General features: G+C 72.2%; 41 protein-coding genes and 2 pseudogenes (2 of these 43 cut by a window edge). 20 read left to right on the forward strand and 23 right to left on the reverse strand.

Annotation, left to right across the window (positions count from 1 at the left end):
- From ACZ62B_RS15980 to ACZ62B_RS15995, 4 genes are all read left to right on the forward strand, one after another.
- Window positions 1-129 carry the final stretch of a hypothetical protein gene (locus tag ACZ62B_RS15980; RefSeq protein ID WP_468719123.1) on the forward strand. Its footprint begins 1,509 nt before the window's first position, so the window shows 129 of its 1,638 coding nt (coding positions 1,510-1,638); its start codon lies off the left edge, out of view; the stop codon is at window positions 127-129.
- Between the two features lie 155 nt (window positions 130-284).
- On the forward strand, window positions 285-2,099 hold the full coding sequence (locus tag ACZ62B_RS15985) for a DUF4357 domain-containing protein (protein ID WP_469690748.1): 1,815 nt from the start codon (window positions 285-287) through the stop codon (window positions 2,097-2,099).
- Window positions 2,096-3,307 (forward strand): McrC family protein, encoded by a 1,212-nt coding sequence (locus ACZ62B_RS15990; RefSeq protein ID WP_344558547.1) that lies wholly within the window; start codon window positions 2,096-2,098, stop codon window positions 3,305-3,307. Before ACZ62B_RS15985 ends, ACZ62B_RS15990 begins: the two co-directional genes overlap by 4 nt.
- Before the next feature lie 39 nt (window positions 3,308-3,346).
- Window positions 3,347-5,476, forward strand: coding sequence for a UvrD-helicase domain-containing protein (locus ACZ62B_RS15995; protein WP_469690750.1), 2,130 nt, complete (start codon window positions 3,347-3,349; stop codon window positions 5,474-5,476).
- Window positions 5,477-5,799: 323 nt separating this feature from the next.
- Here ACZ62B_RS15995 and ACZ62B_RS16000 read toward each other — a convergent pair whose 3' ends face one another.
- The 4 genes from ACZ62B_RS16000 to ACZ62B_RS16015 form a co-directional block, all read right to left on the reverse strand.
- Window positions 5,800-6,690, reverse strand: coding sequence for a C40 family peptidase (locus ACZ62B_RS16000; RefSeq protein ID WP_469690752.1), 891 nt, complete (start codon window positions 6,688-6,690; stop codon window positions 5,800-5,802).
- A 153-nt stretch (window positions 6,691-6,843) separates the two neighbouring features.
- The gene (locus tag ACZ62B_RS16005) at window positions 6,844-10,773 is read right to left on the reverse strand and encodes an nSTAND1 domain-containing NTPase (protein ID WP_469690753.1); all 3,930 of its coding nucleotides are present in this window, start codon (window positions 10,771-10,773) and stop codon (window positions 6,844-6,846) included.
- Between the two features lie 168 nt (window positions 10,774-10,941).
- Window positions 10,942-11,388: a peptidase inhibitor family I36 protein gene (locus tag ACZ62B_RS16010; RefSeq protein ID WP_344558539.1), complete on the reverse strand. Its 447-nt coding sequence runs from the start codon at window positions 11,386-11,388 to the stop codon at window positions 10,942-10,944.
- 121 nt (window positions 11,389-11,509) lie between these two features.
- Entirely contained in the window at window positions 11,510-12,421 is a 912-nt protein-coding gene (locus tag ACZ62B_RS16015; protein WP_344558537.1) for a hypothetical protein, read from the reverse strand.
- Between the two features lie 353 nt (window positions 12,422-12,774).
- Here ACZ62B_RS16015 and ACZ62B_RS16020 point away from each other — a divergent pair, with 353 nt between their 5' ends.
- On the forward strand, window positions 12,775-15,552 hold the full coding sequence (locus ACZ62B_RS16020) for a glycosyl hydrolase (protein WP_468719117.1): 2,778 nt from the start codon (window positions 12,775-12,777) through the stop codon (window positions 15,550-15,552).
- A 643-nt stretch (window positions 15,553-16,195) separates the two neighbouring features.
- On the opposite strand, the gene ACZ62B_RS16025 is transcribed toward ACZ62B_RS16020, so the two are convergent.
- Together ACZ62B_RS16025 and ACZ62B_RS16030 are read right to left on the reverse strand one after the other, a co-directional pair.
- Window positions 16,196-16,726: a hypothetical protein gene (locus ACZ62B_RS16025; protein WP_468877557.1), complete on the reverse strand. Its 531-nt coding sequence runs from the start codon at window positions 16,724-16,726 to the stop codon at window positions 16,196-16,198.
- A gap of 210 nt (window positions 16,727-16,936) precedes the next feature.
- Window positions 16,937-17,632 (reverse strand): alpha/beta hydrolase, encoded by a 696-nt coding sequence (locus ACZ62B_RS16030; protein WP_344558531.1) that lies wholly within the window; start codon window positions 17,630-17,632, stop codon window positions 16,937-16,939.
- A gap of 77 nt (window positions 17,633-17,709) precedes the next feature.
- Between ACZ62B_RS16030 and ACZ62B_RS16035 the strand changes: the two genes are divergently transcribed.
- Entirely contained in the window at window positions 17,710-18,354 is a 645-nt protein-coding gene (locus tag ACZ62B_RS16035) for a TetR/AcrR family transcriptional regulator (RefSeq protein ID WP_344558529.1), read from the forward strand.
- 720 nt (window positions 18,355-19,074) lie between these two features.
- Here ACZ62B_RS16035 and ACZ62B_RS16040 read toward each other — a convergent pair.
- From ACZ62B_RS16040 to ACZ62B_RS16055, 4 genes are all read right to left on the reverse strand, one after another.
- Window positions 19,075-19,338 (reverse strand): hypothetical protein, encoded by a 264-nt coding sequence (locus ACZ62B_RS16040; RefSeq protein WP_469690757.1) that lies wholly within the window; start codon window positions 19,336-19,338, stop codon window positions 19,075-19,077.
- A gap of 254 nt (window positions 19,339-19,592) precedes the next feature.
- Complete coding sequence (locus tag ACZ62B_RS16045; protein WP_344558525.1) at window positions 19,593-20,012, reverse strand: hypothetical protein; 420 nt, start codon at window positions 20,010-20,012, stop codon at window positions 19,593-19,595.
- Window positions 20,009-20,488 (reverse strand): hypothetical protein, encoded by a 480-nt coding sequence (locus ACZ62B_RS16050; RefSeq protein ID WP_469690759.1) that lies wholly within the window; start codon window positions 20,486-20,488, stop codon window positions 20,009-20,011. Before ACZ62B_RS16050 ends, ACZ62B_RS16045 begins: the two co-directional genes overlap by 4 nt.
- A 28-nt stretch (window positions 20,489-20,516) precedes the next feature.
- Window positions 20,517-21,722, reverse strand: a complete 1,206-nt coding sequence (locus tag ACZ62B_RS16055) for an erythromycin esterase family protein (protein WP_468877566.1) — start codon at window positions 21,720-21,722, stop codon at window positions 20,517-20,519.
- 58 nt (window positions 21,723-21,780) lie between these two features.
- Between ACZ62B_RS16055 and ACZ62B_RS16060 the strand changes: the two genes are divergently transcribed.
- A complete protein-coding gene (locus tag ACZ62B_RS16060) occupies window positions 21,781-22,503 on the forward strand; it encodes a TioE family transcriptional regulator (RefSeq protein ID WP_344558519.1) in 723 nt (240 codons plus the stop codon).
- 67 nt (window positions 22,504-22,570) lie between these two features.
- Here ACZ62B_RS16060 and ACZ62B_RS16065 read toward each other — a convergent pair whose 3' ends face one another.
- The 5 genes from ACZ62B_RS16065 to ACZ62B_RS16085 form a co-directional block, all read right to left on the reverse strand.
- Window positions 22,571-23,584 (reverse strand): alpha/beta hydrolase, encoded by a 1,014-nt coding sequence (locus ACZ62B_RS16065; protein WP_344558517.1) that lies wholly within the window; start codon window positions 23,582-23,584, stop codon window positions 22,571-22,573.
- 482 nt (window positions 23,585-24,066) lie between these two features.
- A complete protein-coding gene (locus ACZ62B_RS16070) occupies window positions 24,067-24,465 on the reverse strand; it encodes a hypothetical protein (RefSeq protein WP_344558515.1) in 399 nt (132 codons plus the stop codon).
- 106 nt (window positions 24,466-24,571) lie between these two features.
- Window positions 24,572-26,230: an N-6 DNA methylase gene (locus ACZ62B_RS16075; protein WP_344558513.1), complete on the reverse strand. Its 1,659-nt coding sequence runs from the start codon at window positions 26,228-26,230 to the stop codon at window positions 24,572-24,574.
- Between the two features lie 103 nt (window positions 26,231-26,333).
- A complete protein-coding gene (locus ACZ62B_RS16080; RefSeq protein WP_344558512.1) occupies window positions 26,334-30,788 on the reverse strand; it encodes a caspase, EACC1-associated type in 4,455 nt (1,484 codons plus the stop codon).
- On the reverse strand, window positions 30,785-31,264 hold the full coding sequence (locus tag ACZ62B_RS16085) for an effector-associated constant component EACC1 (protein WP_468888543.1): 480 nt from the start codon (window positions 31,262-31,264) through the stop codon (window positions 30,785-30,787). Before ACZ62B_RS16085 ends, ACZ62B_RS16080 begins: the two co-directional genes overlap by 4 nt.
- Window positions 31,265-31,486: 222 nt before the next feature.
- Here ACZ62B_RS16085 and ACZ62B_RS16090 point away from each other — a divergent pair, with 222 nt between their 5' ends.
- From ACZ62B_RS16090 to ACZ62B_RS16115, 6 genes are all read left to right on the forward strand, one after another.
- Window positions 31,487-32,005 (forward strand): hypothetical protein, encoded by a 519-nt coding sequence (locus tag ACZ62B_RS16090; RefSeq protein WP_344558509.1) that lies wholly within the window; start codon window positions 31,487-31,489, stop codon window positions 32,003-32,005.
- Window positions 32,005-33,399: a hypothetical protein gene (locus ACZ62B_RS16095; RefSeq protein WP_468877581.1), complete on the forward strand. Its 1,395-nt coding sequence runs from the start codon at window positions 32,005-32,007 to the stop codon at window positions 33,397-33,399. Before ACZ62B_RS16090 ends, ACZ62B_RS16095 begins: the two co-directional genes overlap by 1 nt.
- Window positions 33,396-34,820, forward strand: coding sequence for a vWA domain-containing protein (locus ACZ62B_RS16100; RefSeq protein ID WP_344558506.1), 1,425 nt, complete (start codon window positions 33,396-33,398; stop codon window positions 34,818-34,820). Before ACZ62B_RS16095 ends, ACZ62B_RS16100 begins: the two co-directional genes overlap by 4 nt.
- A 55-nt stretch (window positions 34,821-34,875) precedes the next feature.
- Complete coding sequence (locus ACZ62B_RS16105; protein ID WP_344558504.1) at window positions 34,876-36,000, forward strand: ATP-binding protein; 1,125 nt, start codon at window positions 34,876-34,878, stop codon at window positions 35,998-36,000.
- Window positions 35,997-38,903 (forward strand): DUF5682 family protein, encoded by a 2,907-nt coding sequence (locus tag ACZ62B_RS16110; RefSeq protein WP_469690764.1) that lies wholly within the window; start codon window positions 35,997-35,999, stop codon window positions 38,901-38,903. The genes ACZ62B_RS16105 and ACZ62B_RS16110 overlap by 4 nt, the downstream gene beginning before the upstream one ends.
- Before the next feature lie 328 nt (window positions 38,904-39,231).
- Complete coding sequence (locus ACZ62B_RS16115; protein WP_469690767.1) at window positions 39,232-39,525, forward strand: contact-dependent growth inhibition system immunity protein; 294 nt, start codon at window positions 39,232-39,234, stop codon at window positions 39,523-39,525.
- A gap of 104 nt (window positions 39,526-39,629) precedes the next feature.
- Here the strand turns inward: ACZ62B_RS16115 and ACZ62B_RS16120 are convergent, their stop codons facing one another.
- Window positions 39,630-40,697, reverse strand: a complete 1,068-nt coding sequence (locus tag ACZ62B_RS16120; RefSeq protein ID WP_469690771.1) for a Kelch repeat-containing protein — start codon at window positions 40,695-40,697, stop codon at window positions 39,630-39,632.
- A 33-nt stretch (window positions 40,698-40,730) separates the two neighbouring features.
- Window positions 40,731-41,380, reverse strand: a pseudogene (locus ACZ62B_RS16125) (MmyB family transcriptional regulator); the annotation flags it as partial.
- 117 nt (window positions 41,381-41,497) lie between these two features.
- On the opposite strand from ACZ62B_RS16125, the pseudogene ACZ62B_RS16130 reads away from it, so the two are divergent.
- Window positions 41,498-41,611, forward strand: a pseudogene (locus ACZ62B_RS16130) (tautomerase family protein); the annotation flags it as partial.
- Between the two features lie 34 nt (window positions 41,612-41,645).
- Here ACZ62B_RS16130 and ACZ62B_RS16135 read toward each other — a convergent pair.
- The gene (locus ACZ62B_RS16135) at window positions 41,646-41,810 is read right to left on the reverse strand and encodes a hypothetical protein (protein WP_469690773.1); all 165 of its coding nucleotides are present in this window, start codon (window positions 41,808-41,810) and stop codon (window positions 41,646-41,648) included.
- Between the two features lie 418 nt (window positions 41,811-42,228).
- On the opposite strand from ACZ62B_RS16135, the gene ACZ62B_RS16140 reads away from it, so the two are divergent.
- The gene (locus ACZ62B_RS16140; protein WP_469690775.1) at window positions 42,229-43,986 is read left to right on the forward strand and encodes an NlpC/P60 family protein; all 1,758 of its coding nucleotides are present in this window, start codon (window positions 42,229-42,231) and stop codon (window positions 43,984-43,986) included.
- Window positions 43,987-44,092: 106 nt separating this feature from the next.
- Here ACZ62B_RS16140 and ACZ62B_RS16145 read toward each other — a convergent pair whose 3' ends face one another.
- From ACZ62B_RS16145 to ACZ62B_RS16160, 4 genes are read right to left on the reverse strand one after another with little or no spacing between them, the layout of a single operon-like run.
- Entirely contained in the window at window positions 44,093-45,451 is a 1,359-nt protein-coding gene (locus tag ACZ62B_RS16145) for a GH1 family beta-glucosidase (protein WP_344558424.1), read from the reverse strand.
- Window positions 45,452-45,480: 29 nt separating this feature from the next.
- Window positions 45,481-46,320: a carbohydrate ABC transporter permease gene (locus ACZ62B_RS16150; RefSeq protein WP_344558918.1), complete on the reverse strand. Its 840-nt coding sequence runs from the start codon at window positions 46,318-46,320 to the stop codon at window positions 45,481-45,483.
- Between the two features lie 17 nt (window positions 46,321-46,337).
- Window positions 46,338-47,327 (reverse strand): carbohydrate ABC transporter permease, encoded by a 990-nt coding sequence (locus ACZ62B_RS16155; protein WP_344558423.1) that lies wholly within the window; start codon window positions 47,325-47,327, stop codon window positions 46,338-46,340.
- 14 nt (window positions 47,328-47,341) lie between these two features.
- The gene (locus ACZ62B_RS16160; protein WP_344558422.1) at window positions 47,342-48,658 is read right to left on the reverse strand and encodes an ABC transporter substrate-binding protein; all 1,317 of its coding nucleotides are present in this window, start codon (window positions 48,656-48,658) and stop codon (window positions 47,342-47,344) included.
- Window positions 48,659-48,919: 261 nt separating this feature from the next.
- On the opposite strand from ACZ62B_RS16160, the gene ACZ62B_RS16165 reads away from it, so the two are divergent.
- Window positions 48,920-50,713 (forward strand): coagulation factor 5/8 type domain-containing protein, encoded by a 1,794-nt coding sequence (locus tag ACZ62B_RS16165; RefSeq protein ID WP_469690779.1) that lies wholly within the window; start codon window positions 48,920-48,922, stop codon window positions 50,711-50,713.
- A gap of 113 nt (window positions 50,714-50,826) precedes the next feature.
- Here the strand turns inward: ACZ62B_RS16165 and fusA are convergent, their stop codons facing one another.
- On the reverse strand, window positions 50,827-52,878 hold the full coding sequence (gene fusA, locus ACZ62B_RS16170) for an elongation factor G (protein WP_468877614.1): 2,052 nt from the start codon (window positions 52,876-52,878) through the stop codon (window positions 50,827-50,829).
- Window positions 52,879-53,356: 478 nt separating this feature from the next.
- Between fusA and ACZ62B_RS16175 the strand changes: the two genes are divergently transcribed.
- The 4 genes from ACZ62B_RS16175 to ACZ62B_RS16190 all read left to right on the forward strand — a co-directional run.
- Window positions 53,357-54,763 carry an MFS transporter gene (locus ACZ62B_RS16175; RefSeq protein WP_469690783.1) on the forward strand — a complete coding sequence of 469 codons (1,407 nt, stop codon included), beginning with the start codon at window positions 53,357-53,359 and terminating at the stop codon, window positions 54,761-54,763.
- 473 nt (window positions 54,764-55,236) lie between these two features.
- A complete protein-coding gene (locus tag ACZ62B_RS16180; RefSeq protein WP_468877622.1) occupies window positions 55,237-55,878 on the forward strand; it encodes a response regulator transcription factor in 642 nt (213 codons plus the stop codon).
- A gap of 88 nt (window positions 55,879-55,966) precedes the next feature.
- Window positions 55,967-57,511: an MFS transporter gene (locus tag ACZ62B_RS16185; protein ID WP_468877625.1), complete on the forward strand. Its 1,545-nt coding sequence runs from the start codon at window positions 55,967-55,969 to the stop codon at window positions 57,509-57,511.
- 33 nt (window positions 57,512-57,544) lie between these two features.
- Window positions 57,545-57,671, forward strand: partial view of an FAD-dependent oxidoreductase gene (locus ACZ62B_RS16190; protein WP_469690786.1) — the 5' portion only. It continues 1,073 nt past the right edge of the window; only the first 127 of its 1,200 coding nucleotides appear in the window; the start codon lies at window positions 57,545-57,547; its stop codon lies off the right edge, out of view.

Raw genomic sequence — 57,671 nt, forward strand, 5'->3', positions numbered from 1 at the left:
GGCGCGCACGTACGCGTCGGCGGCGGCAACACGATCGCGCCGCGGCTGCACTACTTCGACGGAGCCTGTGCCGAGTACGGCATCTACATCGGGTACATCGGGCCCCATCTGTCCAACACGTTGACGTGACAGACCGCTGACCACCGGGAGGCGTTCAGCGGGTCAGCTGTGGGCCGGCCCTCTCGTCATGGGAGACCGGCCCACTGGTGCCGGCGTCACAGCGGGATTGTCAGTGTCTGCCAGTACGCTGCGGACGGATTGACCAGCAGGTGCGGGAGGGTCCCATGGCCGACGAATATCCGGAGTTCCGGCTCCGGCTGCCCAGCGGTGACGGCATCGACCGGGCACGCGGAGTGCTCCTGGACGAGACGGGCACCAACGGCAGCCGGAAGTTCCTCGTACGGGCCGGTTCCCCGGCGCGGGACCATGTGATGCCCTCACTGGGCAAGCACTTCAAGGCGCCGACCAAGCGCCGCGAGGAACTCCGGGCACAGGGCGCACTGGTGCCGTCGACGCACTGGCCGGGCTGGCTGGAGCTGACCGAGGACGTGGTGTTCGGCTCCCCCTCCTTCGCCGCCGTCGTGCTGGTCGGGGCGCCGCGCAACGGGTGGGAGGAGTGGCGGACCGAGGACGACAGGCCCCTGTCCGACTTCATGTCCGGGGTGTGGGCGGGTCCCCATCGGACCTGGCTCGTGCGCGGCTCCAACGTCACCGGTCTGGACCTGGTCCAGCGCCTGTGGCTGCCCGAGGGACGCGTCACCCTCGCCGCCTCCCGGCTGCGGCAGGGTGTTCAGCAGGGTGTCAGCAAGGACGCGCTGCGCACGCTGGTCCAGGAGGACTACGAGTCGACCGCCACGTACAGCCAGCGGCAGCAGCTCGTCGAGGACCTGCACGCCTTCCTGTCGCGCATGAAGCCCGGCGACACCGTGTGCACGATCTCCGGCGGCCGGCTGTACGTCGGCGAGATCACCGGCGAGGCCGAGCAGACGGAGTCCGAGGACCGCCGGTCCAACCTGCGTCGGCCCGTGGAGTGGCAGCCGGCCGGTTTCCCCTACGACGACCTGCCCGAGGAGCTCCAGCAGAAGCTGTCCGTCCAGCACGACGTCGTCGACCTCTCCGCCGTCCAGGCCCACGTCGAGGGACTCGGTCTCACCGACCAGGAACTGGCCGAGGAGGCAGGGGGGACGGAGCGGGACCCGAGCGTGGAGATCCCCGCGCTCACCGCCCGGCGGGAGCTGGAGCTGCCCGAGCCCACGGACGAGCTGGCCGCCGAGTTGCTCGTGCACGGGACCGAATGGCTGCGGGAGGTGCGCGACCTGCTCTGGGACGAGCGGCAGCTCGTGCTCTACGGTCCGCCCGGCACCGGCAAGACCTACCTCGCCCTCAAGCTCGCCGAGTTCCTGGGCGGCGGCCCCGAGCAGGTGAAGCTCGTGCAGTTCCACCCCTCGTACTCCTACGAGGACTTCTTCGAGGGGTTCCGGCCGCAGGAGGACCCGGAGACCCGCGAGGTGGCGTTCCGGCTCACCGCCGGGCCGCTGCGCGAGCTCGCCGATCTGGCGTCCCGCGAGGGCAACCGGCACATCCCGCACTTCCTGATCATCGACGAGATCAACCGGGCCAACCTCGCGAAGGTCTTCGGCGAGCTGTACTTCCTGCTGGAGTACCGCAACAAGTCGGTGCGGCTGACGTACTCCGGCGACGACTTCGCGCTGCCGCCGAACCTGTTCGTGATCGGGACGATGAACACCGCCGACCGGTCCATCGCCCTCGTCGACGCGGCGATGCGCCGGCGCTTCGCCTTCGTCGAGCTGTCGCCGCGGACCGAGCCGACGAGCGGCCTGCTGCGCCGGTGGCTGGAGCGGGAGGGCAGGGACGCCGAGCCCGCGGCCTTGCTCGACGCGCTCAACGCGCGGATCGACGACCCGGACTTCCGCATCGGGCCCTCGTACCTGATGAAGAAGGGCGTGTACCGGGAGGGCGGTCTGGAGCGGACCTGGCGGACGAAGATCCTGCCGTTGCTGGAGGAGCACCACTACGGCGAGGGCGTGGACGTCGGAAAGCGGTACGGGCTGGCGGCGCTGCGGGAGTCACTGGGGTGACGCCGGTCGTCGAGCTCGTCGAGCACGCTCCGGCGGTGGGCGTGGCCCTGCCGGACGGTGTGGGGCGGGCGCTCGCGGCCCTGCGCATCGTGGACGCCGCGCCGGATCCGTACTCCTCCGGGCGCTGGTCGCTGCGGGCGGGGAGCAAGGTCGGGGCCGTCACGGTCGCCGTGCCGGGGCACGGCGATCCGCTCACGGTCCGTATCACCCCCAAGGTGCCGATCGGCCGTCTCTTCTTCCTGCTCGGCTACAGCCTCGACCCCGCCGGTGCCTGGCGGGGCGGTGAGGTCGACGTGGCCGAGCACCGGGAGGTGCTGCCGGCGCTCGCCCACGCCGTGGAGCGGCAGGTGGACCGGGCCCTGCGGCAAGGGCTGTTGCAGGGCTACCGGGTGGCGGAGGAGACCTCGCCGGTCGTGCGGGGCCGGATCCGGGAGGCCGAGCAGATACGGCGCCGGTTCGGGGCGACGCTGCCGGTGGAGGTGGTGTACGACGACTTCACGACGGACATCGCGGAGAACCGGATCCTGCGGGCGGCCGTCGAGCGGCTGCTGCGGCTGCCCGGCGTGCCGCGCGAGGTGCGCCGGAGGCTGCTGCACCAGCGGGCGCGACTGGCGGACGTCACGGCGCTCGTGCGCGGCCGGCCCCTGCCCGAGTGGCGGCCGAGCCGGCTCAACGCCCGGTACCACCACGCCCTGCGGCTGGCACGGGCCGTGCTGGAGGACGCTTCCCCGGAGCACGGGCCCGGCGGGCTGCGCGTCGAGGGGTTCCTGTTCGACATGAACAAGCTCTTCGAGGACTTCGTGACCGTCGCCCTGCGGGAGGCGCTGCGCGGTTCCGGATACGTCGCGCGGTTCCAGGACCCGCTCCACCTGGACGAGGCGCGGACCATCCGGATGAAGCCGGACCTCGTCCTCTACGGGCCGGACCGCGCGCCGTGCGCGGTGGCCGACGCCAAGTACAAGGTGGAGAGACCGGGCGGCTACCCGGACGCTGACCTGTACCAGATGCTCGCCTACTGCACCGCCCTCGGGCTGGACGAGGGGCACCTGGTGTACGCGAAGGGCAACGCCGGTCACGCCGCCCACCGGGTGCGGCACGCGGGCACCGTCCTCCACCAGCACGCCCTGGACCTCGACCAGGACCCGGCGGGGCTGCTCGCCGACGTCGCGGAGGTGGCCGCCCGGCTGGTGGACACGCCGCGCGTATGATCGGCCCGCAGTGACCGTCCGGGGTGGGGAGAGCACGTCGTGCCGCAGCTGGCGTTCGCCAACAGTTTCTGGGAGAGCTACGACCTCCTGGAGAAACCCGTGCGGGCCGGCGTGCGCAAGGCGATGCAGAAGTTCCAGCAGCTCACCGTTCCCGAGCTGCAGGCGGACAAGGGTCTGCATCTGGAGTCCGTCGAGAAGGCCCGCGACCCGCGGATGCGGACGATCCGCATCAACGACTTCTGGCGCGGTGTCGTGCTGGCTCCCGACGACGGCAGCGACGTGTTCCTGCTCGTCAACGTCGTACGGCACGACGACGCCTACACCTGGGCCGCCAAGCGGCTGTACACGACGAACTCCGCGACGCGGGCACTCGAGGTGCGCAACGTGGTCGCGATCGAGCAGCTGACGCCGCAGCTGGAGAAGGCCGCCGCGGCTGCGCCCTCATTGCTGTTCGCACGCTACTCGGACACCGTGCTGCGTGAGCTCGGCATCGACGACCAGGTGCTCCGCGCGGTGCGCACCGTCATCGACAAGCCCCAGCTGGAGGCGTTCGGCACCCTGCTGCCGGAGGACCAGTTCGAGGTGCTGCAGTACCTCGCCGAGGGGTTCGGCCCCGAGGAGGTCTACCGCGACGTGGTCGCCGTACGGCGGCCGGTCGCCGCCGGACCCGGCCCGGACGAGAGCCTGGCGGTCGCGATCGCCAACACCGCCAGCCGCATCACACTGGTCACCGGCCCGGAGGAACTGGCCGACATCCTGGAGAAGCCCTTCGCGGCCTGGCGGGTGTTCCTGCACCCCTCGCAGCGACGGGTCGCCTACCGGGTGTCCTACGGCGGCCCGGTGCAGGTCACCGGCGGTCCCGGGACCGGAAAGACGGTCGCCGCGCTGCACCGCGTCAAGCACCTGCTCGGACGTTCGTCAAACACCCGGATCCTGCTCACCACGTACACCAACGCACTGGCCGCCTCGCTGCGCGAGAGCCTGTCCCTGCTCCTGGACGGCGACGAGGAGCTCCTGACCCGGGTGGACGTGACGACGGTCAACGCCTACGCGCACGGTGTCGTGACCCGCCTCGACGGCAGGGCCCCCTCCCCCGTCGGGGACCGCGAGGAACGGCAACTGTGGCAGCGGGTGGTCAAGAAGCTCGGTCTGCCGTGGACCGAGCAGTTCCTCGCCCAGGAGTACCGGCACGTCGTCCTCGCCCAGGATCTGCGCACGCTGAACGACTACCGTGCCGCCTCCCGGCGCGGCCGGGGCAGCTCCCTGTCGCCGAGCAGGCGGGAGCGACTGTGGCCCGCCGTCGAGCTGTTCGAGTCGATGCTGCGCGACCAGAAGGGGACCACGTACCTGAAGGTGTGCACGCGGGCGGCCGATCTGCTGACCGCCTCGGCGCCCACGCACGACCACGTCGTGGTGGACGAGGCGCAGGACCTGCACCCCGCGCAGTGGCGCGTGCTGCGGGGCGCGGTGGCCCCCGGCAACGACGACCTGTTCCTCACGGGAGACCCGCACCAGCGGATCTACGACTCGAAGGTCTCGCTCGGCTCACTGGGCATACCGGTGACCGGGCGCACTCACCGGCTGCGGCTCAACTACCGCAGCACCGAGGAGATCCTCACGTGGTCCACCGGCCTCCTGAGCCCAGTGGTCGTGGAGGACCTGGGCGGTGACGGCAACGACACGCTGGCCGGCTACCGCTCGCTACTGCACGGCCGCAGGCCGCACGTGAACGGGTACGGGTCGGAGCAGGAGGAGGTGGCGGCGCTCGTGGCACGCGTGCGGGACTGGGTGGAGCAGGGCATCCGTCCCTCCGAGATCGGCGTGTGCGCCCGATTCAACATTCTGCTCGACAAGGTCCACGACAAGCTCGGTGCGGCCGGGATACCGGTGGTCCGGGTCCGGGACAATCCGGGCCCCGGCGTGGACGGGGTACGGCTCGCCACCATGCACGCCATGAAGGGGCTGGAGTTCCGGTGTGTCGCGGTGCTCGGTGTGACCGCCGGTGCGCTGCCGTTCGGCCGGGAGGTGACGCCGGCCTCCGTGGACGTCCTGCAGCACGAGTCGGATCTGCTGCGGGAGCGGTGCCTGCTGTTCGTGGCGTGCACGAGGGCTCGGGAGGCGCTCGCGGTGTCATGGAGCGGGGCCGCGAGCCCGTTCCTGCTCCGCTGAGGCTCGGTACCGTCTTCGGTGCGATCGATCCGCTCGGCCGTGCGTGTTCCGTCCCGGACGAATGCCGTCTCCTCCAGCACGTCGCCGCACGTTCCCATGCGGTGCCCGCTGACGCGCCGGCCATCCGGGGCACGGGTGTGGCACCACTCGGGCCCGTCCGAGGTCACTGCCCTTACCAGGCGTTCCTCCGGGCTCCACCCCGTACGGACGCACACGTCGCCCCGGTACGGGAAGACCGCCGCCTCCCGTGAGGCGGCGGTCGCGCTCGTGCCGTCCGTGCTCCGGGCACCGTCCGTTTCGGAGCGGCCCCTGGCGCCGGCGCGTCACCGTGTCGCCGGCGCCGCCGCCCCGCACTCGGGCACCCCGTCGAGCCAGGCCGCCCCCTTGATGTAGATGTTGGTCATCCACGCCCTGTAGTCCGGCAGGTAGGACCACACGTCGTTGGTGTAGCCGTCGGAGGTGACCTCTTCGGCGTGCTTCTGGCACTGGACGCGGATGGTGGTGGAGTACGGGAAGGCGTAGACGCGGGCGGCGCCGAGGGAGGGTTCGGCCTTGGTCCACACGCCGGTGCCCCAGGTCTGGTGGACGTGACCGGTGACCGGGCCGGTGTCGACGCGGACGGCGCCGAAGTAGTCGCCGCCGAGGCGGACGTCGCTGACCATGATCCTGGTGCCGGATTCCCTGGCCTCGACCATCTTGCCCGCGCCCAGGTAGACGGCGATGTGGTGCAGGTCCCGCGAGGTGCCCCAGGCGAGCAGGTCGCCCGGGACCAGCGGGGCCAGGCCCTGGGCTGCGGTGAAGCGGGCGGCGGCGCGGTGCGTGTAGTACTGCTGGCCGGCGACGCCGTCGAGGATGTCGGAGCCCGCCGCCTCGGCGTACGCGTGGCGGACCAGGCCCGAGCAGTCGAAGCCGAGGCGTTCGGGGTCGTGCTCGCTGTCCGGGTCGGTCGGGTCGACCTGGCCGTACGTGGGGCCCGGCTGGGGGCCGTGCCCGCCGCCCCACGTGTACCAGGTGCCGGCCGCGACCTCGGCGCAGGCGGCGGCGATCGCGCGTTCGGCCGCCGCGGAGGCCCCGGGTGCGAGGGCGCCGCACGTGTCGGCGGACACGCGCTGTACGGGTGTCGCGGTGTTCGCGGCGGCGGCGGACACCGGCGCCCAGAAGAGGAAGGCGAGCAACGCGGTCAGTGTGCGGATGAGAACGGTCCGGCGGAGCATGCCAGGACCCCCGTTTCCTGTGGCCGGTGGGAGGAGTGGTCGCTCAGGAGCCTGCTGGCCGTGCCTCGCGCCTGTCGAGGAGCCGGGTGTCGCCTCCTTCCGGCGGGCAACGGGAAACATCCGGGAAACCCCCTGCGAGCAGGTGAGTCACCGTCACCCCCGCCCGTCGCAGGACGACTTGTCGTCGGTGAGGCGGACACCGGGCAGGAGCTTCGCGCGTGCGTCCGCGTCGATGCTCGCGCCCAGTCGGCAGATCCGCGCCAGCCGGGCCCCGGGGTCGAGGTCCCACAGCCGTACGGTGCCGTCCGTGCCGGCGCTGGCCACCGTGCCCCCGTCGGGAGCGAAGGTCACGCTCCACACCGCGTCGGTGTGGCCCGTCAGCGTCGCCCACGGGCGCCGTCCGGGGACCTCCCACAGGCGCACCGTACGGTCGTTGCCGCTGCTGGCGAGCGTGCGGCCGTCGGGCGCGAAGGCGATGCCCCGGACGGAGCCGATGTGACCGGTCAGGACGGCCTGTGAGCGGCGTTCGCGGACGTTCCACAGCCGTACGGTGCCGTCGTTGCCGCTGCTGGCCAGCGACCGCCCGTCGGGGGTGAAGGTCACGCTGCGCACCGCGCCGGTGTGGCCCTTCAGCGTGCCGAGCGGGCGGTGGGAGGAGACGTCCCAGAGCCGTACGGTCAGGTCGTCGGCGGCGCTGGCCAGGACCCGGCCGTCGGGGCTGAAGGCGACGCCGTTGACGAAGTCCCGGTGGCCGGTCAGGGTCGCCAGCGGCGCGCGCTCCGTCACGTCCCACAGGCGCACCGTACGGTCGGCGCCGGCCGAGGCGAGGCTCCGGCCGTCGGGGGCGAAGGCGAGGGAGAAGACCTGCCCGGTGTGGCCGGTCAGGGCCGCCAGCGGTTCCCGTGCGGCCACGTCCCACAGCCGGACCGTGCCGTCGGAGCCCGCCGACGCCAGGGTCCGCCCGTCGGGCGCGAAGGACACCGAGAAGACGGCCTCGGTGTGTCCCCGCAGCGTCGCCAGGAGCCGACGCCGGCCCACCTCCCACAGGCGTACCGTGTGGTCGGCGTCGGCGGTGGCCAGCAGCCGTCCGTCGGGGCTGTACCGGGCCTGCCAGACCTGGGTGAACGGACGGGCCGTCAGTACCGGGCCGCCGAGGTTCCACAGGACCACGGACCGGTCGAAACCGGCCGTGGCGAGCAGGGTGCCGTCGGAGGTCACGTCCGCCCCCATCACGTAGTCGGTGTGGCCGGCGAGCACGGCGGTCTGCCTGCCGCCGCGCACGTCCCACAGCCTGGTCGTCCCGTCGCCGACCGCGCCGACGACCGTGGCGCCGTCGTGCGTGTACGCGACGGCGTTGATGTCGTCGTTGCTCCCGGACAGCGTCGCGTCGAGCCGGCCGCCGCGCACGTCCCACAGCCGTACGGTCCGGTCGACGCCTCCGGATGCCACCTCCCGGCCGTCCGGGGAGAACGCCACGCCCAGCACTTCGTCGGCGTGCCCCTTGAGCACGGCGAGGAGCCGGGCCCGGTCGGTGTCCCACAGCCGCACGAGCCGGTCGGCTCCGGCGGAGACCAGGGTCCGGCCGTCGCGGGCATGGTCCAGGGCGTTGACCGCTCCCTCGTGCCCGCGGAGGGAGGCGGTGAGGCGGGGCGTGCGCGCGGTGTCCCACAACTGGACCGGCCCCCGCGCGGTCGCGACGGCGAGCCGGTGCCCGCGGGGGTCGAAGGACAGCGCGCGGGCGCCCTTCGTGCTGTCGGGGAGCACGGCCTTCCTGCGGCGCTCGGCGATGTCCCAGAGGCTCACGGGCCCGCGCGCCGACGTCGCCGCGAGGGTGCGGCCGTCGGGGCTGAAGGCGATCGAGCGGACGGGCCCGGACACGGTGAACGTGGCGGTCGTACGGCGGTCCGACACCCGTCGCAGGGTCACGGTCCCGTCGGAACTGGCCGTCGCCAGAAACCGGTCGTCCGGCGCGAAGACCACCGCGTTGACCGGCCCCCGGTGACCGCCCAGCCGGTCGGAGAAGGGCTGGGACTGCGTGCTCAGCAGCGCGCCGCGCGCCTCGGCGGTGGTGTGGGCCCGGTAGGCCTCCCCGGCCAGCAGCATCGACGCCTCCGGCCGGCCTCCGGCGAGCGACGCGGACCGTACGGCGAGGGCCTGGGAGCGCGCGACGCGTTCCTGGTCGAGGGCGCTCTCGCGCTGCTGGTAGGCGAGGCCTCCGGCGGTCAGGGCGAGCCCCAGCAGGACGGCGAGCGTGGCGAGCATCGACTGCCGGATCCTGACCTGGCGCCTGGCCTGCCTCTCGTGTCTCTCCTGCTCGGCCAGGCTCGCCCGGAGGAACGCCTCCTCGCCGGGGCCGAGCCGGCGCCGGCCGTCCAGTTCGTCGGCCCAGGAGCGCACGGTGCTCAGCCGGGTGCCGCGGTACAGCGCGGACGGGTCCCGGCCTTCGCGTTCCCACTCGGCGGCGGCGTGCGCGAGTTGCTGGTGGAGGAGCAGCCCGGCGCGGTCGGCGTGGATCCAGTCCCGCAGCCGTGGCCAGGCGTGCAGCAGGGCCTCGTGGGTGATCTCGACCGTGTCGCTGTCCATGGTGACGAGCCGGGCCCGTACGAAGGCGTCGAGTGCGGCGGCCGCTCCGTCCGCGTCGGCGAACTGCTCCCTCAGGGCGGCCCCGCTCGTCCGGCGGCGGGTCGCCCCGCCGCCGTCCGCGACGTACACCAGACGGGACAGGACGCGGCGGATCGTCCTCTGTTCGGCCGGGTACAGCCGGGCGAAGACGTTCTCGGCGGTCCGCGCGATCGCGCCCCGGATCCCGCCGGCCCGCTCGTATCCGGCGACGGTCAGCACGGACCCCTCGCGCCGCTGCCAGGTGGCCAGCAGGGCGTGGGAGACGAGGGGGAGCACGCCGGAGGGTGTCACGTAGGCTCCGGGGCCGGCGTCCGTCCCGCTGCCCCGCCGCGTGTCTCCCGGCTGCGTGCCGCCCTGCTCGTCGCGCAGCCCCGCGTCGCGCAGGAGCAGGGGCACCAGGCCCGGCTGGAGGGTCAGTCCGGCGAGCCGCGCCGGGCGGGTGATGGACTCCCGTAACTCCCCCACGGACATGGGCGGCAGCACGAACAGCCCGTCGGTGAGGACCGGGGCCAGTTCGGGGAGGTCCAGGCAGTCGCCGGTGAAGTCGGCCCGGACGCCGAGCACCACGACGGCGGGGCCGTGTCCGCTCTCCTCCGGCCGGGGGCCCGCGAGAGCGCAGAGCACCCGGACGAAGGAGCGCCGCTCGTCCTCGTCCGCGCAGAGGGTGAAGAGTTCCTCGAACTGGTCGACGATCAGCACCGGCCGGCAGGGCGGGGGCCGGCGTTCCCCGGGCGGCGCCGGCGGATCGTGCGCCATCGCGCGTACGGCGTCCAGTACCGCGCCGGGGTTCCCGCGCGCCTCCTCGACGGTGACGGCGAGGTCCCCGCCCACCGCTTTCGCGGTGCGTTCCAGGAGTTCGTCCAGGGGCCGTGAGGTGGGGGTGAACACCGCCACCGGCCATCGGTCGGCGCCCGGCATGGGGAGGTCGCCGCGCCGCAGGGCGGGCACCAGTCCGGCGTTGAGCAGGGACGACTTGCCCGCCCCCGAGGGGGCGACGAGCATCAGCGGGCCGTTTCCCACCCGTTCGAAGACCCGTTCCACCAGTGCGGCCGTCGCGCGCTCCCGGCCGAAGAACCAGTCCGCGTCCTGCGGGGTGAACGCCGACAGGCCGCGGTACGGGCACGCCCCGTCGGACTGCCGCTCGGGAGCGGCGGCCTCGGCGCCGCTCCCGCTGTCGGCGGGCGGTCCCTCCTGTACGAGTACGAGCCTGAGCAACTCCCCTTCGGCGCCCAGCACTCGGTCACAGATACGGGCGACGTCGGCGGTCGCCCGTTTCGTGCCGGTCTCGATCTTGCTGAGGTAGCCCTTGCTGTAATGCGTCTGTCGTGCCAGGTCGGCCAGCGACAGGCCGCGTGCCTGTCTGAGTCGTCTCAATCGGGCGGGGAAGGAGTGCGTGGTCAGCGCGTTCCGGTCCCGCCCGTTCCCGTGGTCTGCTTCGTGCCCTTGCTGCGGATCTCCCACGGAGTCCCCCATGCGGTGCGGCCGTGAGACGGTGGAAGCCCAGGTTACTGCCGGGGTGGTAAGGGCAGCCAAACCTTTCACCCGATGTGACGAAAACGCGAACGCCCGGAACCGTGGGGCGGTTCCGGGCGTTCGTTGCCGGGCGGGTGAGCGGGCGGGCGGGTCAGGTCAGGTCAGGTTGACCGCGCAGCCGCCGTTCACCCACCGGTGCGACCTGATGTTGTCGTTCACCGTCGGGCCGGTGTTGAAGAAGTTGTCGGAGAGGTTGTCGGCGTACAGCTCGCCCGGCTGGAGGCAGGCGTGGCCCCCCTCGTAGTTCTCCAGGAAGTAGAACGCGACGATCGACAGGTTGCCGGTGAATCCCCGGTTCATGACCGACGAGGCCCTGTCGTTGGCGGAGCCCCAGTTGCTGCTGTTGCCCGGCGTGGCCACCAGCTGGGTGCCCTGGCAGTCGAAGCCGTCCCAGGCGTACACGTTGCCGTTGCGCGGCCCCCACTTGCTGTCGCAGCCGGGGCCGGCGACGGCGTTCTCGGACGCCTGCGCGGCGGTGGCGGGTGCGGCGAGGCCCAGGGCGGCGAGCCCGAGGACCGCTGCGGTGACGATGGTCTTGCGCATGCTGTTTCCCCTCGTTGTTTTCGCTGTCGGTGCGTCGGTGGTGCGTCGGAGCCGGTGTGCCGGGCCGGTCGCCCGGCGCGCACCGGCGCCGTGGGGCGGTGTCCGCCCGGGCGCGACCCGGTCAGTCGCGCTCCGGGACGATGCGCACCGCCCGGTCGTAGGCCTGCCGACCGAGGTGCCGGTAGGTGTCGATGTCCTTGCCGAACCGGTCGCGCAGGCGGTCCCGGTAGTGCGTCTCCCGTGCCGTGGCCACGGCACGCAGGGAGGTCTCGCGGGCGCAGGTCGCGTCCGCGACGGCGGTCTTCCGTTCGGCGGCGAACGCCTCGTCCGCGCGGGCCTCGCCCAGTCGGCTGGTGCGGACGCGGACGGCTTCGCGGGCCGCCCAGGGATCCTCGTAGGGCTGTCCCGCCTGCTCCATGCACCGCGCCCACGCCCTGATCGCGGAGGTCAGCCGGCGGTCCTTCATGAGTTCCTCGCCGTACAGGGCGTTGAGTCCCGAGACGGTCTTGCTCGTGCGGAACCAGAGGGCCGGGTCGCCGTAGAGCGTGCGCTCGGCCTCCTCCGTGCAGCCGCCGAGGCGTTTGCGGATCTCTCCGCCGACGGGCAGCGGCGCCCGGAGCGTCTTCGCGTCGTCACCGCCGTCCAGCGCGGCGTCGAAGGCGGCGCGCCGGGTGGCGGAAAGACTCTGCCGGTAGGTGCCGTTGGGGTTGCGCTCGTGGACCCGCAGGCTCTTCGCCTCGATACGTCCCCCGTAACCGTGCGTGCGGGCCCACGCCACGTCGTCCTGCACGAAGCGCACCGGGCGGCTCTCCTGGAGCGTCAGGACACGGTCCTCCCGGTAGGCGAAGCCCTGACGGTTCATGCACTGCCTGGTCAGGCGTTGCTGTGCGTCGGCGACGCGCAGTTCCTGTTGCCAGGTCAGTGCCGGGGGACGCGGACGCGGGTCCTGTCGCGCCCGGCCGTCGGCGCCGCCGGCGCATCCGGTCGTGACGGCCGCCACGACCGCGCACAAGGACACGAGTACCCGCCTCATGAACTCCGCCCCCTCCGCTGCCGCTCGCTGACGGATCCAGAGTCGCCCCGCCGCCGGCGGCGGTCGACGGGTTTCCCGTTGCCCGCCGGGGAGGCCTGCCGGGAAACAAGGCGTGGACAGGGGAGACGCGGGGAGGGAGGCAACACCGTGGGGAGAGTCCCCGTCCACGCGCCACCGCCGCCGGAGCCGGCCGTGGGACGCTCGCACCGCCAAGACGCGAAGACATGACGGATTACGGGCCCGCCGACCATCCACTGCGTTCAATGCATTGACACGTGCATTACATGGGCTTTACGTTCCGGCCATCTGAGAGCGCTCTCAGACTCCCCTCCTGTCATGACTCGAGGTGTCGCATGCCATCCCCCCGCACCAGACCGGCAGCCGTTCTGCTGCTGGCCTCAGCCCTCGTCGCCGTCGGCGTGGGCCCGGCCGCCGTACCGGCGGCCGCCGCCACCGTCCCCGTAGGCTCCGGCAGTTACTCCGACACCCGGCCCCCCGGTACGTCGGGCCCCACCACCAACACGGGAACACCGGTCACGCCCAAGGTGACCGCCGCCGCCGGGAACCGGCCCGTGCCCACCAACGACTGGTGGTCCTCCCTCGCCTTCCAGCGCTACGGCGACAACCCGTACTCGACCCCCATGTACGGGCACCCCCTCACCTACCAGGCCACGGCCGGCGGGCTCGACGTCGGCTACCCGACGACCCCCGCGATCGTCGGTGACGGCCGCCAGTACGAGTACGCCCACAAGCGCGACCTCACCATCGGACTGACCGGCCTCAACTCCCCGGACACCAAGGCCGACGACTGGTCCGACTGGACGGTCACCCCCTACTGGTCCGACGGCGCCCGCACCCTGCGCACCACCATCGGCCACGGCTCCCCGTTCGTCTACGCCGAGGGCTCCGGCGGCAACGCCCAGATCACCACCGCCGGCGCGCCCGCCGTCTTCGCCGACCAGGGCAACGTCCTCGGCATCACCGTCGCCGGGCACCACTACGCCCTCTTCGCGCCGACCGGGAGCGACTGGAACGTCTCCGGCTCCACCGTCACCGCGGGTCTCGGTTCCAAGGACTACTTCTCCGTCGCCGTGCTGCCGTCCACCGGCGCGCTGGCGACCTTCAAGAAGTACGCCTACAGCTTCGTCACCGGTTCCAAGGTCACCTGGAACTACACCGGGGGCACCGTCGGCGCCACCTACACGCTCACCACCGAGGCGAAGGAAGGCACCGAGCGCGGCACGCTCCAGGCCCTCTACCGCCACCAGTGGCTGCACACCACGGACCCCCTCACCTCCTACACCTACGTCTCGCCGCGCGGCACCATGAAGGTCCGCGAGTCGGCCTCCTTCACCACGAGCCAGAAGGCGTCGGCCGTGCTGCCCGCGCTGCCCAGGTCGAACGGCGTGGACACCGCCCGACTGCGCGGTTACCTGAACGAGGTCGTGAACGCCGCCGACCCCTTCTCCGGGGCCTCCGACACCTACTGGACCGGCAAGGCCCTCGGCCGCCTCGCCCAACTCGTGCCGGTGGCCGACCAGATCGGTGAGACCGGCGTCCGCGACCGGATGCTCGGCCTGATGAAGGGCAGGCTCCAGGACTGGTTCACGGCGGGCGGCGCGAACGGGTTCAGCTACGACAAGGACTGGAAGACCCTCACCGGCTACCCCGCCTCCTACGGCAGCGACACCGAACTCAACGACCACCACTTCCACTACGGCTACTACGTCTACGCGGCGGCGATCGTCGCCCAGTACGACCAGGCATGGGCCGCCGACTCCGCCTGGGGCGGCATGGTCGAGACCCTCGTACGGGACACCGCCAACCCCAGCCGCACCGACACCGCCTTCCCCTTCCTGCGCGGCTTCGACGTCTACGCGGGCCACAGCTGGGCCTCCGGGCACCAGGGCTTCGCCGCCGGCAACAACCAGGAGTCCTCCTCCGAGTCCACCAACCTCAGCGCGGCCCTCGTCCTGTGGGGCTCCGCCACCGGTGACACCTCGCTGCGCGACCTCGGCACCTTCCTGCTGACCACCGAGTCGGAGTCGATCGCCCAGTACTGGTTCGACGCCGACGAGCAGGTCTTCCCGTCCTCCTTCGGCCACGACACGGCCGGCATGGTGTGGGGCAGCGGCGCCGCCTACGCCACCTGGTGGACCGCCAACCCCGAGGAGATCCACGGCATCAACGTCCTGCCCGTGACCGGCGGATCGCTCCACCTCGGCGGCGAGAAGGCCGCGATCCGGCGCAACATCGCCGAGATGGAACGGGAGAACGGCGGCCCGGCCGTCGAATGGCGCGACATCCTCTGGGAGTTCCAGTCCTTCGCCGACCCGGCCGCGGCCAAGGCGAAGTGGGACGCGGGCCACTCCGGCTACACCCCCGAGCAGGGGGAGTCGAAGGCGCACACCTACCACTGGATCAACACCCTCGACACCCTCGGCGCCCCGGACGCCACCGTGACCGGTGACATCCCCGCCTCCGCCGTCTTCACCAAGGGAACGACCCGGACCTACGCCGCCCACAACCACGGGCCGACGGCCCGCACCGTCACCTTCTCCGACGGCAAGTCCTTCTCCGTACCGGCCCGTTCCACCGCGACCAGCACAGGAACCGGCTCAGGAGAACCCGACCCGGACCCCGAACCGCCGACCGGCGACACCTTCCAGCTGCGCAGCGGCGGCGCCCTGACCACGGCGACCGGCGGCACGGAGGGCAGCGACACCATCGCCTCCGCCGGCGGCGCCAACCACGACGGCACCCCGTACCAGCCCCTCGTCTACGAGGCACGCGGCGTCAACGGCACGCTCACCCCGGGCGCACAGACCGCCTTCCGGCTCCAGGTGGACGCGGGCACCGCGGTCGGGCTGGGCCAGCAGGCCCGGATCAGCTACGACTTCACCGGCGACGGCAGCTTCGACCGGACCGAGACGTACCACTACTTCGCGACCGACCCGGTCACCGGATGGGAGGAGTACACGCAGGCACGCGGTCTCAAGGCGTCCACGGGCACACCGGGCGACCTCGTCGGCGGCACCGTACGCCTGGAGGTGTGGAGCGCCATCGGCAACGGCACCTCGAAGCTCCGGACGGGCACGGACAGGTCCGTGCTGGTGATCCCGTACGACTGAACCGGCGAAGGCCGGCGGCGGGGACCGGCTGCCATGCCGGTGCCCGCCGCACCGGCATGGCCGGCGCGGCGTGAAGGCCGTACTGCTGTGCCCGGTGAACGCGCTCGCCGCCGACCAGGCCGGCCGTGTCCGGCGACTTCCTGGCGCTCCGCCCGATTCCTCAGGCGCCGGCTCTCCCCGGCATCCCGTCGCCACGCTCTCCGGGGGATGCGGCAACCCGGGTCGGCCTCACCATCGCTTCCCGCCCCGTCGCCCTCGCGGCCACCGCGGAGCCACTGCGTCCATGGCTGCCCCGCATGCGCGCGCGAACCGCGGGTCCGATGTCTTCGGAGCCGCCTGCGTCGTATCGGTCCTTGCCGCAGTGCTCTTCCTGGCGGGGCCGGCATCCGCCACTCCGACTCCACCGATCCCGCTGTGCACTTGGAGAACCGGACGATCTCCTCCAGCTGCGTCCGGCTCGACCCCGCGTGCTCGCTCAGCGCCTGGACGACGGCCCCGGCACCGCCGGCTCGACATGGCCGGTCGTCGTTCGGGACCCGCCTCCAGGCACCCACGCGCCAGTTCCCCGGCCGAGAACACCCGGATCAGGGAACACGTCACACGTGTCTACGGGAGCAGGTGCCGGCCAGGGCCAGAGGGCACATCACCCGGATGTGCGCCCGTCCAGCCGGCCCGGCCCCGAGCCATCGTGCGAGCGCGCTTGGTCGACGAACGCGTTGATCGAGCGCTTGAGTTCTTCGAGCTCGGGCAGGTCCGCACGGACGTCCGCCGCGGAGGACACGGACTCAGCACGTTTGACGGCCTGAAGGGTGCGGGACACCGAGACCACGATGTCGTCCGCGGCTGTGATGAGAGTCGCGGAACCGAGGAAGCGCAGTTGGGCCGCCTCTCGGTGCAGGTCCCGCGACTTGTGGTTGTACTCCTCACCGAAAGTGAGGATCTCCGCGTCGCGTCCGAGCTGCTGGAAGTAGTGGAGCTGTTCGAGCAGACGTCGGCATTCGATCGCAGCGGCCACGAAAGCGGCACAGACACCGCGTAGCGCGTCCTCCTGCCGCTGCCGCTTCTCTCGTGACCACTGGGTGTCATCACGACGGGCGGTGAGCCATCCGCCGAGGGCGACACCCCCAAGACTGCCGATCACCGCGACCACCGTCAGGATCAGTTGGTTCCCCACTCCTCCAGTGTGGCGCAAGGTCGCAGGAACCTGTTCCTGCGACCGGGCCCGGCGCCCCGGGTGAGGTCTCCGCTTCCTCGCACGTCACCAGTGGTTCATGACCCTCGCGCCGGCGTGGCGTACGAGGGCGGCACAGGACGACGGATGGAGTGGGGGCGACTCCTCGCTCGCGCGGGCCGGGGTGATGCCCCGGCCCGTCGGCGACTGCCGTCACAGGCTCAGCAGCAGGTCCCGGACCTCGGCGGGCCGGGACAGGAACGGGTGGTGGCCGGCGTCGAGTTCGACGACGCTGCCGGCCCGGCGGGCGAACTCGCGCTGCAGGCGCGGCGGGGTGCCCCGGTCCTGGGCGCATACGAGGTATGTCGAGGGCACCTGCTGCCATGCGGCCGCCCGGACCGGTTGGCCGGTCACCCGCACGCTCTGCCGGGCGAGGTGATCCGCCGCCTGCTCCTGGACCTCGGGGTCGCAGTCCTGCAGGAAGGTGTCCACGAGCAGCTCGGGGCGGACCCCGAAGGTGCCGGTGTCGGGGTCGACGTCGAGGAACGGGGCGGGGCCGCCGTCCCCGAACTCCGACAGGCTCTGCCCGGCCTCGGGCAGGTAGCTGGAGACCAGCAGCAGGTGGCGTACCGACCCGATTCCCGCGGCGGCTTCCGCGGTGACCATGCCACCGTAGCTGTGGGCGACCACGACGGTCGGCTCGTCGCCGTCCAGCAGCACCTGCCGCACCGCCGCGACGTCCTCGGACAGCCCCGGACCGCCTGCGCCTCCGGGCAGGCCCGCCTCGCCGCAGCTCGGCAGCGCGGGAGCCACGCTCCGCACCCCTCGCTCCTGCAGCAGCCCGGCGGTGCGGTGCCACCACCACGACCCGTCCCGCACGCACGCCCCGTGCACGAACACGACCCTCATCGCTACCTCCACGTCTGCCTTGACCGCCTTTCGATCAACGGTAGACGTAGCCGCCGTTACGCGAAAAAATGTTCGACATGGGGAGACGGCCGCAGCCACACATCAAGGAGAGGCTGCTCGACGCGTGTGCCGATCACGCCCTCGCGCACGGCCTCCCGGACCGACTCGAGCCGCTGGCCACCGCCACCGGCACCTCGGCCCGCATGCTGATCTATCACTTCGGCACCCGTGACGCCCTGTTGCGTGCCGTCCTCAGGCGTGCGCGGCAACGCCAGCTCGACGCCTTCGGCGGCCTCCTGCGGGCGCGGCCCGACGAGCCCTACACGGTCACCCTGGATCGCGCCTGGACCTCGATCACCGGTTTGGACGGGCGGCCGTACCTGCGGATGTTCGGCCAGTTGCGCGAGAGCGCAGGGCAACAGTTGTGGCCCGACTTCCGGCGCGCCGCCACGACCGACTGGCTCGGGCCGCTCGAGGACGGCCTGCGCAGCATCGGCCGGCCTGAGCTGGCGACGCTCGTCCTCGCCGTCATCCGTGGTCTCCTCATGGACCTCGACGCCACCGGCGACACCGCCCGCACCGACCGGGCCTTCCGCGACTTCCTCGCCGCGGTCGAGCACCTGCCCAGCGACGACAGCTCAGCCGCCCATCGATCGCCTGAGGCCACATCTCGCGGGGAACCTCAACCGACCCGCCGCTCCGGGCCGCCGAGCCCCGGCTGACGTCGGACGTTGAGCGTCATGCACCGCCTGAGCAGTGGTTCAGGGCTCGGCTGCGCATCCTCACGGTCGAAGACCCGCGGTCACGGCGCTCTCCATGTCTTCGTGTGCCCCGTCGGCCGGGCCCACCCGCACCGGACCGTCCCACGACACGGCCCTGCTGAAGCCTCCCGTCAACCACCGGTCCGGACACGGGAGGTGAAGGACTCTGCCCTGACGGGTGTACTCGTGTGCGCGCAAGGCGCCGTGGTGGTCGCGGCCCGGCGGGATGGTGCGTGATCGTGGAGATCGCTCGTATCGTCGTCCTCGCGATCGTCGTCGGGGTCGGGGTCGTCGTTGGAGTGGGCCGAGTCCGCCGACCGCGGCCGTTGGGAGCCGGCGGCGCAGTTGCTGGCCCGGACCGGGGAGCAGCGTGACTGGGCGCGCCGCTCGCTGTGCTCCGACGCGCTCGGTTCGCACCGGGCCGGGCGGTTGGCTGGACACGTGGGAGGCCGCGGTCGGGCCGGACGACCCGGACGTGGCGCTGGTGCGGGCGCGGGCGACGGTGTCCCTGGCCTGGCATCTGCGGGGCGGCGGCTGGGCGAAGGACACCAGCCGGGAGCAGTTCGCCGGTTTCCACGGGACATTGGCGCGTGCCCCGCGGTTGAACGCGCGTGCGGCGGAACTGAATCCGGACGGCCCCTCGCCGTACGTCGCCGAGATCTGGGTCGCACTCGGCCTGGGCTACTCGCAGGAGAGGATGCACCGGATCTGGAAGGAGATCACCGCCCGGGATCCGCACCACTTCGGCGCGCACTGCGCGGCGTTGCAGTACTGGTGCGCGAAGTGGCGTGGCTCGGAGGGTCTGGCGGTGTCGTTCGCCCGCGAGGCCGCCGCCGAGGCGCCGCGCGGCAGTCCGCTCGGCGCGCTGCCGTTGATCGCGTGGTACGAGCACCGTGACAGCGACGCGAAGGGGAACGACTTCCGGGCGCCCCGTCTGGTCGCCATGGTCGACGCGGCGCTGGCGGACGTGGCCGCGGCCCCGTCGGGCCACCCGGGCGCGGCGTCGGTGCGGCACCCGCCGGCGTACTTCCTGACCCGGCAGGGCCGTCACGAGGCGGCGTTGCCGCAGTTCCGGCTGGTCGACGGGTACGTGGACGCCCTGCCGTGGCGGTACTGGAACGACCCGGCCGCCGTGTACTGCCTGTGGCGGGACCGAGCGGTCAAGGGCGCGCGACGGAGCCGACCACCACCACCGCCGGTCAACGCGTCCGGCGCAGAAGCGACTTCGGTTCCCGCAGGGCGTGCCACAGTCCCGCCGCGAGCGGTACGACCGTCAGGGCGAAGAAGACCCAGAACACGAACTCGGCGCCGGGTGCGAGGTCGTAGACGGTGCCGTCCTCCCACTGGCAGTAGGCGCGCGGCGGGAACGGGGTGGAGATTCCCGAGACCTCCCCGTCCCCGAGGATGCCCTTCCGCATCGGTTCCCTGGGGCAGGGGGCGGTGTCCGGGAAGAGGAAGGCGTCGTCCGCCGTCATGATCACGAACCAGGTCATGGCGCCGAGCGGCACCGCCCAGAACACCGCGGTCCGCACCCACAGCGGCAGCAGTGGATGCACCAGCAGCCCGCGCAGCGCGACCCAGCCGACCACGAGCCCGACGAAGACCGGGAGCAGCGTCATGACACCACCGCGGTCTTCCGGGCACGGAACTCGGTCGCGAAGCCGGCGCCGATGACGAGCAGGGCGGCGGTCAGGGCGAGGGACGCGGTCGCCCAGTTCATCCACACGTAGCCGGGGTCACTGGAGTAGACGGAGCCGTCGTGGCGGACGCAGTCGAAGCGGAGCGGCAGGTACGAGGACCGGTGGTGGGAGAGGCCCTGTCTGGTCTCGGCGTCGAAGCCGTCGCGGCAGGCCGGGGCCGGGACCGAGTCCGCGCCGTCGCCGAACGCCTGCTCCGACGCCAGGACGGAGAAGGATCCGAGGGAGTAGACGGCCGCGGCCGCCCACGCGGCCGCTGCCGCCGCACGGCGCAGCAGCCGCGTCGACCAGGGCTGGGGCCGGCCGGGGAGCGCCATCGCGACGACCCCCGCCGCGGCGACGATCGCGCCGACGGCGCAGACCACGAACAGCCCCAGACCCAGCAGCACGCCTGTCACTCCCCCTCGGCTCCCTGTCGCACAGACCCTAGCCCCGCGGGACGTCCCTGACGTACACGACCCCGTCGGTCCGGGGCAGGTGGGCCGGGTCGAACGGGGCGTAGCCGAAGTACGGGGACACTCGGGGAGCGGGGCGCGTGCCGGCGAGGGCGGTGGCCAGTCGGGGGGCGTCGATGAGGCAGCGGTCCTCCGGGAGGGCGTACAGGAGTCCTTCGAGGGTGTCCGGGGGCGGGGTGTCCACCCCCTGGTGGCGGATCGTGCCGAGGGCCGTGGCCAGGAAGGCGTACCGCTCGCCGAGCCGGGCGCCGACGAGCGCGCCGGCGCTCCACCACTCCAGCAGCGGGTGGTCCCACATGCGCATCGTGCTCCTGTCCCGCTGGAGGTGGCTGTTGTGGGCGTGGACGAGTACCGGGCCCCGTTCGGCGAGGGCGAGGAGGTTGCCGGCCATCATCCCGTCCCGTGTGGCCAGCAGCCGCGTCATGCGGGCCGGTGAGGTGTCGGCCGTCCAGGAGTGGTAGCGCAGCAGGCCGACGGCGGTACGGCCGTACAGGCGCGCACGGTCCCGCTCGTCCCGCGAGGTCGCGGTGATCAGGTGCGGCGTCTGTGTGTCGAGCAGCGCCACCAGGTCGTCGGCGAGCAGCCGCAGCTCCCCGGCCTCGGCCGAGCGGCCCACGGACCGGGACGGGTCCGTCATCACGGCCTGGTCCGTCCACGGCTCGTCGGCGCCGAGCAGGCGGTCGAGGGTCTCCGCGGTGCAGGGCAGCAGGTCCGCGTCGACGTGGGCCGCGAGGTGGTCGTGGAGCGCGGTGAGGGACTGCCGGGGGCTCGCGGCTCCGGTGATCTCCAGCGGGCCGTCGAAGCCGGCGAAGCGGAGCCGCTCGGACGCGGGCCGGTCCTCGTTGTACGCCCGCATCCAGCGGACGAGTTCGCGGTTGCCCGGGAACGCTCCCCACCCGTGGCTGAATCCGCGCTCCATGGCCTCGTCGAGGGTGCCCGTGCCCGATGTGACGTAGGCGTCCACGACCAGGCCCCTCACGCAGTCGCTCTCGATCGCGATCGTCCGGTAGCCCTCCTGCTCGACGAGCTGCCGGAAGAGCTCGTTGCGCAGGCCGAGCAGGGTGTCCTCGCCGTGGGTGGGCTCGCCCAGGGCGAGGAGTCGTGGGCGGGCCGGAAGCAGCCTCATGACGGCCGCGGCCTCGACGGCATGGGTGATGTCCGTGATGTCGGTTGCCATGCCTTCAACGGTATCGTTGAACTTTCGGTGGAGACTTGTGCGCGATATCGTCCGCTGCATGGGGCGGAACCTTCAAAGCGGTGAGAAGCTCAGGCCGATCGACCTGGCACGACGGCACGGTCTGTCCACGCAGGCCGTCCGGAACTACGAGGAGGCCGGCGTCCTCCCTGCCGCCGGCCGCACGGCCCACGGCTACCGGACCTACACCCCGCTGCACGCGCGGGCCCTGCGCGCGTTCCTCGCCCTGGTGCCCGGCCACGGTCACCGGACGGCGACGGCGGTCATGCGGGCCGTGAACGAGGGCGCGGCCGACGAGGCGTTCCGCCTGATCGACGAGAGCCACGCCCAACTGCTCCGCGACCGGGAGACGCTCCGGGCCGTGGAGAGGGCCCTCCGTGACCTCTCGCCCCGCGCGGACACCGCGGAATCCCGCCCCCGCCGTACGTTCATCGGGCCGCTGGCCGAGGAGCTCGGCATCCGGCCCGCGACGCTGCGCAAGTGGGAGGCGGCCGGGCTCGTGCGCCCGCGCCGCGACCCGCTGACCGGTTACCGCGTCTACGAGGAGGCCGACGTACGCGAAGCCCGGCTGGTCCACCAACTCAGGCGCGGCGGCCATCTGCTGGAGCAGATCGCCCCGCTGATCGCGCGGGTGCGGACGGCCGGCGGGCTGGAGCCGCTGGAGGGCACCCTGCGCGACTGGCACGGCCGGCTGTCCGCCCGCGGACGGGCGCTGCTGAGCGGGGCCGCCGAACTGGAGGCGTACCTCCGGGCACGCGAATGAGCGGCGTCGGACACGACGCCCGGCCCGCACCGGGTCGTCCACGCCCTTGCGTCGCCGGTACCGGCACTCAGCCGTCGGCGCCGAGGGCGCCCAGCAGCATCGGCAGTGAGGCGTGCAACTCGCGTTCCCAGTATGCCCAGGTGTGGGTTCCCGGGCCGTAGAAGTGGGTGGTCACGTGCTTCGCGCCCACGCGTTCCAGCTCGGCGGCGAGGGCGTGGTTCTGCCGGTTGAAGTCGGCCTCGAGGGCGCTGGTGCCGCCGGGTGCGTCCAGGGGACCGGTGGTGCCGTCGCCGCAGGACAGGTACACGGGGACCGACTTGAGCCGCTCGGCCAGGTGGAACGGGTCGTGGGCCTGCCAGATGCGGCGTTGCGCGACCGGGTCGCCCCAGACGCGCAGCGGGTCGTCGCCCCGGCCGGCGAAGAACCCCAGGATGCGGTCGGCCGACTCGTCGTTCAGGAGCGGGTGGGCGGAGCCGGAGTACGCGGCGGTCGCCTTGAACATGCCGGGGTGCCGGGCGGCGTAGAGCAGGGCGCCCTGGCCGCCCATCGACAGACCGGCGACGACGCGGTTCCGGCCGGCGCCCCAGTCGCGCTCGAGGAGGTGCCGCAGCTCGACCGTGTGGAAGGTCTCCCACGCGGGGTCGCCGCCCTCGCCGTGGTTCCACCAGTCGCTGTACCAGCCGTTCCAGCCGGCCTCCGGCATGACGACCAGGACGTCGCGCAGGCTGTCCGTCTCCGCGACGTCGGTCATGGCGGTCCACGAGGTGTAGTCGCCGCAGCAGCCGTGCAGGAGCCACAGGGTCGGCCAGTGCCGGCGCCGGTCGTCGGGGTTCCAGCCGTCGGGGGTGAGCAGGCGGACCTGGACCGTGCGGCCGCCCAGGGCCGCCGACTTCACCGACAGGTCGACCTGCCGGTCGGCGACCTGGGTGACCGCGACGACCTCGGCGCCGCGCGGCTTCGGGGGACGGTGCGCGTCGGCGGCCACCGCCGGCGCGGCCGGCGCGAGGGTGGCGAGGACCGTGGCGAGGACGAGCAGGACTCTGGACCGGAGGGACAGGACGGCGGTCGTGGTCGCTGACAAGGCGGCTCCCTGGGGTGCGGTTCGTCGCTGTACGGGCGGTTCGACCGGGCTGGACGCGCAAGGGTGTCGGAACTGCCCTTCCCACGGACGGTCACGACGATGCGTCCGGACCCACCTCGTCGGACCCCGGACGCCGCCGGATCCGCCGCCGCCGTACGGCGGTGAGGCGTTCCGGGGCTTTCCGGAACCCGCGTTCGCGCCGGGGGCCGTACGGCTCTCCCGCGACGAGCGGTCGTCGCGGGAGCCGGTCGGCGCCTCGGTGCCGCCGGGGACGACGTCGGCGAGGTGGTGGCGAGCGGGGCGAGGGGCAGCAACGGCGGGACGCGCCGCACGGCGAGCCGGGAGAGGGGCCCGCGTCGCGGGCGAGGCCGGGAGCCGGTGCGCGGCGGCGGCCGAGGCGCCGGCGCGGAGAGCCGGGCCTTCTCCGCGTCACGGGTGGCCGTACCGTCACCCGGCTCCCCTGACGGGTGCCGCCGCGCCGCCTACAGTCCCGCCCGCGCCAGCAGTACCGGCAGGGCCTCCGGTTTCACCTTCTGGACCGACCGCGCCTGCCCCAGGCCCAGCTCCTCGCGGCTCACCGGGTCGCGGTACAGCGCCTTCGTCGCCTCGGTCACCAGGGTCACGGGGACCACGTAGGGGACCTCGGGGTCCTCGTCGTCCGGGCGGGGTCTGTCGTCGACCTCGGCCAGCGCGGCGACCGCCGACTCGGGCCGGGCGAAGAAGAACCAGAGGCGGTCGCCCGGCTCCATGCGGTTGCGGCGGCTGAGCCAGAGCTCCAGCTCCGGTTCCTCCTCGGCGAGTCGGAGCATCGTCTCCTTGTCGGACGGTTCCCCGTCCAGCGTGTCCCTGCGCGGATCGAGGATGTAGACCCAGTCCGCCATGGAATCCCCTTCGGTAGGACGCTCGACCCGCGTGAAGACACATCGGTGCAGCGACTCATGGTGCCAGACACCCGGGGGATGCGCGTACACGTTTTCGACAGAGGCGTCAGGCGTCGGGTTTCAGGGCGCCGTTGCCGAGGCCGTCCCGGGCCAGTGCCGCGATCTGCCGGCTGAGTTCCGCCACCCTCCGCGACCGCTCCTCGAACTCCCTCAGCGCGTGGAACGCGGCCCCGTAGCCGCGCTGCGCGGCGATGTCCATCTGCGGGATGCGGGCGCCCTTGCTGTCGAGCCGGAAGGTGCCGCTGGCGGTGGTGGAGCGGCGGCTGTTGGCGGCGCTGTGCAGGAAGCCCTGGAGGAAGTCCGTGTCCAACTGGTCGCTGACCGAGACCGGTTCCGGGTCCGCGTGCTCGACCAGCCCGGCCCTGATCAGGTCGGCGACGCTGACGCTCGGACCGTCCAGGGCACCGGTGCCTTCGCCGGCGACCAGAACGGGGAGCAGTTCGGCCAGGCGCCGCACCTGTCCGGTCAGCTCCTGGCGCAGGGTGTCGTACTCGGTCACGTAGTCGCGGTGGGACTCCTCGACGTGACGGCTCGGGGTGAGGTCGACCAGGTCGTCGAGCAGATCGATCTGGGGTACCTCGGTGATCTGCTGGGGCCGCGGCTCCAGGGAGTCGTCCGGGTCGTTGGAGGTGAGGTCCACCATGCGTACGGCGGTGGCCGCGTCGTCCGGGGTCCGCGGGCGGCGCAGATGCCACAGGTGCACGGGGAGGGAGTGCGCGGCGGCCGTACCGGGGGCCAGCGCGGTGACCTGGGTGAGGATGCCCCGGCGGACCAGCTCGGCCCGGATGCGGCGGCCGGCCTTGCGGTAGGCCACCGAGGCGGGCATGACCATGATGAGGCGGCCACCGGGCGCGGTGTGCGCGTAGGCGTGCTGGAGCCAGGCGAGTTCGCCCTCCGCGCGGGAGGGCGTGCCGAGCTCCCAGCGGGGGTCGAGGAGGAGCTCCTCCCGCCCCCAGTCGGTGTCGCTGACCGGCGGATCGCAGACGACGAGGTCGGCCTTGAGGTCGGGCCACGCGTCCGCGCGCAGGGAGTCGCCCTGCTCGATCTCGGTACGGGGAAGTGCGGCGAGGACGGCGCGCGACCGCGCGAACCGCGCACTGCGGGCGTCCGCTTCCTGGCCGCATCGCCTGGCGCCCCGTTCGGCGCCGACGGTGAGCAGGAGGGTGCCGATTCCGCAGGCCGGGTCGAACAGCACCGCGTCGGCCGCCACGTCACCCACGAAGTGCCGGACGGCCCGAACCACCCGGGGCGAGGTCACCTGGTCCGAGCCCGCTCGCCGTACGGACTCCGTGAAACGCTCGGCGAGCCCGTTCACCACGTCCGCGGCGGAACCGCCGTCGGCCATGCGGCGGGCGAGCCGGACCGCCTGGTCGGGCAGCGCGGCCGGCGCCTTCTCCCCGGGGGCGGCGAGGACGTGCGCGATGTCCGCGAGTCCGCCGAGGATGTCGTCGCCGTAGGCCCCCCGCAGCACCTGCCAGAGCTGGACCTCGTCGGTGACGTCCTGGCCCTTGCTCTGCTTGTCCAGCCAGGCCTGGACCTCGGCCAGGTCGAAGAGCGGGCTGTTGGCGCCACCTCCGACCGGCGCCGGGAAGTCGTCGTACCGCCGTCGCCAGTTCGACACGGCGGCGCGGGTGACCCCCGCGATGCGGGCGATCTCGGAACCGGTGACCAACGGGTTCGTCGGCGTGGCCGGGGTCTGTGGCATACCGCCTACGGTACACAGCGCTCCAGCCACGTTTCAACGGACGCCGTTGACGACGTCAACGGCGCGCTCGTGCGGCCGCCCCCGAGCCGCTCGCCTGTCGGTGTCACCCACGGGCCGGGCACGTCTCCACGAACTCGGCCTCCGGCACCTGTTCCTCCCACTCCTCGCGGGTCAGGCCGCCGCCCGCGGCCCTGCAGGCCATGCCGAGGGTGTCGGCCGCCGTCTCGGGGTAGGCGCCGAGGTCGACGACGTAGGCGAGACCCGCGCTCGTCGTGATCATCGTTCGCCCGTGCGGTCCGCCCAGGACCACCTCGTCGACGCCTTCCCTGTGGCCGCTGAACGAGTAGGCCAGGTGCGGCCGTTCGGGGTCGGCGACGCTCCACAGGCGTACCGTGCCGTCCTCCCCCGCGCCCGCCAGCAGCCGGCCGTCGGGATGGAAGGCCAGGTGGGTGAATTTCGCCCGGCCCGCGTCCATGGGGTCGGTCGCGCCGGACGCGTGTCCGGCACCGTCCTCTCCGGCGTCCCACAGATCCACCCGGACCCCGGGCCGCTCGGTGGCGGCGGGCACCGTGGCGACGGCGGCCACCACATCACCGTACGAGGAGAACGCCGCTCTCGCGCCCCCTCCGTAGAAGCGGGTGTCCACCGACAGGGAGGTGACCCTGTCGGTGGACAGGTCCCAGAGGCTCAGACCGGTTCCCACCAGCAGGAGCCGACGGCCGTCCGGGGAGAAGACGACGTCCCTCAGGGACGTGGGTGCGGTGGCGGCGGCCAGAGCGGGCAGGGCGGGGTCGGACACGTCCCAGACATTCACGTTCTCCAGGTCGTTGACGGCCAGGAGGGGGCGGTCGGGGGCGAAGTCGAGCGTGGGGTTCACCGCGCCCTGGTGGGCACCGCTCACCGTGCCGGCGACCCGGGGGCGGGCCGGATCGGAGACGTCCCAGAGGGTGACCCGGCGAGCGTGGTTCATGGCCGCGAGCAGGGTGCCGTCGAAGCTGAAGTCGAGGTCGGCGAGGATGTCGCCGGTGCCGACGACGGTGCCGCCGTCCACGGTTTCGTAGCGGTCCTTCACGGGGTTGTCCAACTCGGCGAGTCTTCGCGGATCGGAGGGGTCGGACAGGTCCCACAGGCCGATGCGCGCGCCCCGGGCCACGGCCAGGGTCGTGCCGTCCGGTGCCAGCGCGAGTTCGTCACCGTCCGGCAACACGTCGAGGACACGCGGCGGATGGACGTCGGACAGGTCCCGGTGGACGACCTCGCCGAAGCCCGCCGAGACCAGTGACCGGCCGTTCGCACCGAACCTCGTCGTGTCGACGAACCCCGAGTGCCCGTACAGGCGGGCCTCGTTGGTCATGTCCCGAGGGTCGGCGACGTCCCACAGGGCGACGCTCCTGTCCCAGCCCGCGCTGGCCAGACGCCGGCCGTCCGGGGAGAAGTCGAGGGAGCTGACCAGGTTGCTGTGGGCCGTGCGTTCGTCGAGGACCTTCGGATCGCCGGGCGAGCGGATGTCGACCAGTTCGACCACGCGGTCGCTGCTCACCGCCAGCAGATCACCGTCCGGGTGGAACGCCAACGCCCCGCCGGCGTCCTCCACCTTGCCGCGGAGCCGGGGCGACCGGGGGTCCGAGACGTCCCACAGCCGCAGGTCACCGTAGGTGTCGGCGGTGGCCAGCAGGCGGCCGTCCGGGCTGAACGCCACCCGGTCGCTCTGCATCGAATCCGGCTGCGGCAACTCCGGTTTCATGGCCGCGAGTTGCCGTGGGTCGCGCGGGTCGCCCACGTCCCACAGGACGAGCGCGCCCGTGCCGACGTACCGGGACCAGCCGATGCTCGCCACCGTGGTTCCGTCCGGACTCAGGGCGAGCGCGGCCGGTCCGGCGGTCCGGTCCGGCACCCCCTTCGCGCGGAGCGTCACCGCGGGCCGGGGACCGCCGTCCTCCGGGAGACCGGCGAGGTTCCACAGGCGTACCTCGCCGTCCCCGCACACGGCGACGAGCATCCGGCCGCCGGGACCGCCGAACGCCACGGACTCCTCCGTGTCGTCCTCCGGGAACGGGCAGGACAGCCGCGCCAGCGGGGTGCGGGGAACCGGATCGCGGCTGGTGTCCCGGATCGTCAGACCCTTCTCGTCCCTCGTCGCCAGCATCCGCCCGCCGGGGGCGAGTACGGGATCGCTCCTCGTCGTCATGGGCAGCTCGGACACGCCGCGGAACGCGCTGCCGGCCAGGGTGTCGAAGAGCGCGCGGCGGGCGTCGGCACCGGGGCGCAGGGCGTACGCGGCGAGCCCCAGCCGCAGGGCGGTACGGGGGTCGGACGTTCCGAGACCGTTCGCCTCGGCCAGCAGTCCGCGGGCCGCGGCCACGCGTTGCTGTCTCTCCGCGGAGCGTTGCTGACGGACCGCGACGGCGGCGGCGACGAGGGCGAGGCACAGCGCGACGGCCACGGCGGCCAGGGCTCGCTTCAGCAGTGTGGTCCGGCGCCGCTCCCGGCGCAGTTCGTTCGTGGCCGCCGCCTGCCCGGCCGCGAGGAACTCCCGCTCCGGTTCGGGCAGTTCGTCCTGGTCGTCGAGTTCGGCCGCCGCCTGGAGCCGGCTCCCCCGGTAGAGGAAGGCGGCGTCACGGCCCGCGGCTTCCCATTCCCCGGCGGCGGTGCCCAGTTGCTGGCGCAGCAGCAGGACGGCGGCGTCCTGCTGGATCCACTCGCGCAGCAGGGGCCAGGCCCGGAGCAGCGCCTCGTGCGCGATCTGCGCCGTGTCCTGGTCCACCGTCAGCAGCCGTTCCCCGGCGAGCTGGTCGCGGATCGCGTCCGATCCGGGCGGCAGCGCGCCGAACGGGACGCGGTGGCGCAGGACGGCGGCTCCGCCGTCCGGGGGGAGGTGGACCAGACACAGCAGCAGCCGGCGCATCATCGTCCGCCCGTCGTCGTCCAGGGACTCGTAGACGCGCCGGGTCGCGGTGGCGACCGACTGCCAGATGCCTCCCGTCGCCCGGTACCCGGCGAGGGTGAGCACGGCTCCGCTGCGCCCGCGCCATGTCTCCCGCAGCGCGTGGGCCAGGAACGGCAGCGCCGTCGCCGTGTCGTGCGCGGAGCGGCCCGCACGGAGGTCGTGCAGCAGCAGGTCCGTCAGGCCCGGCTCGAGGCTCATCCCGACGGCTGCCGCCGGGCGCTCCACGATGGCGCGCAACTCCCCTTCGTGCAGCGGCGGCACGGTGAACTGGGCCCGTGCCAGCGCGCGTTCGAGCCCTGGGTGCTCCAGGCAGCTTCCGTAGTGGTCCGCCCGCAGGCCGAGGACGATCCGGGGCCTCGGGCCGGGCCCGTCCCCGGTGAGCAGGGAGACGAACGCGGCGCGCTCGTCGGGAGTGCCGCACCGGGTGAAGATCTCCTCGAACTGGTCCACCACCAGCAGCCGGCAGACGGGCCGTCCGTGCGACGGGGCGGGGAAGCGACCGCGTTCCAGCTCCGCCCGCACCTCGTCCGTGTCCCGTCCGGTGACTCCCGCCCACGCCTCGGCCAGGGTGCGGAAGGGGTGCGGTCCGGGGGCGGGCAGCAGCAGCGCGGGCCCGGGCGACGTCGTACGGGCCTCCAGTCCGGCGAGCAGGCCGGCGCGCAGCAGTGACGACTTGCCCGCGCCGGATGCGCCCACCAGCACGGCCTGGCCGCCGTCCGGTATCTCCTCGACCAGTTCGATCAGCCGGTCGGTGAGTTCCCCGCGCCCGAAGAAGTGGGCGCTGTCCTCCGTCCGGTACGGCTCCAGCCCCGGGTAGGGGCACGGCAGGTCGGCGGGCCGCTCGGCCGTCCCCGCTCCGGTGGGGTGCGGCGGGTAGGCGCGGTTGCGGGCGAGGACCAGCGAACCCAGTGTGCCCTCGCTCCGCCGGGCCGGGTCGACCCGCGCGTCGTCGGCGAAGGCCTCGTCGAGCGCGGCGTGCAGCCGGTCGGCGCTCAGCAGGGGCGGACCGGCCGGGTCTCCCTCGTTGAGCAGGCCGAGCAGCCGGCCGGTGAACAGGGTGTGCGGTTCGCCCTCGGGGGCGAAGGAGAGCGCGTAGTGCGAGGCCGACGAGAGCAGGAAGCTGCCGCGCGGTGCGGCGGAGGCGAAGGCCCGGCGCGCTCCGCCCTCGGACGGCGGTGTGCCGCCACGGCCGGAGAAGCAGCAGTCGAGGACGACGAGGCTGCCGTTGCCTCCGGCGCCCAGCAGGTCACGGACGGTCCGGTAGGAGACGGACCGTGCGATGTGCCGGGCGGACCGGCTGTCCCGGGTGGCGAGGTACAGGTCGTCGCGCGGGCCCAGCAGTCCGTGCCCGACGTAGTAGAAGAGAACGGGTCCGCCGCCGGCGGCCGACGCCTCCTCGACCGCGTCGACCACCTCGGCGGCCCCGGCACGGGCCGGGACGCGCACGACGTGTCCGGGGTCCATGCCGCACACGTCGATCAGGGTGCGCCGCAGATCGTCGAGCGTCGTGTCGACCGAGGGCAGGTCGGGCAGTTCCGACCCGCGGACGTGGCTCCCGGTGCCGCACAGCACCGCACGCGCGCCGGGAGCGGCGAGACCGCCGGCCGTCATGTCGTGCGGGAGTCCGACGGGTCGCCGTCCCGGGTGTCTCCGTCGCCGTCGTCCTGGTCGGCGTCGTCCTGCCGGGTTCCGTCCGCCGGCGGGCGTGCCAGGCGCTCGGCCAGGTCGGCCGCCTCCTGCGGGCTCAGTGCGCGGGCCTGGCGGGAGGACAGGGTGATCCGGGTGCCGTCGGGCCGGGTCACGCTGATCGTGTGGCTGCTGCGGCGGGTCTGCAGCCACGCCACCAGCGCTCCCGCGAAGACCGCGGCGACACCGCCGGGCTCCAGGACCGCCACCAGCGCGTCGACGGCCGGCCCCATCGTCCGCGCCGGGGCGCCGCCTTCCTGTTCGGCGCGGTCGTCCCGTTCGGAGCGGTCGGCGCGGTCGACGCGTCCCCTGAGCCGGGGCACGTCCGTCAGCCACGTCCTGAGTTCCGCGGCGGCGCCCGCCGTGTCGTCCGTACCGTTCTCGTCGTCGTGCACCGTCACGACAAGCCGCATGGTCCCCCCGGGGGTCGAACGTCTTCTTCGGGCTTCGGACTTCGGGCAGGGAGTGAGGAGTGCGGACGTCCCTCGGGCATCCTCACCTCTCCCTGCGGACAGCATGCCCCACCGGGGCCCCGCACGGCACACGTTCCAGGGCGTTGTCAGTGGCTGCCGATAGTTTGATCTCGTCGCGCCGTTCTGGCGCTGACGTCCCCTTTCGCATGCATGGGAGATGGTGCGTTGTCGGTCCGGGAGAAGTCGAGTACGGCGCGGGTGGTGCCGCCCGCGAGGCCGCGGAAGCTCGCGAAGGTGCCGTTCGTGGAGCTGGCCGACGGGCGGTTGCAGGGTGTGGTGTCCAGCGGGTCGGACATCGGGCGGGTGTACGTGTCGTCCGTCGAGGCGGGGACGTACGCGTTCGCGTGCAGCACCAACAACAACCGGCCCTGCGGCGGGGCGCGCGGGGGTTTCTGCAATCACATACGCGCCCTCGTCGACGAGGCGGTGCTGCAGTACGGCGTCGAGCGCGTGGCGCGGTATCTGAAGGTCGAGGTCTCCGGCGAGGACCCGGACGCCCACACCGTCTTCAGTGCCATGAGCCGCACGCGGCCCGCGCAGGGCGACCGTTCGGCCGCGGCGCAGGTGTTCAGCCGGTTCCTGCGGCATCTGGCCTACCTCGAACTGGCCCCGGACACCGCTCCGCTGCCCGAGATGCAGTGGTTCCCGACGACGAGGGCGGTGGCGTGATGCGTGCCGATCTGCTGAACGACACCGTCGACGGGCTCGACGAGGCCCTCGCGGCCGTGGACGGGTTCGACGAGGTTCTCGTGGGCGGCCTCCTCCGTCCGGGCCCCGCTCAGGCCGTCGGGCTGGCCGGACTCGCCGAGGCCGTCGCCGGGTCGCCGCTGGCCGGGCGGGTCGCCGAGGCGGCCGAGAAGACGGCCGCCGGGGCCGCCGGCGAGGACCACTTCGTCGCGCTCGCCGCCGCGCGCACCGCGCTGCTCGGCTCCGTGCACGACGCGCTCCTCCTGCGGGTCGAGGAGGCCGTCGGGCGGGCGCGGGACGGGGAGAGCGGCACGGCCGCGGACGGCGGGGCGGATCATGCGGTCAACCTGTGTGCCGCCGCCCGTAGTTGGCTGTGCGATCTCGCGCGGGCAGGCTGGCGCGGTATCGACCACGAGGTGATCGCCGGTGCCGCGCCCGTCGTGTCCGCCATGCTGCCCGACCCGGCGCTGCGCCGCCTGGCCACGCTGCTCGACGGCTTCGCCGCCGAACTCGCCGCGTCCTGCCCCGGCGCGACGCTGGAGCACGTTCCCGTACGACGGTGGGCCGACCTGTGGTCGCGCGCCGTGCTGCTGACCCTGCCCGGCGCGGCGTCCGCCCCCGCGGTCGGCGGGGCGACCGGTCGTCTGCTGCCGCTCGGTGTCGACGTGCAGGAACACGCCACCGCCGTACAGGCGCAGGTGCACGCGGTGTTCGAGCCGGCGGACGGTGGCACGCCGCGGCTGGTGCGGGCCTCGGTGTCCGCGCCGAAGCCCGACACCGTCGTCGGGGCGGGGCTGTGGCAGTTGCTCCGGCCGCACCTGTCCCTGCTGGCCGCCGTGAGCGAGGGGCGGGCCATGGAGCTCGACGCCATGCCCGTCACCGGTGAGGGCGACCTGCTCTGGGACGACGCACGGGCGCGTACGGGCGAGCCCGCCGAGGTCTTCGCCACCGCGCGGGTGGCGCTGCCCGCCGCCGCGGCCTTCGCGACCGCTCCGCTCGACCGGCACCCGGCCCGGATCGCCGTGCCCGTCCTGCTGGAGGGGTACACCGTGGAGGAGGACGAGGACGGGGTGGCGTTCCAGGTCGCCGGGCAGCGGCTCGCCGTCGACACCGACCGGGTTCCGGCCGCCGGTCCGCTCACCCCCGAGGTCGTCGCCTCGTCCGGCGCGTGTGTCGGGCTGCTGCGGTGGGACGCCGGGGAGTTCCTGCTCCAGCCGCTCGCCGTGGAGAGGACGGTGCGGAAGAAGAGCGTCGCCGTGCACGCCGGGGCCTGGGCCGGGGGTACGGCCGACAAGGCCGGCGTGCGCGCCGAGAAGGCCGCCACCGATGCCGTGAAGGTACTGCGCGAGCGCGCCGGAAAGCTGCTGCGGAAATGAGCGAGCCGACCATCGGAGGCGCCCCGGCGCCCGATCCGGACGAGAACCGGCGGCAGGTGCTGTACTGGCGTCTGCTGGCCCGCCTCTTCGACCCCGAGGAGCAGGCGTCCCTGGAGTCGGCGAGTCTGGCCGTGGTCGAGGACATCGGCCTGCCGCCCGCGCTGCTGGACCCACAGGCGTCCGTCGACTCCGTGGTGCAGCGGCACCCGGAGCTGGCCGCCGAGTTCGACGGGCTGATGACGCCCGAGCCGGACGAGGACGGCGCGCGTGACCGGGCCGCCGAGGTGCGGCGCGCGGCGCTCGCGTCGAAGGTGCTGCTGAACGTCTTCGCCTCCGGCTCCGGCACCGTCACCGCCGAGCAGCTGGCGCGCTGGCAGTCGGACGCGGGCTGGCTGGAGCGGGCGCTGGGCTGTCGGCCCGGCGAGCTGCGCGGCGGACGCGGTGGTGTCAACCGCGCGGGCGGCGGGCAGGGCGTCAGCCCGACCGGCACCGGCTTCGGCGGCCCCACGCCCGACCTCAGCCGTCTGATCCCCGAGATCGGTCCCGAGCTGGGCTCCATCGAGGCCGGTCTCGTCAAGCGCATGCATCTGCGTGAGGTGCTGGCCGACCCCGCGCTGGCCTCCCGGCTGACGCCGAGCATGTCGCTGATCGAGCAGTTGCTGCGCGACAAGAACAACCTCTCCGGTGTCGCCCTCGCCAACGCCAAGGCGCTGATCCGGCGTTACGTCGACGAGGTCACCGAAGTGCTGCGCACCCAGGTGGAGAAGGCCACGGTCGGTGAACTCGACCGGTCCGTCCCGCCCAAGCGCGTCTACCGCAACCTCGATCTCGACCGCACCATCTGGAAGAACCTCACCAACTGGGACCCGGAGGAGGAGCGGCTCTACGTCGACCGGCTCTACTACCGGCACACCAGCCGCAAGACGACGCCCCAGCGGCTGATCGTCGTCGTGGACCAGTCCGGTTCGATGGTCGACTCGATGGTCAACTGCACCATCCTGGCGTCCATCTTCGCCGGGCTGCCGAAGGTGGACGTCCACCTGATCGCGTACGACACGCAGGCGCTGGACCTCACGCCCTGGGCGCACGACCCGTTCGAGACGCTGCTGCGGACCAAGCTCGGCGGCGGCACCGACGGCACCGTCGCCATGGCGCTCGCCCAGCCGAAGATCGCCGAGCCGCGCAACACCGTCGTGGTGTGGATCTCCGACTTCTACGAATGGCGCACCGACGAGCTGTTCGAGAGCATGGCCGCCGTTCACCGCTCGGGGGCGAAGTTCATTCCGGTGGGTTCGGTGACCAGCTCCGGGCGCGGCAGCGTCAACCCGTGGTTCCGGGAGAAGTTCAAGGACCTCGGTACGCCGGTGATCTCCGGCCACATCAAGAAGCTCGTGCACGAACTCAAGACGTTCCTCACCTGATCGACGCAGCGGCGTCACACGTCCCTCTCGACCACCTACGAAAGGCTTTCCCCTCATGTCCGACCTGCTGCGCGCCCCCGCCGAGATCAAGTACGCCGAGGAGCTCGACTGGCTGGAGTCGATCGACGACAACCCCAAGCCGTTCTCGTGGCGCCTGTCCCCGAAGATGGTCCGTCTGTTCATCCTCGGCTCCGAGCGTGCCGACGGCCTGGACCGGGAGGTGTCGCAGAAGTGGTTCGGCGACCGCAGCTTCGTGGAGCGGTCGATCGTCACGCTCGCCTCCGACCGCGGTCTGCTGCTCATCGGTGACCCCGGCACGGGCAAGAGCTGGCTGGCCGAGCTGCTGTCCGCGGCGATCAGCCGTAACTCCACGCTGGTGGTGCAGGGCACGGCCGGCACCACCGAGGACCACATCAAGTACTCGTGGAACGTGTCGATGGTCATCGCCAAGGGCCAGTCGCGGGAGTCGATGATCCCCTCGCCGATCATGACCGCGATGGAGGCGGGTGCCATCGGCCGTTTCGAGGAGCTGACCCGTTCCACGAGTGACGTCCAGGACGCGCTGATCTCGATCCTCTCCGAGAAGTACATCTCGGTTCCCGAGCTGGAGAGCGGCGGCGGTGACGACAACATCGTCTTCGCCAAGCCCGGCTTCTCCATCATCGCCACGGCCAACAGCCGCGACCGGGGCGTCAACGACCTGTCCTCCGCGCTCAAGCGGCGCTTCAACTTCGTCCGCATCCCGGTCGTGACGAACAAGAAGAGCGAGGCGGAGATCGTCCGCTTCCGCACCGAGGAGCTGCTGCGCCGGCACTCGATCGACCTGGACGTGCCGCCGACCCTGCTGGACGTGCTGCTGCAGAGCTTCGCCGACCTGCGGGCGTCCGCCGCCGCGGCCGGCAGCGACGACGAGAAGCTGGAGTCCGCGCTGTCGACGGCCGAGCAGATCGGTGTGCTGGAGGACGCCGTCCTGCACAGCAACTTCTTCGGCGAGCGCACCCTGACCGCCCGCGCCCTCGCCTCCTCGCTGGTCGGCTCGCTCACCCGGCGCGAGCCCGAGGACCTGGCCATCCTCAACAAGTACCTGCACGGTGTCGTCGAGCCGCGCAGCAAGGAGGAGGGCGGCTCCTGGCCCGAGTTCCTCGAGGGCGGCCGCGACGCGATCGCCACCCTGTCATGAGCGGGTCCCGGGAGAGCACGTCGTTCGCGTCACTGCGCGGACAACTGCAGGATGCCGCCGCCGCGTTCGCGGGCGGCCCGGACGCCCTGGAGGGGATCCTCCTCGGCATGGTCGACGACGTCGACCGGGCGGTGCGCGAGCCGCTGGAGATCTTCCCCGTCTGTCACCACTCCCCCGCCTCGGCGCTCGCCATGGCCCGCCGGCTGCGCGAGAAGCAGCCCAAGGTGGTGTACCTGGAGCTGTGCGAGGACATGGCGCCGCTCCTGACCGAGCTGCGCAACTGCCGGCTGCCGGTGGCGGTGCAGGCGTTCGCCGGCGACGTCGACGGCTTCCCGGCCGACTGGGCCCCGCTGTCGGTGGTGGCACCGGTCACGGAGGCGTCCGCCGAGTACCAGGCGATCGCGTACGCCCTGGACACGCCGGGCGTCGAGCTGGTGCTCGTCGACCGGTCGGCGGACCACGTCTTCCAGTGGGACAGGAGGGGTGAACAGGCGCAGGAGGGTGCCGAACCTCCTCAGGAGGACGAGGCCGCGCTGCACGGTGAGGCCGTCGGCGTCGAGATCGGCGACCTGCGGCCGCGCTTCGCCGAGCTGGAGGAGCACCTGCTGCGCCACGGCAAGGTGCGGCACTGGTCGGAGTGGTGGCACCAGTACGTCGAGGTCCCGCTCGGGGACAGCGACCACGACACCTACCGCCAGGTGATGTTCCTCATCGGCAGCCTGTTCCGGCGGCTCGCCCCCGGAGAGGGGTCGCGGCTCCGGGTGGACGAGGACCGCGAGCGGTACATGTGGACCCGGATGCGTGAGCACCTGGCGGCGAGCGGCACGGACCCGGAGGACTGTCTGTACGTGTGCGGGGCGTTCCACGCGGCCAGCCGCGTCGAGGAGTTCGGCGTGCGGGGCAGCTCGGACACGTTCACGATCTCCCCGCGTACCGCCACCACCTGGCAGTACGGGCTGATCCCGTCCAGCCACGCGGCGATCGAGGCGCAGTTCGGCCTCGCCGCGGGCTCGGTGTCGATCGCGGCGACGGAGTGGGCGAAGGGTCTGAAGCGGACCCGTGTGAAGCCGTACGTGCTGGAGGGACAGGCCGGGAAGAGGAAGTCCGCGGCCAAGAAGGCGGCCGTCGTCCCCGCTCCACCGCCCGAGGCCGCCGCGGACAAGCTGTCGGGCTTCCTTCGTCGGCCTCCCGTGCTCGACGGGCTCGACGAGGCCGAGCTGCTCGGCTGGTCGGTGGACATCGTGCGCGCGGCCCGGCGCAACGGCTATCTCGCCTCCACCGCCGACGCCATCGCCGTCTTCGAGACGTCGATCCTGCTCGCCGGCATGCGGGACCGGGCCAAGCCGACGCCGTACGACTTCCAGGACGCGGCGGTCACCTGCATCGAGAAGGACAGCGTCCCGGGACGGCGGGACGTGCGGCGCCTCGTCGAGATCATGATGGGCGGCGACCGGATCGGCCAGGTCGGGTACGACTCGCTGCCGCCGCTCGCCCGTGACGTGTACGACCGGCTCGCACCGCTGGAGCTGAGGCTCGAGCAGCGCGGGGTGCGCCGGGCGCTGCTGGACATGGCCTCCCGGCCGGAGCTGCGGGCGTGTTCCGACGTGCTGTGGATGCTGCGGCGTCTGCTGCCGCAGGGCGCGGCACGGCCGATCATGGGTGAGCGGCGGCTCGGTGAGCGGTCGATCCAGGAGTCGTGGGACCTGGCGCTCGGGACGCACCAGCGGGCTCTGATCGAGCTGGGCTACGAGGGTGTCAGCCTGGAACAGGTCCTGGAGCAGCGGCTGCGGCGCGACGCGTACGGGCCGCGGGCGACCACGGCGACGGTGCTGGCGGCCGTCGAGGACACGCTCCTGTACCTGGGCAGCCGCCGGCTCGCCGACGAGCTCGGCACGCACGCGCTGAAGGTGCTCGCCGCCGAGCGGAGCGTCGACGGGGCGCCGGAGGTGCTGCGCCGGGTGCGTGCGCTGCTGGCGTACTACCGCACCAGTGAGCCGGTGCTGCCGGCGTGGATCGAGTCGTTCGTCAAGACCGGTTACGCCCACTACTGCACGCTGCTGCCGACGGCGTTCCGGGACGAGGACGCGACGGTGGGGCAGGTCGCGGCGATGCTCGGCTTCCTGTTCTCCATGGAGAGCCTCGCGCTGTCGCTGGGCTGCGACCGGAACCAGCTGGAGCTCGCGGTCGCCCAGTCGCATCCGGAGGACCCGTCGAAGACGGCACTGCTGTGGGCGGCGCAGGTGCAGCTCGGCACCCTGTCCCGGGCCGAGCTGCGGGCGCGGTGCGACGAGCTGCTGGACAACCCGCTGGTGGTGCCCTCCTACCCGCGCTACCTCAGCGGTTTCGTGCACGCGCTGGAGCCGGTGCCGGGGCTGGCGGACGTGGTCGTGGAGGCGGTGTCGAACGCGTTCGGGCGGCTGCCGGACACGGTGCTGCTGCCGTGGCTGCCGCTGTTGATCACCACCCTGCGCTCCGGCGCGGCGGACCTCGCCCCGCTGATGGTCCGCGAGGCCGGCCGCGTCTTCCCGGGCCGGCTGGCGGAACTGGACGCGTGGACACCGCCGTGGCGGATGCCGGAGACGGATCCGTTCGCCGTCTCCCGGGCGAAGCCCGTGGCCGAGGCCCGCCGTGGCGCGGCACTGCTCACGGCACACCCGGCGGCGTGCGACGCGGTGGCGGGGCTGCTGGGTTGTACGGAGGGGTGGACGTGGTCCGATGTCCCGGCGCCGTCGGGCGTGGGGCTGCTGGCCGCGCATCCGGCGACGTGCGACGCGGTGGCGGACGTGCTGGGCTGCGACGGTGGCTGGGTGGCAGAGGCCGGTTCCGGCCCGTCGGGCGCGGCGCTGACGACCCGGTACCCAGAGACGGCGAATGCCCTGGATTGCTTGCTCACTGCCAGGTGACGGCGGTGGCGGTGTGTCGTCCGAGACGTTGGTGACACGCGCGACGGCTGCTTGAACGGGCGAGGGCCTTCTGTGCTCGGCGTGGATTGCGACACCGGCGCGCAGAAGGCCCTTGCACCCCACCGCAACGCTCCGCTGATGCGGAGGTGGCCCGTCGGATCATCACCGTTGAGATGTCCGTCCAGGAGGAAATGCTGATCGTCGAGGTACGCGCGGCCTGGAACATCGGCAGTCCGAGCAGGTGGTGCCGCCCGGTGCCCGCAACCCGCTGGAACCGCCGGCACGCAGGAAGCCCGTGATGAGGCCCGGGACAGCGTGAGATCTGCCAGTGTTTCCCGAGCTGAGCCAGTTCCTCGGCGGCTGTTTCCGTCAGGACTTCTTCGACGAGTACACCTCGCACAGTGAAGCCGTCGACGACTGCTTGGCCGGGGCGTCGGAGGCCGATCGGAACCAGCTCGTGGGAGACATCGCAGAACTGCGGGCCCTGACGGCCACGGACAGGGATCTGAAGGAGGCCACCTCGGTCCTCGGCATGGAGGTGTCACCCCCGACCGGGGTGGGAGTCCGGCAGTGGCCGGCCGACGTGTCCGGCATCGTCTCCCGCCACACGGGTGGTCAATGACCGCTGTCCAGGAGGAGACCGGCCGTGCCGCTCGGCGAGAGTGCCGTCGGGCGACACGGCCGGTCTTCGAGTGCCTCAGGTGTCCACGGTGTCGGCGGGCGCGCTCACCGGTGGGCGGGACGGTAGGAGTCGTTGACATCCACCGGGGCGCCGCCGCCCCGGACGCCGCCGCCGGGGATGTGGATCGTGCCGCGTACGGCGACGGCGGCCGTGCCGTGGCGCGGCACCGGCATGGGAGCCAGCCGCTGCCACCGGTCGCGCTCGGTGTCGTACGCCTCGGTCTCGTCGAAGACCGTGTTCGGGTTGCTGCCGTCGTGCCGGCCCTCACCGCCGAAGGTGTAGATCCTCGTCCCCACGGCCGCGGCGGCGATGCCGCCGCGGGCGGTGGGCATCGGCGCCCGCTCGGACCAGCGGCGGGCGCGCAGGTCGAGCGCGTAGACGGTGTCCCGTACGTTCACCTGCCCCCGGTCCCGGCCGCCGAGCACGTAGAACGTCCCGCCGACCACGGCTCCGCCCACATGGTCGCGGGCCTGCGGCAGCCCCGGCAGGCTCTCCCACCGGCCGGTCACGGCGTCGTACGCGGACACGGTGTCCACCGTGTCCTGAAGGCCGCCCGCACCCGGCACGAGGACGCGCATGCCGCCGGCGAGGAGGATCTTCGTGCCGTGCACGCCGATCGCGGCGCTCCCCCGTTCGATGCCCGCGGGCATGGGCGGAAGCCGTCGCCACCGGTCGGCGCGCGGGGAGTAGACGAAGCAGTCGCGCAGGGCTTGCCACTCGGATCCGCCGGACAGCCCGCCGAGGACGTGGATCCGGCCGTGGACCACCGCCACGTTGGGGTGGTTCATCGCGACGGGCAACGGTGCCGCGTCCGACCAGGTGTCGTGGCGCGTGTCGTAGACGTCGACCCGCGTGGTGGTGGTGACGCCGCCGGACTCCCCGGGGACGATGCCGCCGATGACGTAGACCTTGTCGCCGACGGCGGCGACGCTGTGCTCCTGCCGGGGTCCGCTCGCGACCGGTGCGAGCCGCCGCCAGCCCCTGCGGTAGGGGCCTTCTTCCACGGTGGGCGTTCCACCGGGGGAGGCCGGGTGATCCGGATGCGCGTGGGCCTCGACGGCCGGGGACACCGCCAAGGCGGCGCCGAGGAGCAGTACTGTCCGCCGCTGCATGGGAAACTCCTTGTCACAGGGCCTGGTCTTCCGTCAGAAGCAGGTGGCTTCGGCCCGTTCAGTGTTTCTGTCCGCGGCTGAGGCAACCAGGGGATGTCGTCCCGGGGGTGGGGCGTACCCGGCTCGGCCGGGGCCCTGTCGGGGTGCGGGGTCGACGACGTCCTGGGGGCCGAGGACCGCGAGCAGGTCGAGCAGGTTGACCTCGACGAGGCCGAGGACGGGGTGCCGGATGCGTTTGCGGTCGTCGCGCCGGAAGGCCACCTCGTGGTCGGCCCACGGCGCGGCGAACTCGGGCGAGGTGTCCCTCAGTGAACGGATCATCGACGTGACTTCGGCGTCCTTGGTGTCCCGCCGGGCGGCCGCAGCCCGCAGGTCGGCGACGAACGCACGGGACCGGGCCTCGTGGTCGGCCTCCGGGCGTCGGCCTCCGTGAACCACCGGTGGACGAAGCCGGCCCGGGTCCCTCGGAACCGGGAGCGGTCTCCCAGGAGCGCCGGCGCGGCGATCATCTGCTCGGACGGCTGGGACCCGGCTCCGCGCTCGAGCTCGTTGCAGTGGTCCACCGACGCCCCGGCGAGCCGGGCGGCCTCGTCCCGGCGCAGCCCGGGCACCCGGCGCCGGGGCCCGGCCGGGACACCGGCCCGGGGGACGACATCACCTGGTTCGGCCGGCCGCCGGCGCGCAGGGTGGAGGACACGACCACCAGCGACCTCCGTTCCGCACCGGTTCGCCGGGGCGGCCCCGCCGTCGCTGTGAGCCACGCCCGGTCCTCCCGGACCGCCGACCGCTCGGGGACAGCCATGCCTTTCGTCGACTTCAAGGTCCCCGCGGGGACCCTCACCGCCGAGGACAAGAAGAAGATCGTCGAGCGCACCACCGACCTGCACGCGGAGATCTACGGTGAGCGGGCCCGCGCCTCGTGACCGACGACAACGGCCCGGCAGGCCCTCAGCCGTGACAAGCCGGCAAGGGTTCCAGCCCTTCCGGCACCCCGTACTTGATGACCGCCGTGCACGCCTCCGCGATGTCGCAGCCCTTGTCGAACCACGGGAAGGCGAACAGGCTCCGGACCAGAGGGACAACGACGAGCGTCGAGCGCGTCCCCTTCGACATGTCTGTGTTGTTCCGCCCCACGCAGCGGAACATGCCGTACCGTCTCCGGTTCCGGGGCCGGGTGACGGCGGGCCCCGTGCCGACGGCTCCGGACGCACCGCGCGCCGTCGGCACCATGAGGGAGCGGTCCGGGGCAGATCCAGGGAACGACCGTTTTGAGGAACCGGCCCCACACCACGGGTTCGAACCTCAGCGTCACTCCGTCCTTCACGCCGGTGCAGAAGCGCAGGGCTTTCTCCTGGTCGTCGACGAAGACGCCGGTGTGGGACTTGTAGCAGCCCTGGCGCCTGGAGACGACCAGAGCGGCGGTCGACCGCGGGGCGGGGACCGATCGTCCTCACGACGGGCCCGTTCCGCCCTCCCCGGAGATTTCCCGGGAGCGCCGTGCCCGGGTGCGGGACACGAGAACATGTGCCGCATGATCCATGCTTCCCGACGCGCCCTGCTGACCGCCTTCGCCGCCTCCGCCGCCTCTGTTCCGCTGGCCGGGGCGGTCGCCGCCCCGGCACGCGCCGCCTCGTCCGTGCCCGTGTCCGTGCAGCCCTTCGCGGCCGCGACCGGGTCGGCCGCGGCCCGGTCCTCCGTGACCCTGTCCCCGCTGGACGCCTCCTACTTCGCCCCGGTGACGCTCGACACCTCGCTCACCACGACCGTGCTGCCGGGCTCCCCGGCCCGTACCGAGGTCACCTCGGGCGGCAGACGTGTCGCGCTGCTGACCCACGGCGCGCGGACCGTCGTACTGCCGGGACCTCGGCGCACGTTCACCGAGGACAAGCGGCCCTTCGTGGACGACTTCCAACGCACCCTGCCGGACCTGTCGCTGCCGGTCGCGGAACGGGACCACTGGGGCACCTCCCCCGGCGGCGGCGTCTGGTCCACCCTCGGGCCCGTCGACACCGACTACTCGGTAGTGCCGGGTACCGGCATCATCGACCTGACCACCGACTACGCCAGTCGCCACGCCAGTCTGCGCGACGGCGAGATCACCGACGTCGACGTGCGCTCCGTGGCCGCGTTCGACAAGGTTCCCACCGGTGAGGCGTGCTCGTACGCGCTGTCCTTCGGATACCAGGACACCCACAACAGCTACCGGGCCCGGCTGTCCTTCCTCACCACGGGCGCGGTCCAGCTGCGCGTCGAGAAGGAGGTCGCCGACACCGTCACCCAGCTGGCCTCGGCCCTGACACTCGCCACGGAGGTGCCCGCGAACACCGACTGGGCGATCCGGGTGCGCCGCGAGGGTTCTCGCATCCGGGTCAAGGCGTGGCGTTCGGAGTCGGCCGAACCGTCCGCATGGGACGTCGACGTCAGCGACTCCACCTTCGCCAAGGGCCGGGTGGGCCTGCGTGCCCTGGCCAACAGGGGGTGCGCCAACCTGCCGGTCAGGCTCTCCGTCAGCCGCTTCCAGGTGGACGCCGCGACCTGGGACGTCCCGCCGAGCGTCACCCACGGCGACTGGGTGCGTGTGCTGTCCCGGCCGTTCGACGGCACCTGGACCGAGGAGCTGGACCAGGTCGTACGCGGCTGGGCCGGCTCCACGGCCCCGGACGTGCTCGCGTACGCCGCGATGTTCCTCGGCGGAGCCCCGGCGGTGACGGCCGGGGCGGGACCGGCCCGGGGCAAGCAGGTGCTGGGAGAGGCCGGGTACGGCTACCTGGATTCCCAGGGCTACCGCTACGAGGGTGCCGACTTCCACGAGTACATGGGCATCGGCTGGACCTTCGACGACGGTGCCCACACCGGGCCGTCCAGCGAGCAGGCCGGCAATCTCGACTGCTCGGGGTACACGCGCATGGTGTACGGCTATCACATGGGCGTTCCGCTGGCGGCGGGCGAGGACACCTCCCGGCAGCGGCTGCCCCGCAAGTCCCGGGACATGGCGGACCACGCGCCCGGCGTGCGCATCGACCGGACCGACGGCACCGCTCCGCCCGCCGCCGCGCTGCTCCAGCCCGGTGACCTGGTGCTGTTCAACGCCGACTCCGGCGACGACCGGCAGACGGCCACGGCCGACCACGTCGGCATCCACCTGGGCGAGGACGCGGCCGGCCGGCGCCGTTTCCTCTCCAGCCGCAAGACCGTCAACGGGCCCACCATGGCCGACCTCGGCGGGGCCTCGCTGCTGGACGGCACGGGCACCTACGCCAGGACCCTGCACACCGTGCACCGGATCTGATGCCGCCTCACGCGGACCGGCTCGCGGCGGCATGACGGGCACGGGCCGTCGGATTCCCTTCCGGGTCTTCGACGGCCCTTCCGCGCTCACCGGTGACGTGAGGGTGTCAGGCCGCCCGCCGCGCGAGGTCGCCGTGGCCGCGGATGATGTCCGCGTACCGGTGACCGGTGCCCTTGATGGTGCGGACCTGGGTGTCGTAGTCGACGTGGACGAGGCCGAAGCGCTTGTCGTAGCCGTACGCCCACTCGAAGTTGTCCAGCAGCGACCAGGCGAAGTAGCCGGCCAGCGGGGCGCCCTTGCGGGCGGCGTCGGCGCAGGCGGCCAGGTGCCGGGTCAGGTAGTCCTGGCGTTCCGGGTCGTCGATGGTGCCGTCGGGGCGGACGACGTCCGGGAAGGCGGAGCCGTTCTCGGTGACGTAGAGCTTGCGGGCGCCGTACTCGTTCGTCAGGCGCAGCAGCAGTGCCTCGATGCCGCTCGCGTCGATCTCCCAGTCCATGCCGGTGCGCGGCACGCCGTCCCGGCGCACGGACGCGGCGTGGGGGGCGGGGCCGTCCGGGTCGGCGGCCACCACCTGCGGGAAGTAGTAGTTCAGGCCGAGCCAGTCGAGCGGGGCCGCGATGGTCTCCAGGTCGCCCTGCTTCTCCGGGAGTTCGACGCCGTAGACCTCGCGCATGTCCTCCGGGAAGCCGCGGCCGTGCACGGGGTCCAGCCACCAGCGGTTGGTGTGGCCGTCCATGCGGGCCGCCGCCGCCCGGTCCTCGGGGCTGTCGCTCGCGGCGTGGATCGTGGAGAGGTTGTTGACGATGCCGACCTGGGCGTCCGGGGCCGCGGCGCGGATCGCGCGGGCGGCCAGGCCGTGGCCGAGCAGGAGGTGGTAGGAGGCGCGGACCGCCGCCGTCAGGTCCGTCCAGCCCGGGGCCATCTTGCCCTCGAGGTGACCGATCCAGGCCGAGCACAGGGGTTCGTTGAGGGTCGCCCAGTGGTTCACCCGGTCACCGAGGCGTTCGGCGACGACGGAGGCGTACGCGGCGAAGTGCTCGGCGGTGTCGCGCTCGGGCCAGCCGCCGCGGTCCTGGAGGATCTGCGGCAGGTCCCAGTGGTAGAGGGTGACCGACGGGGTGATGCCGGCCTCGAGCAGGCCGTCGACCAGCCGGTCGTAGAAGGCCAGGCCCTTCTCGTTCACCGGGCCGTCGCCGCCCGGCACGACGCGCGGCCAGGCGATGGACAGCCGGTAGGCGTTGGTGCCGAGGCGGCGCATCAGGCCGATGTCCTCGCGCCAGCGGTGGTAGTGGTCGCAGGCGACGTCGCCGTGGTCGCCGCCCGCGATCGTGCCGGGGGTGTGCGAGAAGGTGTCCCAGATCGACGGGGAACGGCCGTCCTCCGCCACGGCCCCCTCGATCTGGTACGCCGAGGTGGCCGTGCCCCACAGGAAGTCGTCGGGGAGGGCGGCGTAGTCGATGGTCACGGAAGTCCTTTCGGGTTCGGGGGAGCCGGTCACTTGACGGCTCCCGCCGTCAGACCGGCGACGAGGTAGCGCTGCAGCAGCAGGAAGCCGGCGACCACGGGCACGCTCACCACGAGCGAGGCGGCCATGATCTGGTTCCAGTACACGTCGTTGAGGGTGGAGTAGCCCTGGAGGCCGACGGCGAGGGTGCGGGTGGTGTCGTTCGTCATCACGGACGCGAAGAGGACTTCGCCCCAGGCGGTCATGAAGGCGTAGACGGCGACCGCGACGATGCCGGGGACGGCCGCCGGGACGACGACGCGGAAGAGCGCGCCGAGCGGGCCGCAGCCGTCCACCATCGCCGCCTCGTCCAGGTCGCGCGGGACGGAGTCGAAGTAGCCGATCAGCATCCAGATGGAGAACGGGAGCGAGAAGGTCAGGTACGTCAGGATCAGGCCGCCGCGCGAGCCGAACAGGGCGATGCCGGTGGCGTTGCCGATGTTGACGTAGATGAGGAAGAGGGGGAGGAGGAAGAGGATGCCCGGGAACATCTGCGTCGACAGCACGGTCACCGTGAAGACGCGCTTGCCGCGGAAGTCGTAACGGCTGACGGCGTACGCGGAGAACACCGCGATCACCACCGAGCAGACGGTCGCCGCACCCGCCACGATCAGCGAGTTCACGAAGTAGCGGCCGAGCGGGACCGTGGACCAGATGTCGATGTACGGGCGGATCGTCAACTCGGTGGGCAGCCAGCGGAACTCGCCGGTGACGTCGGCGAGCGGCTTCAGCGAGCTGGAGATCATCACGTAGACCGGGACCAGCACGAAGCCGGTGAGCAGGGTCAGGAAGACCCGCCGGGACCACAGGAAGGAGCGGGGCGGGGCCATCGGGGACCGGGGCAGGCTCATGGGGCGGTCCTCCGTCCGCGCGAGGTGAGTGCGAGGTAGACGCCCGTGACGACGAGCAGGAACAGCAGGAGCAGGACCGACATCGCGGAGCCGGTGCCGAAGTTCCAGGTGACGAAGGACGCCTGGTAGATGTGGACCGAGATGAGGTCCGCCGCCTCGGGCGCCGCCTTGCCGAACATGACGTACGGGGTGTTGAAGTCGTTGAACGTCCACAGGAACAGCACCAGGACCAGGACCTGGTTGACCGGGCGCAGCGACGGCAGGGTGATGCGGCGGACCTGCTGGAGCATTCCGGCGCCGTCGAGGGCGGCGGCCTCGTACAGCTCGCGCGGGATGTTCTGCAGGCCGGCCATCACGATGAGGAAGGCGAACGGCCAGCCCTTCCACACCGAGACGATCAGCAGCGCGATGAAGCTGTTGTCGCCGATCAGCCAGAACGACGGCTTGTCGGTGATGCCGAGCTGGTCGTGCAGGACGTGGTTCACCAGGCCGTTGTCGTGCTGGAACATGAACACCCAGGTGATGACGGCCGCGTAGACCGGCAGGGCGTAGGGGACCAGGAACAGGGCGCGCAGCAGGCCGCGGCCGCGGAAGGTGTCCTGCATGTAGATCGCGGCCGCCGTGCCGATCAGCCAGCACAGGCCGACGGACAGCAGGGTGAAGGCGATGGTGACGAGGAACGAGTCGAGCAGGGCCTTGCCGACGGGGGCGTCGAAGTCCACCGACACCGAGTAGTTGTCGAAGCCGGCCCAGGGGGCGGTGCCCCAGTCGCGGATGTGGAACTGGGTGAGTTCCTTGAAGCTCATCATGATGCCGATGACCATCGGCACCAGGTGGACGAGGAGTTCGAGGAGCAGGGCGGGCAGGAGGAGCAGATAGGGCAGTCCGATGCGGCGGATCCGCCCGGGGCGGCGGCGGGGGCCGCGCGCCGCACCGGGGGAGCTCTTTCGCACGGTGGCCTCCGCTGCGGGGGCAGTGGCAGTCATGGCGGTGTCGGAACTCACTTCTTGGGCATCTGCTGCTGCGCCTTGGTGAGCGCGGCCTTCACCGAGTCGGTGGTCACCTCGCGTCCGCCTGCCGCGTCGGCGAACAGTTCCTTGATGGCCGTACCGACGGCGGTCTCGAACTGGGACTCGTCGGAGACCTGCGGCAGGGCGACGGCGCTCTTGGCGAGGGTGTCCTTCAGTACGGCATTGGCCGGGGAGTTGAAGGCGGCGTCCTCCTGGGCGGCCTTGACCGGGGGGATGGAGCCGTACGCCGTGTTGAGGATCTTCTGCTCGGCGTCGCTGGTCATGAACTTCACGAACTCGGTGGCGCCGTCGAGGTTGTCGGTGTTCTTGAAGACGGCGAGGTTGATGCCGGCGACCATCGAGTTGACCTGCTTGCCGGGGCCGGGGGTGCCGGACTGCACCGGCACGGGGGCGATGCCGTAGGCGTCCTCGCTCATGCCCTGGGACTCGAGGTTGGCGGAGGCGGACTGCCACAGCAGCATGCCGGTCTTGCCCTTGGCGAAGTCGCTGACCGACTGGTTCTGGGCGTACTCGGCGTTGCCCGGAGCGATGATCTTGTCCTTGGCCATGAGGTCGACGTACTGCTTGACCGCCGTGACCACTCCGTCGTTGGTGAAGTCGGCCTCGCCGTCGGCGGTGAAGAAGTCGGCGCCGTGCTGCTCGGCGAGGACGAAGGCGTGGTGGATGTTCTCGGAGGGGTTCGAACCCTCCATCCCTATGCCCCACTTGCCGTCCTTCGACAGCTTCTTGCCGGCGGCGATCAGTTCGTCCCAGGTGGCCGGCGGGCCGTCGATGCCGGCGTCGGCGAACATCTGCTTGTTGTAGTAGAGCGCGTACGCCATCGAGTACAGCGGGACGGCGGCCGGGTCCTGGCCCTCGACGCCGGTGGAGCCGAGCGCGGAGTCGACGAAGCGGTCCTTGCCGCCGATCTTGTCGAAGTTCTTCGCGTCCCAGGGCAGCAGGGCGCCGGTGGCCTGGAGGGAGGCGGACCAGGTGTTGCCGATGTTCAGCACGTCCGGGCCCTGGCCGGAGGTGGTGGCGGTGAGGATCCGGTTGAGCAGGTCGGACCAGGGGACCACCTCCAGCTTCACCTTGATGCCGGTCTCCTTCTCGAACTTGTCGAGCTCGGGCTGGAGGACCTTCTTGTCGATCTCGATGCTGGCGCCCTGGTTGGAGGCCCAGTAGGTCAGTTCCTTCGGCGAGTCGTTGGACCCGCCGCCCGTGCTCGATCCGCCTCCGCAGGCCGAGGCGGCGAGTGCGAGAGACAGGATGACGGCGCCTGTGGCCGCGGCTCGGATACTGCGCATGGCTCCTGATGTCCCTTTCCGGGGTGCAGGGGGCGATGCCCTTGCACGAAGGCGGCGGCCTTCACACGAAGGCCGCACCTCACGGCTTAATTTAGGACGTGAGTTAAACCCTCCCAAGACAGAACGTCAAGGGTTTCGACGGACTCACCCGACTCTCGCCGCACCCCTTGACTCATCTGTTCCGGGGATGAACCATTCAGCGGCGAGAGAGCGCTCCCAGCACCCCACGCCGTTCACTTCCTGAACCAGGAGAGCCGCCCCATGACGTCCGACTCCCCGTCGTCCTCCCGGCCACCGGCCATCGGCCGCCGCACCGTGCTCGGCGCCGCGGCCGCCGCTCCGGTCCTGACCGGACTGCCCTCGGCGGCCTCCGCCGCGCCCGCGGCGAGACGCCGGAAACCGCGCCGGCTGAAGGGCGGCGGCGACCTCGGCCCCAACGTGATCGTCTTCGACCCGTCCACACCGGACATCCAGGCCAGGCTCGACGAGGTGTTCGCCCGGCAGGAGTCGGCGCAGTTCGGCACCGGCCGCTACCAACTGCTGTTCAAGCCCGGCACCTACCACGGGATCGACGCCCAGATCGGCTTCTACACCTCGGTCTCCGGGCTCGGCCTCTCCCCCGACGACACCACCATCAACGGTGACGTGACGGTCGACGCCGGCTGGTTCGACGGCAACGCCACGCAGAACTTCTGGCGTTCGGCGGAGAACCTGGCGCTCGTCCCGACCAACGGCACCAACCGGTGGGCGGTGGCGCAGGCCGCGCCGTTCCGGCGGATGCACGTGCGCGGCGGACTCGATCTGGCCCCGTCCGGCTACGGCTGGGCGAGCGGCGGCTACATCGCCGACAGCCGGATCGACGGCACGGTCGGGCCGTACTCGCAGCAGCAGTGGTACACCCGGGACAGCGCGGTCGGCGGCTGGACCAACGCCGTCTGGAACATGGTGTTCTCCGGCGTCGAGGGCGCCCCCGCGCAGAGCTTCCCCGACCCGCCGTACACCACACTCGACCGGACACCGATCTCCCGCGAGAAGCCCTTCCTGTACCTCGACGGCGATCAGTACCGCGTCTTCCTGCCCTCGCTGCGGACCGACGCGCGGGGCGTCACCTGGGGCAACGGCACCCCGCGGGGCGCGTCCCAGCCGCTGAACCGCTTCTACGTCGCGAAGCCCGGCGACTCGGCTGAGACCCTCAACCAGGCGCTCGACCAGGGACTCGACCTGCTGCTCACGCCGGGGATCTACCACGTCGACCGGCCCGTCCGCGTGAACCGCCCGGGCACGGTGGTCCTGGGTCTCGGCTACGCCACCCTGATCCCCGACAACGGCGTCACCGCCCTGAAGGTCGCCGACGTCGACGGCGTACGGCTGGCGGGCTTCCTGATCGACGCCGGGCCGGTCGACTCGCCCGTCCTGCTGGAGGTCGGGCCGGACGGCGCCTCCCGCGACCACTCCGCGAACCCCATCACCGTGCAGGACGTGTTCGTCCGGATCGGCGGGGCGGGTCCCGGCAAGGCGACCACCAGCATGGTGATCAACGCCCGGCACACCATCGTCGACCACACCTGGGTCTGGCGCGCCGACCACGGCGAAGGCGTCGGCTGGGAGACCAACCGCTGCGACTACGGCGTCGTCGTCAACGGCGACGACGTGCTCGCCACCGGCCTGTTCGTCGAGCACTTCAACAAGTACGACGTGCAGTGGAACGGCGAACGCGGCCGCACGGTCTTCTTCCAGAACGAGAAGGCGTACGACGCCCCCGACCAGGCCGCCGTCCAGAACGGCTCGGTCAAGGGCTACGCCGCGTACAAGGTCGGCGACCACGTCACCACCCACGAGGGCTGGGGCATGGGCAGTTACTGCTACTACAACGTGAACCCGGGCATCGTCCAGCACCACGGCTTCGCCGCCCCGGACCGTCCGGGCGTGCGCTTCCACCACCTGCTGGTCGTCTCGCTGAGCGGTCACGGGCAGTACGAGTGCGTCATCAACGACACCGGAGCCCCGACCTCGGGCACCGACACGGTGCCGTCCACGGTGGTGTCGTACCCCTGATCCCGGCGCCGGGGGGGGGCACGCCATGGCCGACGCCGACGGCCGGGCGCGCCCCTGCGGCACCGGTGGCGGCCCTTCCCGGCTGAGTCGCGGGAGGGGCCGCCGTGCCGCGCCTACCGCACGGGCGCGGGGGCCGGTGCGGGGGCGTAGCCGGTGGGCCGGGTGGTGAAGGTGCCGCGGCCCTGGGTGCGGCTGCGCAACCGGGTCGCGTAGCCGAACAGTTCGGCCAGCGGCACGGTCGCGGTGACGACCGTCGCGCCCGCCCGGGTGACGGAACCGGTCACCCGGCCGCGGCGCGCGGCCAGATCGCCGAGCACTCCGCCCACCGCGTCCTCGGGCACGGTGACCGTGACCTCGACGACGGGCTCCAGCAGGACCATGGCGCAGGCCCGCAGGGCGTCCCGCAGTCCGAACCGGCCGGCGGTGCGGAAGGCGGTGTCCGAGGAGTCCTTCACATGGGTCGACCCGTCGGTGAGCGTGACACGGAGCCCGGTCACCGGGTGTCCGCCGAGAGGTCCCTCGGCGAGCGCGTCCCGGCAGCCCGCCTCGACGGCACGGACGTACTCCTGCGGCACGCGCCCGCCGACGACCGCCGAGCGGAACTCGAAGCCGGACTCCGGGGAGTCCAGTGGTTCGACGTCGAGGACCACATGGGCGAACTGGCCCGCCCCGCCGTCCTGTTTGACGTGCCGGTACACGAACCCGGACACACCCCGGCCGACGGTCTCCCGGTGACCGACCCGGGGGCGGCCGACGTTGACGCCCAGTCCCTGATCACGCCGGATCTTCTCCACCGCGACCTCCAGGTGCAGTTCGCCCATGCCGGAGAGCACCGTCTGGCCGGTCTCCGGATCGGTGCGCACGACCAGCGAGGGGTCCTCCTCGGCGAGCCGCGCGAGTGCCGACGCCAGACGCCCGGTGTCCGTGCCCTTCAGTGCCTCGACGGCCACGGAGACGACCGGCTCGGCGACCCCCGGAGGCTCCAGGACGAGCGGGGCGTCCGGCGCGCACAGCGTGGAGCCGGCGCGGGCGGACTTGAGCCCGACCACGGCGACGATGTCCCCGGCGACCGCCCGGTCCAACCGGGCGTGCCGGTCGGCCTGTACGCGCAGGATGCGCCCGACGCGCTCGGAGCGCCGCGCGGTGGCGTCCCACACCGTGTCTCCCTTCTCGATCGTTCCCGAGTACACCCGCAGGTAGGTCAGCCGCCCGGTGGCGGTGGCGTTCACCTTGAACGCGAGGGCGGCCAGCGGGGCCGCCGGGTCGGCGGTCCGCCGCTGTTCGGTGCCGTCTCCCTCGTGCGTACCGCGTATCGGCGGCACGTCGAGGGGCGACGGCAGGTAGGCGAGTACGGCGTCCAGCAGTGGTTCGACGCCGCGGTTGCGGTAGGCGGAGCCGCACAGGACGACGACGGCGTCACCGCCGCGGGTCAGGTCCCGCAGGGCTTCGGTGAGCGTGCCGGTGCCGAGCGCGCCGGTGCCGCAGAACTCCTCCAGCGCGCCCGGGTGCAGCTCGGCGACGGCCTCCTCCAGCAGTCGGCGTCGTCTGCGCGCCTCCTCGCGCAGTTCGTCCGGCACCGGTGCCGCATCGCGAACCCGGCCCTCGTCGGTCCAGGTCAGGGCACGCATGTGCAGCAGGTCGACGACACCGGTGAAGGTGTCCTCCGCGCCGATCGGCAACTGCACCGCCAGGGGTGCGGGGTGCAGCCGTTCCCGGATGGAGGCGACGGCGGTGTCCAGGTCGGCGCCGGCCCGGTCCATCTTGTTGACGAACGCGATCCGCGGCACACCGTGCCGGTCCGCCTGCCGCCACACCGACTCGCTCTGCGGCTCCACACCGGCGACCGCGTCGAACACGGCGACCGCGCCGTCGAGGACGCGCAGCGAGCGCTCCACCTCGTCGGCGAAGTCGACGTGGCCCGGAGTGTCGATGAGGTTGATCCGGTGACCGTCCCAGGCGCAGCTGACGGCGGCGGCGAAGATGGTGATGCCCCGGTCGCGTTCCTGCGGGTCGAAGTCGGTGACGGTGGTGCCGTCGTGCACCTCACCGCGCTTGTGCGTGGTGCCGGTGGCGAACAGGATCCGCTCGGTGACGGTGGTCTTGCCGGCGTCGACATGGGCGAGGATGCCCAGGTTGCGGACGGTGGCGAGGGGGTTGGTGCGCATGGCCCGTGGCCTTTCGGATGTTCCGGAGAAGGGCAGCGCGATTTCCCGGCGCACGGCGTCGGGCGCCCCGGTCGGAGGGGGCGTCGAGGATCAGACGTGCGTCACGGGCATCCGGTGCCGGCCGCGCGGCGGGCACCGGACGGCCGGAGACACCAGGATCACCACGGACCGACGGGACCGGGAACGGGGAGCGACAGCGGTGGCGTGGTCACGCACGGCCCGTCTCCCCCCACTGGTCATGGATGCGCGGCCCGGTGGCGGGCGGCGTCTGTGCGGTGAGTGTAGGGACGGAGGGGAGTGCCGGGCCACGCAATATTCACGTCTCACATGTTGGTACGACGTTTCTGGCCAGTGAGATGTCTGAGATCGTTGTATGGCCCACACTGTTTGCGCGGCCTCCCGCGAGGCGGACGCGCGGCGCGGTGCGGGCCGCCGGCGTACGCCGCCGGTGACCGCTCCTCCCCGGAAAGACCGTGAAATGCCCGCACCAACCACCGGCCCGGCCCCCGTCAACTCGCGGTCCCGGGTGCTCATCGCGAGCCTCATCGGCACGACGATCGAGTTCTACGACTTCTACATCTACGCGACCGCCGCCGTCCTGGTCTTCCCCAAGCTCTTCTTCCCGAGCAGCGACCCGACGACGGCGCTGCTGTCGTCCTTCGCGGTGTTCGGCGCCGCGATGGTCGCCCGCCCGATCGGCGCCGTGGTCTTCGGACACCTCGGTGACCGGCTCGGTCGCAAGGGCACACTGGTGGCCTCGCTCCTCACCATGGGCATCGCCACCTTCCTCATCGGCGTGCTGCCCACCTACGCGCAGGCCGGCTGGGTCGCCACCGCGCTGCTGGTGGTGATGCGGCTCGCGCAGGGCTTCGCGCTCGGCGGCGAGTGGAGCGGCGCGGCCCTGGTCGCCACCGAAAACGCCCCGAAGCACAAGCGCGCCCTCTACGGCACGTTCCCACAGCTGGGCGCCCCGCTCGGCTTCATCATCGGCAACGGGCTCTTCCTGATCATCGGCGCGCTGCTGCCGTCCGCGGCGGGTGCCGACCCGTCCCAGCCCTCGGACGCCTTCCTGAGCTGGGGCTGGCGCATCCCGTTCCTGTTCTCCGCGGTGATGGTCGCGATCGGCCTGTGGGTGCGGATGCGCCTGGTCGAGGCGCCGGTCTTCTCCAGGACCCGCGAGGCCGGGCTGGTGCGGAAGCTGCCGCTGGCCACCGTCTTCCGCGGCCACTGGAAGCAGTTGGTCCTCGGCACCTTCTTCATGCTGGCGACGTACGTGCTCTTCTACCTGATGACCACGTTCTCGCTGAGCTACGGCCGTACGCCGGAGGATGCCGCCGTGCCCGGCCTGGGATACGACTACACGACGTTCGTCCTGATGATGATCTTCGGGGTGCTGTTCTTCGCCGTGTTCACCCTGGTCTCCGGTCCGCTCGCGGACAAGTACGGCCGGCGCTCCACACTGATCCTGGTCACCGCCGGGATCCTGGTCTTCGGGCTGGTGTGGGTGCCGCTGATCGGCATGGGCACGCTGGGCGTGGTGCTGTGGCTGGTGCTCGGCTTCACGCTGATGGGCATGACGTTCGGCCCGATGGGCGCGCTGCTGCCGGAGCTCTTCCCGACGAGCGTGCGCTACACGGGCTCCGGGATCTCCTACAACGTCAGCTCGATCCTCGGCGCGGCCGTCGCCCCGTTCATAGCGGTCGCCCTGTGGGAGGCCGGCGACGGCTCGCCGTGGCTGGTCGGCGTCTACCTCTCCTCGATGGCGCTGCTGACGCTGGTCGCGTTGCTGCTCGGCAAGGAGACGAAGGACGTCGGACTCGACGAGGGCGAGGCCGACGGCGACTCCGGCCGGGACCGGACGCCCGCCACCGCCACGGCCCCCTGAGCCGCCCGGTACCCGCACCGCGGCCCCCTTCCTCCCCGTCCGGGAACGGAAGGGGGCCGCGGCGCGTCCTCGCGAGCGGACCGGCGGCTCCTCGGCGGACAGTCCCGCACGGGCCGTCGCACGCGGCGGGGAAATTGCTTTCCCCTGCCACCGGCAGCCGCCGTCCGCCCTCCGTGGCGGCCGAATCACACCCGTCACACAAAGGAAAGAAGTCAGATGTTCAATTACCAGCGTGCAGAAAACGACAAGAATGGAGAGTCTCGCCCGCGATAAGCACGCGTTACACGCACATCAACTTCCCGGCCTTGTCCGAAAATAGTACGGGCAGTCGTGTACCATCGGCCGACAGTGGGCCACTTTTCCGACAACGGAGGACAGGCCGACAACGGGGGCATCTCGATGCACCCGCGCACTCTCTACACGATCGTGAATACGACGGAGGGTCGCCGATGCCATCGATTCGGATCTTACTCATGGACACCGAACGGCTGGTCGCCGAAGGTTTCCGGAATCTACTGCAGAGTTTTCATGAATTCTCGGTGGTGGCCGTCGCACACGACGAGGCCACCACGCTGTGCCAACTGCGACGACATCATCCGCACCTCGTCGTGATGGGCCTGGGAGCGGGCGGGAACGGAGGCATGCACACCGCGCGGGCGATCCGCCAGGACTCGCGGCACGTCCGCATCATCGTCCTGGCGTCCAGCCAGCAGCCGATCCACATGCGCGAGGCCTTCGTGGCCGGCGCCAACGCCTACCTCTCGCGCGACATCGACGCCCAGGAACTGCGCGACACCCTGCTCACCGTGCACCGCGAAGGCGCCGCCCTGTCCGCCGCGGCCGCCGGACAGGTCCTCGAACTCGTCTCCGGCGGACTGAGCCGCAACGCCTCACCCCTCGACCTGCTCACCCGGCGCGAACGGGAGATCCTCTTCCTGGTCGCGGACGACCAGGAGACCCACCACATCGCCGCCCGACTGGGCATCACCCCCAAGACCGTACGCAACTACCTCAGCCGCATCTACGCCAAACTGGGCACCCGCAACCGCCTCCAGACCGCCCTGTACGCCCTGCGCTGCCCGGAGTTCCGCCCGCAGCCGGTCGCCGAGACCTGACCCCCCTTCGCCCGCGTCCACCCCGGAGACAATACGATACGCTACCCGTAGCGTATCGTATTGTCTCCGGACCGGGAGGGGCGACGCCGTGCTCAACCGATGGTGGACCCTGTGCGTGGTGTCGGTGGGCAGCTTCATGCTGCTCCTCGACGTCACGATCGTGAACATCGCACTGCCCGACATCGAGGAGGCGCTCGACGCGTCCCTCACCGACCTGCAGTGGGTGGTGGCCGCCTACGCCGTCGCGCTGTCGGCCGCCCTGCTCACGGCGGGATCGCTCGCCGACCGGTTCGGCAGACGAGCCGTCTTCTCCTGGGGGATGGCCGTCTTCACCCTGGCGTCCCTGCTGTGCGGGGTCGCCCAGAGTCCGCTGGTGCTCAATCTGGCGCGGGTGCTGCAAGGGATCGGCGGCGCCGCCCTGCTGGCCACGTCCCTGGCGCTGCTGGCCGCCGCCTACCCGGGCAACAAGGAACGTCATGTGGCACTCGCCGTCTGGGGCGCGGTCAGTGGTGCCGCCCTGGCCGTGGGACCGCTCGCCGGCGGGATCCTCGTGGAGGGCGTGGGCTGGCGATGGATCTTCCTGGTCAATCTTCCGGTCGGGATCCTGGCCCTCGTCGCCACCGTCATGCGCGTCGACGAGTCCCGCGCGGAGCGGCCGGGCGCCATCGACTGGCCCGGCTTCCTCACCCTCGGCACCGCCCTGGGCACGCTCTCCTTCGCCCTGCTGCGGGCCAACGAGGAGGGGTGGGGCAGCGCTCCGGTGGTGAGCGCGTTCATCGTCTCGGGCGTCTCCCTCGTCGCCTTCGTCGTCGTCGAACGGGTCCGGCGCGATCCCATGCTGCCGGGCGAGCTGTTCGAGAAGATCACCACCACGGGTGCCGCGCTGGGCGTACTGGCCATGAGCACGACGGCGTTCGCCCTGCTGCTGTACCTGACCCTGTACCTGCAGACGGTGCTGGGCCACGAACCGCTGGCCGCGGGACTGCGGCTGCTGCCGCTGACCCTCTCCATCTTCGTGGCGTCCGCGGTGGCGGCCCGCCTGGGAACCCTGCTGCCGGCCCGCCTGCTGGTCTCCGCGGGTCTGGCCTGTATCGGTACGGGGCTGCTGCTCATGGGCGGCATCTCCGCCTCGGACGACTGGACGGGCCTGCTCGCCGGTCAGCTGGTCACCGGTCTCGGCGTCGGCCTGGTCAACCCGAACGTGGTCGCCGCCGCGATGGGCGCGGTCGGGCCGGCCCGGGTCGGCGTCGCCTCCGGACTGAGCAACACCTGCCGCTCCATGGGGATCGCCGTGGGGGTGGCCGCGCTCGGCGCCGTCTTCGCCGACCGGGTGCGGGACGGCGTCCACGACGCGCTGATGGGCACCCCGCTGGAGGCCCGGGCCGGCGAACTCGGCCACGCGGTGGCCTCCGGCCAGGTCGGTCCCGTGCTCGCCCGACTGCCCGGGGAGCAGCGCGGCGTGTTCGCCGGGGCGGCGCAGGGCGCGTTCGTCGACGGCCTCAACTCGATCCTGACCGTCGCCGCGGTGGTGGCCTTCGTGGGGGCGGTCGTCGTCCTCCCCCTGATCCGCAGCCGCGACCTCGTCACCACCGGGCCCGACGGCGAGCCCCTTCCGATCGCCGCGGGGCACTGATCCCCGCGACACCGTCAACCACAGGAGCAGACTGTGCAGACCCTGACCAGCCGGTGCGTCGTCGTCGGCGGTGGACCCGCGGGCATGATGGCGGGCCTGTTGCTCGCCCGGCAGGGCGTGGACGTGACCGTCCTCGAGAAACACGGTGACTTCCTGCGGG

It is taken from the genome of Streptomyces sp. NPDC053426 (assembly GCF_055585405.1).

Excerpts from the sequence above, each read along its gene's own strand:
- ACZ62B_RS15985 (WP_469690748.1), top strand. The coding sequence starts at position 285 with ATGGCCGACGAATATCCGGAGTTCCGGCTCCGGCTGCCCAGCGGTGAC.
- ACZ62B_RS16000 (WP_469690752.1), bottom strand. The coding sequence starts at position 6,690 with ATGCTCCGCCGGACCGTTCTCATCCGCACACTGACCGCGTTGCTCGCC.
- ACZ62B_RS16010 (WP_344558539.1), bottom strand. The coding sequence starts at position 11,388 with ATGCGCAAGACCATCGTCACCGCAGCGGTCCTCGGGCTCGCCGCCCTG.
- ACZ62B_RS16015 (WP_344558537.1), bottom strand. The coding sequence starts at position 12,421 with ATGAGGCGGGTACTCGTGTCCTTGTGCGCGGTCGTGGCGGCCGTCACG.
- ACZ62B_RS16020 (WP_468719117.1), top strand. The coding sequence starts at position 12,775 with ATGCCATCCCCCCGCACCAGACCGGCAGCCGTTCTGCTGCTGGCCTCA.
- ACZ62B_RS16030 (WP_344558531.1), bottom strand. The coding sequence starts at position 17,632 with ATGAGGGTCGTGTTCGTGCACGGGGCGTGCGTGCGGGACGGGTCGTGG.
- ACZ62B_RS16035 (WP_344558529.1), top strand. The coding sequence starts at position 17,710 with ATGGGGAGACGGCCGCAGCCACACATCAAGGAGAGGCTGCTCGACGCG.
- ACZ62B_RS16040 (WP_469690757.1), bottom strand. The coding sequence starts at position 19,338 with ATGGCGACCAGACGGGGCGCCCGGAAGTCGTTCCCCTTCGCGTCGCTG.
- ACZ62B_RS16045 (WP_344558525.1), bottom strand. The coding sequence starts at position 20,012 with ATGACGCTGCTCCCGGTCTTCGTCGGGCTCGTGGTCGGCTGGGTCGCG.
- ACZ62B_RS16055 (WP_468877566.1), bottom strand. The coding sequence starts at position 21,722 with ATGGCAACCGACATCACGGACATCACCCATGCCGTCGAGGCCGCGGCC.
- ACZ62B_RS16060 (WP_344558519.1), top strand. The coding sequence starts at position 21,781 with ATGGGGCGGAACCTTCAAAGCGGTGAGAAGCTCAGGCCGATCGACCTG.
- ACZ62B_RS16070 (WP_344558515.1), bottom strand. The coding sequence starts at position 24,465 with ATGGCGGACTGGGTCTACATCCTCGATCCGCGCAGGGACACGCTGGAC.
- ACZ62B_RS16075 (WP_344558513.1), bottom strand. The coding sequence starts at position 26,230 with ATGCCACAGACCCCGGCCACGCCGACGAACCCGTTGGTCACCGGTTCC.
- ACZ62B_RS16080 (WP_344558512.1), bottom strand. The coding sequence starts at position 30,788 with ATGACGGCCGGCGGTCTCGCCGCTCCCGGCGCGCGTGCGGTGCTGTGC.
- ACZ62B_RS16090 (WP_344558509.1), top strand. The coding sequence starts at position 31,487 with ATGGGAGATGGTGCGTTGTCGGTCCGGGAGAAGTCGAGTACGGCGCGG.
- ACZ62B_RS16095 (WP_468877581.1), top strand. The coding sequence starts at position 32,005 with ATGCGTGCCGATCTGCTGAACGACACCGTCGACGGGCTCGACGAGGCC.
- ACZ62B_RS16100 (WP_344558506.1), top strand. The coding sequence starts at position 33,396 with ATGAGCGAGCCGACCATCGGAGGCGCCCCGGCGCCCGATCCGGACGAG.
- ACZ62B_RS16105 (WP_344558504.1), top strand. The coding sequence starts at position 34,876 with ATGTCCGACCTGCTGCGCGCCCCCGCCGAGATCAAGTACGCCGAGGAG.
- ACZ62B_RS16110 (WP_469690764.1), top strand. The coding sequence starts at position 35,997 with ATGAGCGGGTCCCGGGAGAGCACGTCGTTCGCGTCACTGCGCGGACAA.
- ACZ62B_RS16120 (WP_469690771.1), bottom strand. The coding sequence starts at position 40,697 with ATGCAGCGGCGGACAGTACTGCTCCTCGGCGCCGCCTTGGCGGTGTCC.
- ACZ62B_RS16135 (WP_469690773.1), bottom strand. The coding sequence starts at position 41,810 with ATGTCGAAGGGGACGCGCTCGACGCTCGTCGTTGTCCCTCTGGTCCGG.
- ACZ62B_RS16140 (WP_469690775.1), top strand. The coding sequence starts at position 42,229 with ATGATCCATGCTTCCCGACGCGCCCTGCTGACCGCCTTCGCCGCCTCC.
- ACZ62B_RS16150 (WP_344558918.1), bottom strand. The coding sequence starts at position 46,320 with ATGGCCCCGCCCCGCTCCTTCCTGTGGTCCCGGCGGGTCTTCCTGACC.
- ACZ62B_RS16155 (WP_344558423.1), bottom strand. The coding sequence starts at position 47,327 with ATGACTGCCACTGCCCCCGCAGCGGAGGCCACCGTGCGAAAGAGCTCC.
- ACZ62B_RS16160 (WP_344558422.1), bottom strand. The coding sequence starts at position 48,658 with ATGCGCAGTATCCGAGCCGCGGCCACAGGCGCCGTCATCCTGTCTCTC.
- ACZ62B_RS16165 (WP_469690779.1), top strand. The coding sequence starts at position 48,920 with ATGACGTCCGACTCCCCGTCGTCCTCCCGGCCACCGGCCATCGGCCGC.
- fusA (WP_468877614.1), bottom strand. The coding sequence starts at position 52,878 with ATGCGCACCAACCCCCTCGCCACCGTCCGCAACCTGGGCATCCTCGCC.
- ACZ62B_RS16175 (WP_469690783.1), top strand. The coding sequence starts at position 53,357 with ATGCCCGCACCAACCACCGGCCCGGCCCCCGTCAACTCGCGGTCCCGG.
- ACZ62B_RS16180 (WP_468877622.1), top strand. The coding sequence starts at position 55,237 with ATGGACACCGAACGGCTGGTCGCCGAAGGTTTCCGGAATCTACTGCAG.